This window comes from Rhodanobacter thiooxydans (genome assembly GCF_021545845.1).
Classification (GTDB): Bacteria; Pseudomonadota; Gammaproteobacteria; order Xanthomonadales; family Rhodanobacteraceae; genus Rhodanobacter.
This window is the reverse complement of sequence record NZ_CP088923.1, coordinates 3,114,663-3,170,176: the sequence shown is the minus strand read 5'-3', so window position 1 is coordinate 3,170,176 and position 55,514 is coordinate 3,114,663. Positions and strand designations below refer to the sequence as shown.

The 55,514-nt window shown below is 67.9% G+C and carries 53 protein-coding genes, 1 tRNA gene and 3 pseudogenes (1 of these 57 only partly in view); 18 read left to right on the top strand and 39 right to left on the bottom strand.

The features are described from left to right. The 4 genes in view from LRK53_RS14470 to LRK53_RS14455 are tightly spaced (at most 48 nt apart) and all read left to right on the top strand, a layout consistent with a single transcriptional unit that may run on beyond the window. A protein-coding gene (locus tag LRK53_RS14470; RefSeq protein ID WP_027491934.1) for a PepSY domain-containing protein crosses the window boundary here: on the top strand, positions 1-171 show its 3' portion. Its footprint begins 102 nt before the window's first position; the window shows 171 of its 273 coding nt (coding positions 103-273); its start codon lies off the left edge, out of view; its stop codon occupies positions 169-171. 26 nt (positions 172-197) lie between these two features. Continuing rightward, entirely contained in the window at positions 198-749 is a 552-nt protein-coding gene (locus LRK53_RS14465) for a cytochrome b/b6 domain-containing protein (RefSeq protein WP_037089150.1), read from the top strand. 48 nt (positions 750-797) lie between these two features. Then, positions 798-1,472, top strand: a complete 675-nt coding sequence (locus LRK53_RS14460; RefSeq protein WP_027491935.1) for a response regulator transcription factor — start codon at positions 798-800, stop codon at positions 1,470-1,472. Continuing rightward, positions 1,469-2,848, top strand: coding sequence for an ATP-binding protein (locus LRK53_RS14455; RefSeq protein WP_027491936.1), 1,380 nt, complete (start codon positions 1,469-1,471; stop codon positions 2,846-2,848). Before LRK53_RS14460 ends, LRK53_RS14455 begins: the two co-directional genes overlap by 4 nt. A gap of 43 nt (positions 2,849-2,891) precedes the next feature. On the opposite strand, the gene LRK53_RS14450 is transcribed toward LRK53_RS14455, so the two are convergent. The 15 genes from LRK53_RS14450 to LRK53_RS14380 all read right to left on the bottom strand — a co-directional run bounded on the left by LRK53_RS14450 (position 2,892) and on the right by LRK53_RS14380 (position 18,934). Continuing rightward, complete coding sequence (locus LRK53_RS14450) at positions 2,892-3,365, bottom strand: cytochrome c (protein WP_037089152.1); 474 nt, start codon at positions 3,363-3,365, stop codon at positions 2,892-2,894. A gap of 149 nt (positions 3,366-3,514) precedes the next feature. Further along, the gene (locus LRK53_RS14445; RefSeq protein ID WP_027491938.1) at positions 3,515-4,369 is read right to left on the bottom strand and encodes an LOG family protein; all 855 of its coding nucleotides are present in this window, start codon (positions 4,367-4,369) and stop codon (positions 3,515-3,517) included. After that, positions 4,366-5,787, bottom strand: a complete 1,422-nt coding sequence (locus LRK53_RS14440; protein WP_027491939.1) for an MBL fold metallo-hydrolase RNA specificity domain-containing protein — start codon at positions 5,785-5,787, stop codon at positions 4,366-4,368. The genes LRK53_RS14445 and LRK53_RS14440 overlap by 4 nt, the downstream gene beginning before the upstream one ends. A 112-nt stretch (positions 5,788-5,899) precedes the next feature. Then, the gene (locus tag LRK53_RS14435) at positions 5,900-6,508 is read right to left on the bottom strand and encodes a hypothetical protein (protein WP_027491940.1); all 609 of its coding nucleotides are present in this window, start codon (positions 6,506-6,508) and stop codon (positions 5,900-5,902) included. Further along, positions 6,501-8,015 carry an efflux transporter outer membrane subunit gene (locus tag LRK53_RS14430; RefSeq protein WP_027491941.1) on the bottom strand — a complete coding sequence of 505 codons (1,515 nt, stop codon included), beginning with the start codon at positions 8,013-8,015 and terminating at the stop codon, positions 6,501-6,503. The genes LRK53_RS14435 and LRK53_RS14430 overlap by 8 nt, the downstream gene beginning before the upstream one ends. Before the next feature lie 30 nt (positions 8,016-8,045). Continuing rightward, a complete protein-coding gene (locus LRK53_RS14425) occupies positions 8,046-9,164 on the bottom strand; it encodes an ABC transporter permease (protein WP_027491942.1) in 1,119 nt (372 codons plus the stop codon). A gap of 5 nt (positions 9,165-9,169) precedes the next feature. After that, positions 9,170-10,339: an ABC transporter permease gene (locus tag LRK53_RS14420; protein ID WP_235642344.1), complete on the bottom strand. Its 1,170-nt coding sequence runs from the start codon at positions 10,337-10,339 to the stop codon at positions 9,170-9,172. Beyond that, positions 10,336-12,105 (bottom strand): ATP-binding cassette domain-containing protein, encoded by a 1,770-nt coding sequence (locus LRK53_RS14415; RefSeq protein ID WP_027491944.1) that lies wholly within the window; start codon positions 12,103-12,105, stop codon positions 10,336-10,338. The genes LRK53_RS14420 and LRK53_RS14415 overlap by 4 nt, the downstream gene beginning before the upstream one ends. 1 nt (position 12,106) lies before the next feature. Beyond that, on the bottom strand, positions 12,107-13,102 hold the full coding sequence (gene hlyD / locus LRK53_RS14410) for a secretion protein HlyD (RefSeq protein WP_185754588.1): 996 nt from the start codon (positions 13,100-13,102) through the stop codon (positions 12,107-12,109). A gap of 69 nt (positions 13,103-13,171) precedes the next feature. After that, positions 13,172-13,597 carry a hypothetical protein gene (locus LRK53_RS14405; RefSeq protein ID WP_081666555.1) on the bottom strand — a complete coding sequence of 142 codons (426 nt, stop codon included), beginning with the start codon at positions 13,595-13,597 and terminating at the stop codon, positions 13,172-13,174. Positions 13,598-13,643: 46 nt separating this feature from the next. Then, positions 13,644-14,252: a TetR/AcrR family transcriptional regulator gene (locus tag LRK53_RS14400; protein WP_235642343.1), complete on the bottom strand. Its 609-nt coding sequence runs from the start codon at positions 14,250-14,252 to the stop codon at positions 13,644-13,646. A 206-nt stretch (positions 14,253-14,458) separates the two neighbouring features. Then, positions 14,459-16,990 (bottom strand): cation-translocating P-type ATPase, encoded by a 2,532-nt coding sequence (locus LRK53_RS14395; RefSeq protein WP_027491947.1) that lies wholly within the window; start codon positions 16,988-16,990, stop codon positions 14,459-14,461. A gap of 49 nt (positions 16,991-17,039) precedes the next feature. Continuing rightward, on the bottom strand, positions 17,040-17,477 hold the full coding sequence (locus LRK53_RS14390) for a universal stress protein (RefSeq protein ID WP_027491948.1): 438 nt from the start codon (positions 17,475-17,477) through the stop codon (positions 17,040-17,042). A 25-nt stretch (positions 17,478-17,502) separates the two neighbouring features. Next, positions 17,503-18,264, bottom strand: coding sequence for a glucose 1-dehydrogenase (locus tag LRK53_RS14385; protein ID WP_027491949.1), 762 nt, complete (start codon positions 18,262-18,264; stop codon positions 17,503-17,505). A 109-nt stretch (positions 18,265-18,373) separates the two neighbouring features. Continuing rightward, entirely contained in the window at positions 18,374-18,934 is a 561-nt protein-coding gene (locus LRK53_RS14380; protein ID WP_235642342.1) for a GspH/FimT family pseudopilin, read from the bottom strand. 153 nt (positions 18,935-19,087) lie between these two features. Between LRK53_RS14380 and uvrB the strand changes: the two genes are divergently transcribed. Next, positions 19,088-21,112 carry an excinuclease ABC subunit UvrB gene (uvrB, locus tag LRK53_RS14375; protein ID WP_027491951.1) on the top strand — a complete coding sequence of 675 codons (2,025 nt, stop codon included), beginning with the start codon at positions 19,088-19,090 and terminating at the stop codon, positions 21,110-21,112. Between the two features lie 91 nt (positions 21,113-21,203). After that, positions 21,204-21,278 (top strand) — tRNA-Val (locus LRK53_RS14370). A 111-nt stretch (positions 21,279-21,389) separates the two neighbouring features. Here LRK53_RS14370 and LRK53_RS14365 read toward each other — a convergent pair. Next, the gene (locus LRK53_RS14365; protein ID WP_027491952.1) at positions 21,390-21,707 is read right to left on the bottom strand and encodes a hypothetical protein; all 318 of its coding nucleotides are present in this window, start codon (positions 21,705-21,707) and stop codon (positions 21,390-21,392) included. Positions 21,708-21,792: 85 nt separating this feature from the next. Then, complete coding sequence (locus tag LRK53_RS14360) at positions 21,793-22,071, bottom strand: hypothetical protein (protein WP_027491953.1); 279 nt, start codon at positions 22,069-22,071, stop codon at positions 21,793-21,795. Positions 22,072-22,176: 105 nt separating this feature from the next. On the opposite strand from LRK53_RS14360, the gene dapD reads away from it, so the two are divergent. The 4 genes from dapD to dapE all read left to right on the top strand — a co-directional run bounded on the left by dapD (position 22,177) and on the right by dapE (position 25,322). Next, on the top strand, positions 22,177-23,166 hold the full coding sequence (gene dapD, locus LRK53_RS14355; RefSeq protein ID WP_235642341.1) for a 2,3,4,5-tetrahydropyridine-2,6-dicarboxylate N-succinyltransferase: 990 nt from the start codon (positions 22,177-22,179) through the stop codon (positions 23,164-23,166). Between the two features lie 96 nt (positions 23,167-23,262). Beyond that, positions 23,263-23,616 (top strand): Spx/MgsR family RNA polymerase-binding regulatory protein, encoded by a 354-nt coding sequence (locus tag LRK53_RS14350; protein WP_027491955.1) that lies wholly within the window; start codon positions 23,263-23,265, stop codon positions 23,614-23,616. Between the two features lies 1 nt (position 23,617). Next, positions 23,618-24,118, top strand: coding sequence for a DUF2165 family protein (locus LRK53_RS14345; protein ID WP_027491956.1), 501 nt, complete (start codon positions 23,618-23,620; stop codon positions 24,116-24,118). Between the two features lie 64 nt (positions 24,119-24,182). Next, positions 24,183-25,322 (top strand): succinyl-diaminopimelate desuccinylase, encoded by a 1,140-nt coding sequence (gene dapE, locus LRK53_RS14340; RefSeq protein ID WP_235642340.1) that lies wholly within the window; start codon positions 24,183-24,185, stop codon positions 25,320-25,322. A 70-nt stretch (positions 25,323-25,392) separates the two neighbouring features. Here dapE and tatA read toward each other — a convergent pair whose 3' ends face one another. From tatA to LRK53_RS14290, 10 genes and pseudogenes are all read right to left on the bottom strand, one after another. After that, positions 25,393-25,596 carry a twin-arginine translocase TatA/TatE family subunit gene (gene tatA / locus LRK53_RS14335; protein ID WP_027491957.1) on the bottom strand — a complete coding sequence of 68 codons (204 nt, stop codon included), beginning with the start codon at positions 25,594-25,596 and terminating at the stop codon, positions 25,393-25,395. 14 nt (positions 25,597-25,610) lie between these two features. Then, on the bottom strand, positions 25,611-26,273 hold the full coding sequence (locus LRK53_RS14330; RefSeq protein WP_027491958.1) for a nitrous oxide reductase accessory protein NosL: 663 nt from the start codon (positions 26,271-26,273) through the stop codon (positions 25,611-25,613). Between the two features lie 10 nt (positions 26,274-26,283). Next, positions 26,284-27,117, bottom strand: a complete 834-nt coding sequence (locus LRK53_RS14325; protein WP_027491959.1) for an ABC transporter permease — start codon at positions 27,115-27,117, stop codon at positions 26,284-26,286. Then, complete coding sequence (locus LRK53_RS14320; protein ID WP_027491960.1) at positions 27,114-28,043, bottom strand: ABC transporter ATP-binding protein; 930 nt, start codon at positions 28,041-28,043, stop codon at positions 27,114-27,116. Before LRK53_RS14320 ends, LRK53_RS14325 begins: the two co-directional genes overlap by 4 nt. Next, positions 28,027-29,313: a nitrous oxide reductase family maturation protein NosD gene (locus tag LRK53_RS14315; protein ID WP_027491961.1), complete on the bottom strand. Its 1,287-nt coding sequence runs from the start codon at positions 29,311-29,313 to the stop codon at positions 28,027-28,029. The genes LRK53_RS14320 and LRK53_RS14315 overlap by 17 nt, the downstream gene beginning before the upstream one ends. A 54-nt stretch (positions 29,314-29,367) precedes the next feature. Beyond that, complete coding sequence (gene nosZ / locus LRK53_RS14310; RefSeq protein WP_027491962.1) at positions 29,368-31,317, bottom strand: TAT-dependent nitrous-oxide reductase; 1,950 nt, start codon at positions 31,315-31,317, stop codon at positions 29,368-29,370. 28 nt (positions 31,318-31,345) lie between these two features. After that, positions 31,346-33,541 (bottom strand): NosR/NirI family protein, encoded by a 2,196-nt coding sequence (locus tag LRK53_RS14305; protein WP_027491963.1) that lies wholly within the window; start codon positions 33,539-33,541, stop codon positions 31,346-31,348. Next, positions 33,541-34,608 carry an FAD:protein FMN transferase gene (locus tag LRK53_RS14300; protein ID WP_027491964.1) on the bottom strand — a complete coding sequence of 356 codons (1,068 nt, stop codon included), beginning with the start codon at positions 34,606-34,608 and terminating at the stop codon, positions 33,541-33,543. Before LRK53_RS14300 ends, LRK53_RS14305 begins: the two co-directional genes overlap by 1 nt. A gap of 52 nt (positions 34,609-34,660) precedes the next feature. Beyond that, on the bottom strand, positions 34,661-35,770 hold the full coding sequence (locus tag LRK53_RS14295) for an NAD(P)/FAD-dependent oxidoreductase (RefSeq protein WP_235642339.1): 1,110 nt from the start codon (positions 35,768-35,770) through the stop codon (positions 34,661-34,663). Between the two features lie 106 nt (positions 35,771-35,876). Further along, a pseudogene (locus LRK53_RS14290) lies at positions 35,877-36,947 on the bottom strand (penicillin acylase family protein); the annotation flags it as partial. Position 36,948: 1 nt separating this feature from the next. On the opposite strand from LRK53_RS14290, the pseudogene LRK53_RS14285 reads away from it, so the two are divergent. From LRK53_RS14285 to LRK53_RS14260, 6 genes and pseudogenes are all read left to right on the top strand, one after another. Next, positions 36,949-37,080: pseudogene (locus LRK53_RS14285) on the top strand (transposase); the annotation flags it as partial. Between the two features lie 145 nt (positions 37,081-37,225). Then, a complete protein-coding gene (locus LRK53_RS14280) occupies positions 37,226-37,690 on the top strand; it encodes a DUF302 domain-containing protein (RefSeq protein WP_027491638.1) in 465 nt (154 codons plus the stop codon). 75 nt (positions 37,691-37,765) lie between these two features. Beyond that, positions 37,766-38,440 (top strand): hypothetical protein, encoded by a 675-nt coding sequence (locus tag LRK53_RS14275; protein ID WP_185754567.1) that lies wholly within the window; start codon positions 37,766-37,768, stop codon positions 38,438-38,440. Positions 38,441-39,310: 870 nt separating this feature from the next. Continuing rightward, the gene (locus LRK53_RS14270; RefSeq protein WP_081666540.1) at positions 39,311-40,957 is read left to right on the top strand and encodes a c-type cytochrome; all 1,647 of its coding nucleotides are present in this window, start codon (positions 39,311-39,313) and stop codon (positions 40,955-40,957) included. Positions 40,958-40,961: 4 nt separating this feature from the next. Then, positions 40,962-43,238 carry a c-type cytochrome gene (locus LRK53_RS14265; protein WP_027491640.1) on the top strand — a complete coding sequence of 759 codons (2,277 nt, stop codon included), beginning with the start codon at positions 40,962-40,964 and terminating at the stop codon, positions 43,236-43,238. Then, positions 43,235-43,789, top strand: coding sequence for a carboxymuconolactone decarboxylase family protein (locus LRK53_RS14260; RefSeq protein WP_027491641.1), 555 nt, complete (start codon positions 43,235-43,237; stop codon positions 43,787-43,789). Before LRK53_RS14265 ends, LRK53_RS14260 begins: the two co-directional genes overlap by 4 nt. A 227-nt stretch (positions 43,790-44,016) precedes the next feature. On the opposite strand, the gene LRK53_RS14255 is transcribed toward LRK53_RS14260, so the two are convergent. After that, entirely contained in the window at positions 44,017-44,598 is a 582-nt protein-coding gene (locus LRK53_RS14255) for an IS630 family transposase (protein WP_235642640.1), read from the bottom strand. Further along, a complete protein-coding gene (locus tag LRK53_RS14250; RefSeq protein ID WP_235642338.1) occupies positions 44,558-45,082 on the bottom strand; it encodes a winged helix-turn-helix domain-containing protein in 525 nt (174 codons plus the stop codon). Before LRK53_RS14250 ends, LRK53_RS14255 begins: the two co-directional genes overlap by 41 nt. A gap of 44 nt (positions 45,083-45,126) precedes the next feature. Here LRK53_RS14250 and LRK53_RS14245 point away from each other — a divergent pair, with 44 nt between their 5' ends. Next, the gene (locus LRK53_RS14245) at positions 45,127-45,327 is read left to right on the top strand and encodes an MAPEG family protein (RefSeq protein ID WP_051257490.1); all 201 of its coding nucleotides are present in this window, start codon (positions 45,127-45,129) and stop codon (positions 45,325-45,327) included. A 144-nt stretch (positions 45,328-45,471) separates the two neighbouring features. Here the strand turns inward: LRK53_RS14245 and LRK53_RS14240 are convergent, their stop codons facing one another. Further along, positions 45,472-47,898: a penicillin acylase family protein gene (locus LRK53_RS14240; RefSeq protein WP_235642337.1), complete on the bottom strand. Its 2,427-nt coding sequence runs from the start codon at positions 47,896-47,898 to the stop codon at positions 45,472-45,474. Beyond that, on the bottom strand, positions 47,895-48,707 hold the full coding sequence (locus LRK53_RS14235; protein WP_051257657.1) for a phosphodiester glycosidase family protein: 813 nt from the start codon (positions 48,705-48,707) through the stop codon (positions 47,895-47,897). The genes LRK53_RS14240 and LRK53_RS14235 overlap by 4 nt, the downstream gene beginning before the upstream one ends. 96 nt (positions 48,708-48,803) lie before the next feature. Between LRK53_RS14235 and LRK53_RS14230 the strand changes: the two genes are divergently transcribed. Then, a complete protein-coding gene (locus LRK53_RS14230; RefSeq protein ID WP_027494044.1) occupies positions 48,804-49,292 on the top strand; it encodes an NUDIX hydrolase in 489 nt (162 codons plus the stop codon). A gap of 27 nt (positions 49,293-49,319) precedes the next feature. Here the strand turns inward: LRK53_RS14230 and LRK53_RS14225 are convergent, their stop codons facing one another. The 8 genes and pseudogenes from LRK53_RS14225 to LRK53_RS14195 form a co-directional block, all read right to left on the bottom strand. Then, positions 49,320-50,096 carry a lipoate--protein ligase family protein gene (locus LRK53_RS14225; protein ID WP_027494043.1) on the bottom strand — a complete coding sequence of 259 codons (777 nt, stop codon included), beginning with the start codon at positions 50,094-50,096 and terminating at the stop codon, positions 49,320-49,322. Next, positions 50,093-50,383, bottom strand: coding sequence for a lipoate-protein ligase small subunit (lplB, locus tag LRK53_RS14220; protein WP_027494042.1), 291 nt, complete (start codon positions 50,381-50,383; stop codon positions 50,093-50,095). Before lplB ends, LRK53_RS14225 begins: the two co-directional genes overlap by 4 nt. A gap of 45 nt (positions 50,384-50,428) precedes the next feature. Further along, positions 50,429-50,566: a hypothetical protein gene (locus LRK53_RS14215; RefSeq protein ID WP_235642336.1), complete on the bottom strand. Its 138-nt coding sequence runs from the start codon at positions 50,564-50,566 to the stop codon at positions 50,429-50,431. A gap of 85 nt (positions 50,567-50,651) precedes the next feature. After that, positions 50,652-50,888, bottom strand: a pseudogene (locus LRK53_RS19320) (HepT-like ribonuclease domain-containing protein). 94 nt (positions 50,889-50,982) lie between these two features. After that, positions 50,983-51,306, bottom strand: a complete 324-nt coding sequence (locus tag LRK53_RS14210; protein WP_037090532.1) for a nucleotidyltransferase family protein — start codon at positions 51,304-51,306, stop codon at positions 50,983-50,985. A gap of 208 nt (positions 51,307-51,514) precedes the next feature. Then, the gene (locus tag LRK53_RS14205) at positions 51,515-51,940 is read right to left on the bottom strand and encodes a hypothetical protein (RefSeq protein WP_027494040.1); all 426 of its coding nucleotides are present in this window, start codon (positions 51,938-51,940) and stop codon (positions 51,515-51,517) included. Positions 51,941-52,145: 205 nt separating this feature from the next. Then, positions 52,146-54,383 carry a DNA topoisomerase IV subunit A gene (parC, locus tag LRK53_RS14200; protein WP_027494039.1) on the bottom strand — a complete coding sequence of 746 codons (2,238 nt, stop codon included), beginning with the start codon at positions 54,381-54,383 and terminating at the stop codon, positions 52,146-52,148. 194 nt (positions 54,384-54,577) lie between these two features. Next, the gene (locus tag LRK53_RS14195) at positions 54,578-55,450 is read right to left on the bottom strand and encodes a TraB/GumN family protein (RefSeq protein WP_027494038.1); all 873 of its coding nucleotides are present in this window, start codon (positions 55,448-55,450) and stop codon (positions 54,578-54,580) included. Positions 55,451-55,514 lie beyond the last annotated feature (64 nt).

Genomic DNA, 55,514 nt, shown 5'->3' with positions numbered 1-55,514 from the left:
CTGACCGAAGCGGCGATGAAGCAGAAAGTGCTCGACCAGGGCTACACCATCAAGGAGTTCCAGGTCTCGGGCAACTGCTACGAGATCTACGGCAAGAACAAGGCCGGCAAGAACGTGGAGATCTACTTCGACCCCACCGACGGCCGCATCGTCAAGCAGAAGGGCGGCTGATCGAGCACCCGAGCGAGGACAGGCCCATGAACGCCACGGTCAAGGTATGGGATCCGCTGGTACGCGTGTTTCACTGGTCGCTGGCGGGCTTGTTCCTCGCCAATTTTTTCACCGATGGCGGCGAGCTGGTCCATCGCGGGATCGGCTACGCCGTGCTGGCCCTGCTCGGCGTGCGCTTCGCTTGGGGCTGGGTCGGCACGCGGCATGCACGCTTCAGCGACTGGGTGCCCGGCCCGCGCCGCGTGCGCGATTACCTGCGCGAACGCCTGGCCGGACGCTCGCGGCGGCAGCTGGGGCACAACCCGGCGGCGGCGGTGATGATCCTGGCCCTGCTCGCCGGCGTGCTGCTGGTCGGTGTCAGCGGCTGGCTGCAGACCACCGACACGTTCTTCGGTGCCGGCTGGCTGGAGGAACTGCACGAGCTGCTGGCCTACGGCGTGCTGGGGCTGGTGGTGCTGCACGCGCTGGCGGCGGTGGGCGAGAGCGTCCATTACAGCGAGAACCTGGTCGCCGCGATGATCCACGGTCGCAAGCGCGCGCTGGAGCACGATGATGGCGGCGATGCAGGCGTGCGATGAATTGCCTCAGGACCGGCGGGCGCGCGGGTTGCTGACTAGAATCGGGCCATGCGCATCCTGCTAGCCGAGGACGACCGAGCACTGGGGCAGGCGCTGGCCGACGGCCTGCGCCAGCTCGGCTATGCGGTGGACTGGATCACCGACGGCCAGCAGGCCGCCGCCGCGCTGACCGACACCTCGTACGCTGCCGCGGTGCTGGACTGGAACCTGCCGCGCAGCAGCGGGCCGGCCATCATCGCCGGCATGCGCAGGTGCCGCGACGCCACCCCGGTGCTGCTGTTGACCGCCCGCGACGAACTCGCCGACCGCGTCGCCGGGCTGGATGCCGGCGCCGACGACTACGTGGTCAAGCCGGTGCACCTGGACGAACTGGCCGCCCGCCTGCGCGCCCTGCTGCGCCGTGCCGACGGCCAGATCGAGCCGGCGATACGCCTGGGGTCGCTGGAAGTCACCCCGGCCGCCCGCAGCGCCACGCTGGCCGGGGCGGCGCTGGAGCTGACCGCGCGCGAGTACGCGCTGCTGGAGATGCTGGTGCGGCGCCCCGGGCGCGCCTATTCGCGCGAGCAGCTGGAGGACGCGCTGTACGGCTGGGATCGCGAGGTGGCCAGCAACGCGGTGGAGGTGCACATCCATCATCTGCGTCACAAGCTGGGGCCGGGCTGGATCCGCACCCTGCGCGGCATCGGCTATGCGATCAACCCGCCCGCCGGCCAGCCCGCATGATGCGCCCCTCGCTCAACCGGCGGCTGGTGCTGCGGCTGGTGGCCGGCATCGTGCTGGTGTGGTGCGCCGCCGCCGGCTGGCTGGCCTGGCGCAGCCTGCACGAGGTCGACGAGATCTTCGACCAGATGCTGGTGCGCAGTGCGGCCAGCGTGCTGGCGGTGATGCCGGCCGCACCGCTGTCGGGTGTCGCGGCGCAGCTGCCGGATCGGCCGGTGCTGGACTCCGACGCCACCGCGCATCGGCCCGCCATCACCGTGCGCGATGCGCGTGGCCGGCTGCTGGCAGGCAGCACCGAGCTGCCCGCGCTGGAGTTCGATCCGGGCGGCGCGCACCTGCACACGGTCACCCATGCGCAGCGGCGCTGGCGGGTGTTCCAGCGCTGGGATGCGCAGCAGAAGTACTGGATCCAGGTCGGCGCGCCGCTGGACGAGCGCGACGAGCTGATGCGCAAGCTGCTGGCGCCGGCGCTGCTGTCCCTGCTGGCGTTGCTGGTGCTGGTGCCGCCGATGGTGTTCGCCGGCTTGCGCAGCGGGCTGAAACCGCTGCGCCAGCTGACCCGGCGGCTATCCGCCGACACCCACGCGGCAGGCGTCTCGCTCACCGATGCGCGGGTGCCGGTCGAGCTGGCGCCGCTCACCGAGGCGATCGACCGGCTGGTGGCGCGACTCGAACGCAGCCTCGAGCACGAGCGCCGCTTCACCGCCGACGCGGCGCATGAACTGCGCCACCCGCTGGCGGCGCTGCGGCTGGAGCTGGACCTGGCCGGGCACGATGAGGATGCGGCGGCCCGCGCGCGGCACCTGCAGCGCGCGCAGGATGCGCTGGACCGCATGCAGCGGCTGGTGGCCCAGCTGCTGATGCTGGCGCGGGTCGAGAAGCTGACCGAGCTGGACGACGCCGGTCCGCTGCGTCTGGCGAGCGTGGCCGAAGCCGCCTTGCGCGACGCCAGCGAGCGCGCGGCGGCGCGCTCCATCGAGTTGTCGCTGGATCACGACGGCAACGACTTCGTGCTGGGCAGCCGCAGCCTGCTTGGCATCCTGGTGCAGAATCTGCTGGACAACGCGTTGCGCCATGCGTCCGCGCACGGCCAGGTGAATGTGCGCGTCGGTGGCCGCGACGAGCGGGTGAGCCTGGAGATCAACGACAGCGGCGCCGGTTTTGCGGCGGACGACATGGCGCGGCTGGGCGAGCGCTTCCACCGCCCCGAGGGCAGCGTGGGCGAGGGCAGCGGGCTGGGCCTGTCGATCGCCCAGGCGATCGCCCACCTGCACCACGGCGAGCTGGCGTTCGGTCGTTCCGCGCTCGGCGGCGCGCGGGTCAGCCTCAGCCTGCCGCGCGTCGCGACCGACGCGCCGCATGCGCCTGTTTACGCGTGAGCCTGCGCAGGCCACGCCGCCATCGCTACGGCTCGCCGGCAACTCATGGCTGGCCCTGGAAATGCTCCCGGAACGGCTGGCGGAACCGCTGGTGGCAGCCCAGGCAGGCGCCCTGCAGGTTGGCGAACGCCGCGATCGCCGAAGCGCCGTCCTGCCGTTGCGCGGCCTGCGCCAGCTGCTGCGCGGCGTCGTGGGACTGGCGGTCGTAGTCGCGGAAGTGGCCGGCGTCCTTGCCCATGAAGGCGAGGATGCGCAGCTTCTCCGCCAGCGGCGGCTGCGGGTGGTCGGCGATGCGCGTTGCGCGTTGCGCCACCGCGGGCCAGTCTTCGCGCGCGATACCGTCGGTGGCACCCTGCATGTCCTTGCCCAGGTCCCGCATGATCGCGGTCAGCGCCAGCGGCGTGGCCTGATCCGGCGGATTCGCTGCGCTGGCCGGCAGCAGCAGCACGCTGCCGGCCAGGATCTTGGCCAGGGCCATGGCGGCGCGTTGCGTCGTGGTGCGTGGCGTGAAAGACATGGGCGATCTCCTCTGGGGCTGGGTGTTGACGGGTGTCTGCATGGCAAGCTGGCCGTGCGATCCGCACTGCACGCCGGTTCTCGCGGCAGGGTGCGGCAAGCGGGCGACCCGCGCCGCTGCCGGCGAAAAGGCGGCAGCGTTCGTGGCGCTCAGGCCGGCGGCTCGCCGCCGTAGAACGCATGCATGGTGGCCACGGCTTGTTCGGCGTTTTCGACCACGCTGAACAGTTCGGCGTCGCGGGCGTCGAGCATCCCCTGTTCGAGCAGGAACTCCAGGTCGCAGGCGCGACGCCAGAAGGCGCTGCCGACCAGCACGATCGGCAGGCGTGGCATCTTGCCGGTTTGCACCAGGGTCAGTACTTCGAACAACTCGTCCAGCGTACCGAACCCGCCGGGAAAGGCGACGAGCGCCTTCGCGCGCATCATGAAGTGCATTTTGCGCACGGCGAAATAATGGAAGCGGAAGGCCAGCTCCGGGGTGATCCAGCTGTTGGGCCGCTGTTGGTGCGGCAGCGTGATATTGAGCCCGATCGAGCGCGCGCCCGCCTCATGGGCGCCGCGATTGGCGGCTTCCATGATGCCTGGCCCGCCGCCGGTCACCACCACGAAATCGCGGCGACCCTCGCGCTGGAAGCGACTTGAGACGATTTCCGCGAAGCGGCGTGCTTCCTCGTAGTAGCGGGCGCTGGCCAGCCGGCACCGTGCGGCGGCGAGTTCGCGCGCCAGCCCCGGCTCGTCGGGATCGGCCTGCGCGCGAGCCGCGAGCCGCACCACGTCGGCCTGGGCCTGCTCCGGCGAACAGGTTCGTGCGCTGCCGAGCACCACGACGGTCGAGCGGATGGCGTGTTCGTGCAGGGCGATTTCGGGTTTGAGCAGTTCCAGTTGCAGGCGCACGCCGCGCAGTTCGTCGCTGGCGAGGAACTCGATGTCCTCCTGCGCCAGCCGGTAGGCCTCGCCGTGCACGATTGCCTGCTCCCGCCGCTTGCTCTCGTCGGTGCCGTTCATGCCGGAACTCCGAGCTTGCCGCCATGCCAGTGCACCTGTTGGCCCGCCGTGGGAACGGTCACGTTCCAGCCGGGACGCGCACGCAGCCCGTCGGCCAGCGCTTGTGCCGCCGTCTCTTCGCCATGCACCACGAAGGTCTGCGCCGGCGCTCGCGCGAAGCCGGCGGTCCAGGCCAGCAGCGCCTTCCGGTCGGCGTGCGCGGACAGCCCGCCGACGGTGTGGATCGAGGCGCGCACCGGGATGTCCTCGCCGAAGATCCGCACCTGGCTGGCGCCATCCACCAGCCGCCGGCCCAGCGTGCCTTGGGCCTGGAAGCCGGTGATCAGCACGCTGCATTCAGCGCGCCCGAGGTTGTGCCGCAGGTGATGCTTGATGCGGCCGGCGGTGCACATGCCGCTGGCGGAGATGATGATGGCGCCGGAACGGATCTGGTTGAGCGCGATCGATTCCTCCACGCTGGCGGTGAATTTGAGGTAGGGCAGATCCTTGCCGAGCGCGTGCCAGTCGGCGAGGCGGGTGGCGTTCTCGTCGAACAGATCCAGGTGTCGCTGCGTGATCCGGGTGGCCTCGGTGGCCATCGGCGAATCGACGAAGATCCGCAGGTCGCGCAGCCTTCCTTCCCGGCTCAACTGGTGCAGGTGGTACAGCACCTCCTGGGTACGGCCCACCGCGAAGGCCGGCACGATCACGTTGCCGCGGGAAAGGGTGCGTTCGACCACCTCGATCAGCTCATCCCGTGTCGCGGCAAGGTCCTGGTGCAGGCGGTTGCCGTAGGTCGATTCGACGAACAGGATGTCCGCCTCGGTGATCGGCGTCGGGTCGCGCAGGATCGCCCGGCCGGGTTGCCCGAGATCACCGCTGAACACCAGCTTGGTGGTGCGCTCGCCTTCGCTGACCCAGACCTCGATGATCGCCGAACCCAGGATGTGGCCGGCGCCGCGGAAGCGGCAGCTGACGTCCGCGTGTGGCTGCAACTCGCGCCCGTAGCCGTGGGGCTGTACCTGGCGCAGACACGCGTCGGCGTCGTGCAAGGTGTACAGCGGCGTGGTCGCTACCTGCGCGTCGCGTGACCTGGCGGCGCTGCGTTGCGCACGCAGCGCGTCCATTTCCTGGATGTGGGCGCTGTCCGGCAGCATCACCTGCAGCAGGTCGGCGGTGGCCGCGGTGGCGTGGATCGCGCCGCGGAAGCCGGCGCGGGTCAGTTTCGGCAGCAGGCCGCTGTGGTCGATATGCGCATGCGTCAGCAGCACGAAGTCGATCTCCCGCGGATCGAATCCGAACGGTTGCTGGTTGCGCTGAGCGGCTTCGCGCCCGCCCTGGAACATGCCGCAGTCGACCAGAAAGCTTGTCGTTGAGGTCTCCACCAGAAAGCATGAGCCGGTGACTTCGCGGGCGGCACCGAGAAAAGTGATCTGCATGGGGGTCTCCAGGTCGGTTCAGTCGCGCAGGCGGAATGGGCGGCTGCCGGGCAGGAAGGGCAGGGTGGACAGCGCCGCCTCGATGTGGATGCACGGCCCGTGGTCGAGTGGGTCAGGGTTGCGTGGCATGCGTGGATTCCCGGGTGGCGTCGGGCAGTCCGTGGCCGGCCGGCGCGCTGGCCGTCAGCGGCTGCCAGTCCGGATCGGCGAAGTAGCGGGGGTACAACTCGAGGGCGTCGAGCAGTTGCGGCAGTCCGTCGGCGGCGAGCACGCGGCCGAGCAGCAGGTTCAGGTTGGCGTCCATGCCGTTGCCGCGAGGGGGATGGTCGACGATGACGGCCACGCTGTCTTCGATCGACGCGGTGGCGGCGCGCGATTGCCGTACCGACAGCGGGCCGTCGGCCTGCGCCTGCTGCATCCAGAGCGCGACCGCGCGGATGCGCCGCATGCCTTCGCGCAGCGCGGCATCGGCAGGCCATCGCTGGCCGCGGTCGAGCTGGAGCTGACGCTGGGCGGCGGCGCGGGGGCGGTGCGTGTCCCCGGCCGCGGCGTGCGCGCTGGACGGCGGCGCTCCGGCCAACGCCGCAACCAGCAGGAACACGAGCAGGGCCCATCGCGGGCATCCGGAATGGATGCGCCGCGGCGCCGTGCCGGCCCGGCGCGCGCCGGCGGCGCGCGGGCCATGTCCGCGCAGGGGTTGCCGCGGCAGCCCTTCACCCACGGCGTGGCTCCTCGTGTCGTGCCGGCGGCTGCGGCCCGGCTACGCCCTTGCCGCGCGCATCGGCGGTGGCGGCGGAATCCCAGCCGCCGCCCAGCGCCTTGAACAGCGCCACCAGGTCGATCGCGGCAGCGGTATGCGTGCGCACGTAGCCGTCTTCGGCGTCGCGCAGCACGCGCTCTTCGGCCAGCAGCTCGGTCAGCGCGATGTCGCCGGCGGCGTAGCGCGTCTGCGCGTGGACGTAGCTGCGCCGCGCGGCGTCGAGTGCGGCCTGCTGGCGTCGCACCGCGTCCAGGTCCAACTGGTAGTCGCTCAGTGCGCGCTCCGCATCGCCCAGCGCCGCCAGCACGGCCTTCTCGTAGGCGAACGCGGCCTGCTGCTCGCGTGCCTCGCTGGCGCGGATCTCCGCGCGTACGCGGCCGCCATCGAACACGCGCCAGGAGATCAGCGGCACGATCGAGAACCGCTGGCTGGCCGAGTCGAACAGCTGGCTCGCATCCAGTGCCTGGAAGCCGCCGCTGGCGCCGATCGACAGCTTCGGGAACAGCTCCGCCGTCGCCACGCCGATGTCGGCGTTGCGTGCCGCCAGGCGTCGCTCGGCCGCACGCACGTCCGGCCGGCGACGCAGGATGTCGGCACGTTGGCCGACCGGGATCGGCGCCAGCGTGATCTCCGCGGCGGTCGTGTCGAGCAGGGCCAGCTCGCGCTCGGGCGGCGCGCCCAGCAACACGCCCAGGCCCAGTGCCGCGGCACGCAGGCGCGCCTGGATGGCAGGCAGGCCGGCAGCGGCGGCGTCCAGCCGCGCCTGCGCGGCATCGACATCCGCTTGCGCCGCGTCACCTGCGTCGAAGCGTTTGCCGACGAGGTCGGCCGTTTGCGCGAGCGCCTGCACCGAGGCTTCGCGTGCGGCCAGTTCGCGTTGCGCGCCGCGCAGGCTGAGATAACTGCGCGCCACTTCGGCGGCGACGCTGATGCGCACGCCCGCGGCATCTTCCTGCGTGGCCTGCATGCTGGCCTCGGCACCTTGTACGGCGCGCCGGGTGCCGCCGAACAGGTCGATTTCCCAGCCGGCGTCGAAGCCGGCGTCATGGATGGTCTGGTCCCGTGCCAGTCCGGGAATGGAGCCGATCGGCAGCGGACCGTTCTTGCTCTGCCGGCGTCGGGTCACGCTGCCGCTGACGCCGACGGAGGGCGCGTAGCCGCCGGCGGCGCGATCGCGCAGGGCACGCTCCTCGGCGATACGCGCCTGCGCCTGGCGCACGTCGAGGTTGTCCGACAACGCGGCGGCGACCAGCCGCTCCAGCGTCGGATCGCCCAGCGAGGTCCACCAGGTCGACAGGGCGGCTGGCGCCTGCGCGGCGGTGTCCGGCTGCGTCCAGCCGCTGCCGGTGTCGACCTTCGGCGGCTCGCGGTAGTCGGGGCCTGCCGCGCACGCGCCGAGCAGCAGCGTGCCCAGCGCGACGGCCGCCACGCGTGGCACACGGCAGCGGCGATTCGATGAGCGGGTCATGGCAACTCCTTCATGCATGGCTTGGGGCGGTCACTGCAGGCGACTGCGTACCAGCAGCGTGGCCAGGGTCAGCGTCACCAGCGCGATCACGGCCAGTGGCCAGAGGTTGGCGAGGACGTCCATCGCCGGCATCGTCTTGAGGAAGGTGCCTTCGACGATGACCAGGAAGTGGGTGAGCGGAATCGCCTGCGCCATCCATTGCAGCGCCACCGGCATGTTTTCCACCGGCGTGGCGAAGCCGGACATCAGCACCGCCGGCACGCCGATGGCGAAGGCGCCGAGGATGGCCTGCTGCTGCGTCGCGCTGACCGCGGAAATCATCAGCCCGATGCCGACCACCGACAGGATGAACAGCAGCAGGCTCGCCAGCAGCAGGCCAAACGAGCCGGTAAAGGGGATGCCGAACAGGAACACGCCCGCGCTGATCATGAACAGGCCCAGCAGGGTGCCGATCGCCAGCGCCGGCAGCGATTTGGAAATGATGATTTCCGGCGTCGAGGTGGGCGACACCAGCAATTGGTCGAAGGTGCCCAGCTCGCGTTCGCGTGCGATCGACAGCGAGGTGATCAGCAGCGCGCTGAACAGCGCCAGGATGCCGGTCAGGCCGGGCACGATGAACCAGCGATAGACCAGGTTCGGGTTGAACCAGTGGCGCACGACCACCGGGTTCGGCGCCTGCGCGCCCGGCACGACCAAGGCGCCGACCTCGGCGGCAATGGTCGAGAGATAGGCGACGGTGATCTGGCCGGAGTTGCTGCGCCGGCCATCGACCAGCACCTGCGCGCGGCCGCTGCCTCCGGCGGCGATCACCCGCGAGAAATCCGCCGGAATGGCCAGCGCCGCGATGACCTCGCCGCGGTCGATCAGTTGGCGCAGCTGCCGCTCGCTGTCCACGTGCCGGACGCGGGTGATGAAATGGGCGCTGTCCAGCCGCTGCACCAGCTCGTACGACCAGCGACCCGCGTCCTGGTTGTACACGGCGATATCGACGTTGCGCACCTCGAGCGTGGCGGCGAACGCAAAGACCAGCAGCTGCAGGATCGGCGGCACGAACACCACCATGCGACTGCGCGGGTCGCGCAGGATGCTCAGGACTTCCTTGACGAACTGCGCGCGCAGGCGGGTGAAGCTGAGCAGGGAGCCGGACATGGGCGCTACTCCAGGTTCTTGCGCGTGGCGCGCTTGGCCAGCACGAAGAACACCGCGCCGATGGCCGTCATCGCCAGCAGGTTGGGCACGAATACCGCCCAGATGTCGCCGGCCAGGAACACCGTCTTCAGCGATTCGACGAAATAGCGCGCCGGGATCAGCCTCGTTATGGCGCGGATCGGCGCCGGCATGGCGTCGATCTCGTATAAAAAACCCGACAGCATGAAGGCCGGCAGGAAGCCGGTGAACAGTGCTATCTGTGCTGCCAGGAACTGGTTGCGTGCCAACGACGAGATCAGCAGGCCCTGACCCAGCGCTGGCACCATGAACACCGCCGACAACAGCAGCAATGCCGCCAGTGAGCCGTGCAGCGGCACGCCGAACACGAACACGGCCAGCGCCGCGGCGCCCAGCGTGGACAGCATGCCGAGCACGAAATAGGGCAGCAGCTTGCCGATCAGGATCTCGGCCACCGAGGCGGGCGTGGAGAGCACCGCCTCCATCGTGCCGCGCTCCCATTCGCGTGCCACCACCAGCGCGGTGAGCATGGTGCCGATGATGGTCATGACGATGGCGATGGCGCCAGGGATCAGCGCGCGGCGGCTCTCCAGTTCGGGGTTGAACCAGTAGCGCGGCTCCAGCACCACGGCCTGCACGGGCGATGCGGCGCCGAGCCCGGCGCGCCAGGTCTGCACCACGCCGCGGGCGTAGTTCTCGACGTAGTTGGCGGTATTGGGGTAGGAGCCGTCGGTGATGATCTGCACCAGCGGCTCGCTGCCGCGCCGGGCCAGGCGCTGCTCGAAATCCTGCGGGATCACCACGTAGCCGCGCAGGTCGCCGGAGACCAGCTGGTCGGCTACTTCGCGCCGGTCCTGCACGACGCGCGCATCGAGGAAACGGGTGCCGGTGAAAGCGGCGGCCAGGGACTGGGCGGACGCGCCGGGCGATTCCAGCACCACACCGATGCGGACCTCCTTGGCATCCAGCGACACCGCATAGGCAAACAGGAACAGCAGCACCACCGGCAACACGAACGCGATCAGCAGCGTCGACGGGTCGCGCAGGGCCTGGTGGCTTTCCTTGGCCACCAGCGCCATCAGGCGGTGCAGGTCGAAACGACGCAACCCGGCCGGCATCGCGCCATTCCGGTCGTTGCGCTTTGCGGCGGCGTTCATGCGGCAGCCTCCGCTTCGCGCTCGGTGGATTCCACCAGGTGGATGAAGGCGTCCTCCATGGTCGGATCGGGCCGTTGTGGGCTGGCGGCCATGCGCTTGAGCGCATCGGGCGTGTCCAGCGCGATCAGTCGCGCCTGCGAGAGCATGGCGACCCGATCGCAGTATTCGGCCTCGTCCATGAAGTGGGTGGTGACCATGATGGTCACGCCCTTGCGCGCCAGCCCGTTGATGTGGGTCCAGAACTCGCGCCGGGTGATCGGGTCCACGCCCGAGGTGGGTTCGTCCAGGAACAGCACGGGCGGCCTGTGCATGAGGGAGCAGGCCAGTGCCAGGCGCTGCTTGTGCCCGAGCGGAAGGGAATCGGGCGTGGCGGGCAACCAGTCGCCCAGGTCGAAGGTCGCGATCATCTCCTCGATGCGCTCGCGTCGCGTGTTGCCTTCCAGTTGATAAACCCCGGCCGAGAACTCCAGGTTCTGCCGCACCGAGAGCAGGCCGTAGAGTGAGAACTTCTGCGCCATGTAGCCCAGCTGGCTCTTGGCCGCGCCGGTGGCGCGGCGCAGGTCGAGGCCCACCACATGCGCCTCGCCCGCGGTCGGCTTGAGCAGGCCGCAGAGCATCTTGAAAGTGGTCGACTTGCCGGCGCCGTTGGGGCCGAGCAGGCCGAAGATTTCGCCCTTGTGCACTTCGAAGCTGACGCTGTCGGTCGCGGTGAAGGCACCGAAGCGCTTGGTGAGATTGCGGCAGGACACGGCAATGTCGGAGCCCAGTTCGACCGGCGGCAGGCGTTCGGCCAGGGTCGAGGTGCCACCGGGGCCGCCGCCGAGCAGGTCGATGAAGGCGTCCTCGAAGCGTGCCGGCACCGGCGCCAGCTCTACCCGCGCCCGATCGGCCAGCGACTGGATCTGCTCCGTGCCGGCGCCCGCGCGCAGCACCACGCGCACGCCGGCGCCCTGGATCACGCCATCGCTCACGCTGGGTAGGTCGAGCGCTTCGGTCAGCACCGCCCGGCGCTCGGCGCCGACGTTTTCGAGGCGGAAGCTGCGGCCTTCGAGCTGCGCAGTGAGTTGCTGCGGCGGGCCATCGAACAGCAGCTGCCCCTGATTCAGCAGCAGCACGCTCGCGCAGCGCTCGGCCTCGTCCAGATAGGCGGTCGACCAGACCACGGCCATGCCCTCGTCGGTCAGCGCCTGCACCATGCGCCACAGGTCCTGGCGGCTAACCGGGTCGACGCCCACCCCAGGCTCGTCCAGCAGCAGCACCTTGGGCCGCGCCATCAACGCACAGGCCAGGCCGAGCTTCTGCTTCATGCCGCCGGAGAGCTTGCCGGCCAGGCGTTTGGTGAAGGGTCCGAGCCGGGTGAAGTCGAGCAGCTCGGCGAACAGCTCGGCGTTGCGCTCCGCGTCCATGCCGCGCAACTGCGCGTACAGGTGCATGTTCTCCATCACCGACAGGTCTTCGTACAGGCCGAAGCGCTGCGGCATGTAGCCGCTGGCGACGTGGATGGCGTCGTTGTCCTTGACCACGTCGAAGCCGGCCAGGGTGACGCTGCCGGCATGGGGTACGAGCAGCCCGGTCATGATCCGCATCAGCGTGGTCTTGCCGGCGCCGTCGGGGCCGACCAGGCCAGTGAGGCGGCCATAGCGGATCGTTGCACTGAGCTCGCGCAGCGCGCGGACCTCGCCGAAGCGCTTGCCGACATGGTCGAGCACCACGGCAGCGCTGTCGCCATGCTCGCGCGAAGCGTCGCTGGCTGGCTGCGGGCTCATCTCAGCTTCCACGCGCGGGTTTGCCGGCCGCACCGGCAGTGTCGACGTCGACCGTCACCGGCATGCCCTGGCGCAGACCCTGGTCGGCGTCGGACACCACCACGCGCAGGCGGTAGACCAGGTCGGTTCGCAGGTCGGTAGTCTCCACCGTCTTCGGCGTGAATTCCGCGCGCGGCGAGATGAAGCCGATCTGGCCGTGATAGACGGTGGTGGAGGAATCGGTATGGATGCGTACCTTGGTGCCCGGTGCGATGCGGCCCAGCTCCGCTTCGTCGACATACGCCCGCAGGTACACCGGATCGCGCAGGCTCAGGCTGTACACCGGCGTGCTGTTCGCCACCATGCTGCCCGGTTCGCGCACGCGGGCGATCACGATGCCGTCGCTGGGAGCGATCAGCGTCGTGTCGGCCACCGCGGTGCGCGCCTGGGTCAGCGCGGCCTCGGCCGCGGCAACGCGCGCCTGGCCGGCGGCGATGTCCTCGCGGCGGAAGCCGGCGGTGGCCAGCGACAGCGATGCCTGCGCCGCGGCCAGGTTGGCGGCGGACTGGTCGCGGGCGGCGCGCGCGGCGTCGACCAGGCGCTGACTGCTGGCGCCCGATGCGAGCAGGGTGTTCTGGCGCTCGAAGTTGCGCGCGGCCTCGTTGGCGCTTGCCTGCGCCTGGCGCACCTGCTCGCGGGCCTGGGCGATTTCCTGCGGGCGGTTGCCGCTGTGCAGCTTGTCCAGCTGCGCCTGCGCCGCCTGGAGCTCGGCTTCGGCCGCCGCTAGCTTCTCGCGGTACGGTGTGGCGTCGAGCTGCGCCATGACTGCGCCGGTGGTGACGGCGTCGCCTTCGTCGAACGCCATGTGGGTCAGGCGGCCGGGCTGGCGAAAGGCCAGCTCCACCTCGCGGATGTCGACGTTGCCGTACAGGCGCAACGCATTTTGGTCGCCATGGTCGTGCAACCGCCAGAACGCCAGTGCGCCACCGATGGCGATCACGACGACGGCGATCACGATCCAGCGGGTCTTTCCAGTGGGGGGGGCGGCATTTTCATCGCGACGGGGTTCCGCTTGAGAGGGGAGTGTTCAGTGCGCGGGCGCCGCCGGCGCAGCGGTTGCTGCCAGGCGCCGGGCCAGGATCGCGATGCCCATCCACACCATCGTGCGCAGGGTCATGGCGATCGGCGTGCGGTGCTCCCAGGCGCCACCCAGAGCCACATGCATGGCGAAGGCGAGGAACACGAGCGCCGTGGCGACGGCGATGGCCAGCGCCAGCCGTGCCGCCCAGCGCCGACGCAGCCACAGCCCGATGCCAGCGATGACGTAGGCGAACCCAGCCAGGAAATTGAACCAGACCACGAACGGCACGTAGTGGCCGGCGGCGTGGCGCGCGGCGCCGTCGACAAACAGCACCGCGCCGCCTTCCCGGAGGGTCAGCAGGCCGAAGCCGATGGCGAACAGGGACATCAGCCAGGTCCAAACGCTGCGTTGCGGGTGAGCGGTCATCTTCATGGTCCTCGGTTCGTCGGGGTGTCCCGGCGGCAGGATGGAAAGCGCTTCATGCGGCACGCGCGATGCCGCGCCGGTAGATCGCAAACGCGCCCGCCGCTTCCTGGCGCATGTGGCGGGTATCGCCGGCCAGCAGCGCCTGCATAACCAGGCCCTGGATGCTGCCGATGAACAGCGTGGCCGCCGCGGTCGGGTCCAGCTGCGGGTCCAGTTCGCCGGCAGCCTTGCCCTCCTCGATCAACGTGCGCAGGCGCTCGCCGTAGCGACGGATCATGGTCTGCACCATCCGCTTGGCGGCGGTGTTCTCGGCCCGCTGCAGCTCGCCGAACAGCATGCGCGGCACGCCGGCGTGCTCGGCGACGAACGCGATATGCGCCATGAACATCGCCTCCAGCGCGGCCAGCGGGCCGGGAGCGTCGCGTGCCGCGCGCTCGACCCGCGCCAGCAGATGGTCGGCCACCCATTCCATCACCGCCTGCCAGATCGCGTCCTTGCTCGGGAAATGGCGGAACAGGGCGCCCTGGGTCAGCTTCATCGAGGTGGCGATCGCCGCGGTGGTGATCTCGCTGGGGTTCTGCTCGGCCGCCAGTTTGATGACCGCCTCGATGGTGACCGCGCGGCGTTCGTCCGCAGGCAGGTGTTTGCGCTGGATGTCCATGGTCATGACTCGGTAAGTAAGTAATTAATTACTAGCTTACGCAGATCGCAGCCGTTGTCAACAGAAGTGACGCGGCTTTTCAGTGGTCGGTTTCTAGCGGGTCACGCTGCCGCTGCGGTCCGCATGCTCGTGCAGCGCGGCGAGCCGGGCGGCCTGGATGGGCGCGATGGCGAGCGGAATCGCTCCGGCGGCGCGCCGCGGCCGCTTCAGCGCGCCGCGGCTTTCCGTGCCGTTCCGCGCGCCGTGCGGCGCAGCAGTTCCAGCCAGACGACGGCGACGGCCAGCATGCCGATGGTGGCGAGCAGCGCGAGTGCGCCCGGTACCGCCAACCCCATAACGCCGCGCAGGAACGGCAGCCCGACCACGGCCGCCAGCATCAGCGCCACGGCGCCGAACATCCGCGGCAGCCAGGGATTGCGCGCCGGCAGGCGGGCCAGCGCCGGACGGGACAGGTCGCGGTTGGCCAGGGTCAGCAGGAACAGGCCGAGCACGAGCGCGATGAACACCGCGCTGCGGCTTTGCGCGGCATCCAGGCCTTGACCGAGCAGCAGGCCGTAGCCGAGTAGCAGGATGGCGGCAAAGCCCAGTCCCTGGATTACTGCATGGCGCAGGTTGGCGGCGGCGAACGGCGAGTCCGACGGCGCGCGCGGCGGCCGCCGCATGATGTCGTCGGCGGCGGGGTCGGCCTCGTACACCACCGAGCAGGCCGGGTCGATCAGTAGCTCCAGCAGCACGATGTGCACTGGCATCAGCAGCACCGGCCAGTGCAGCAGGGTGGGCACCAGCGCCAGCGCGATGATCGGCATGTGCACGGCGAACACGAAGCGGGTGGCCTTGGTGATGTTGTCGTAGATGCGCCGGCCCTGGCGGATCGCGCTGACGATGCTGGCGAAGCTGTCGTCCAGCAGCACCAGCGCGGCCGCCTCGCGCGCCACGTCGGTGCCGCGCTCGCCCATCGCCACGCCGACGTCGGCGGCCTTCAGCGCAGGCGCGTCGTTGACGCCGTCGCCGGTCATCGCCACCACCTCGCCGTCCTCGCGCAGCAGTTGCACCAAGCGCAGCTTCTGCTCGGGCTTGAGCCGCGCGCACAGGTCGACATGGCGCAGCCGTTCGCGCAGCGCGGCGTCATCCAGTGCGGTCATCTCCGCGCCGGTGATCACCTCGGCACGTTCGCTCAAGCCCACCTGGCGGGCGATCGCCCGCGCCGTGGCAGGGTGGTCGCCGGTCATCATGATGACGCGCACGCCGGCGCCGCGGCACTCGGCGATCGCCGCCGGCACCTCCGGTCGCGGCGGGTCGACGAAACCGACCAGGCCGAGGAAGCGGAAGTCGAAGTCGTGCTGGCTGCGCGGCCACGCCGCGCCCTGCCACTCGCCACGAGCCACGCCGAGCACGCGCAGACCGCGTTCGGCCATCGCCTCCACCTGGCGTAGGATCGCCGCTGCCTCGGCATCGGGCAGGTGGCACAGGTCGATCACCGCCTCCGGCGCACCCTTGGTGGCCAGCAGGTGCGCATGGCGCGCGTCGCCACGGAACACATGGGTCATCGCCAGGATGTCCGGCGACAGCGCGTACTCGAACTCGGGCGCCCACTCGGCGTGCACGTGCTCGGTGTCGGTGAGCCAGTGCAGGCCGAACTGCTGGATCGCCTTCTCCATCGGGTCGAACGGGTCGGCCGGCGTGGCCAGCATGGCGAACTCGACCAGTTCGTGGAACGGCTCGGGCAATTCGGTAGCGCCTTCGCCGTGCGCGCTGTCGTCGGTCAGGCGCAGCTCGGCCACCTGCATGCGATTCTGCGTCAGCGTGCCGGTCTTGTCGGCCGCCAGCACCGAGATGGCGCCCAGCGCCTCCACCGCCGGCACGCGGCGGGTCAGCACCTTGTGCTTCGAGATCCGCCACGCGCCCAGCGCGAGGAACACGGTGAGGATCACCGGAATCTCCTCCGGCAGGATCGCCATGGTCAGCGCGATGCCGGCCAGTACGCTCTCGAGCAGGCCATGGCCGTCCCATAACCAGCCGAGCAGTGCGTAGGCTGTGGCCAGCAGCAGGCCGCCGACGGTAAGGTTGCGGATCAGACGGCGCGAGGCCAGTTGCAGGCCGGACACCGGCTCGACCGTATCGGCCAGCGCCTGGCCGATGCGGCCGACCGCGGTGGCGCCGGCGATGGCATGAACCTCGGCGACGCCGACGCCCTTGGTCACCACGGTGCTGGCGAACAGCTGTCCGGCCTCCTCGCCTGCCAGCTTGGTGACCGGCACCGCCTCGCCGGTGAGCAGCGACTCGTTGACGTCCAGGTGGCCGTCCAGCAGCACGGCATCGGCGGCGATGCGATCGCCTTCGTGCAGCACCAGCAGGTCGCCGACCACCACCTCGCGGCCGGGTACGCGGATCTCCTCGCCGCCGCGGACTACCAGCGCGCGCGGTGCGGACAGCTCGCGCAGCGACTCCAGCGCGCGCTGGGTCTTGTACTCCTGCGCCAGCGTGATGCCGATGACCACGAATACGAACGACAGCAGGAACGCCGCCTCGGCGCGGTCGCCCAGCGCCAGGTACAGGCCGCCGGCCACCAGCAGCATCAGGAACATCGGCTCCAGCAGCACGCCGGCGACCATCGACCAAAGCGTGCGCGGCGCGCTGCCCGGCAGCAGGTTTGGTCCGTGTTCGGCCAGCCGGCGCGCGGCCTCGACCGGCTCCAGCCCGGCCAGGCTGGCGGGCTGGGGCGAGCGGATGGTGCTCACGCGTGTGCCTGCAGCCCGCGTCGGGCGAGGTGCGATGGGCGGGGGTGCGTCAGCGCCAAACCAGCACCGGCACGTCGCCGTTGAGGATCACCTTGTGCGTCTCGCTGCCCAGCAGCAGGCGGTCGAAACCGCGCCAGCCGTGCGAGGCCATCACGATCAGGTCGCACTGCTGCTTGCGGGCAGCGCCGACGATGGCCGAGTAGGGGCGTGCATCGATCTCGTGGCTGCCATCGCTGGGAACGCCGGCGGCCTGCGCACGTTGGTGCACGTCGGCCAGATAATGTTCGGCGTTGGTGATGGCCTCGCGGGTGTAGTTCGGCTCGTTGGCCACGACGAACTCGGCAAAGTAGACCGAGGCGGGGAACGGCGCGATGACGTGGAACGCGTACACGCTGGCGCCCAGCTTGGCGGCCAGTTCGATGCCGGCGTCGACCGCACGCAGGGATAGTTCGGAACCGTCGGTGGGCAGCAGGATATGCTTGAACATGGTGAACTCCTCTTGCGCGGGGTGATCAGCGGCAGGTGTAGCCGCCGTCGATGACCAGCTCGCTGCCGGTCACGAATTTCGATTCGTCGGAAGCCAGATACACCACGCCCCAGGCGATGTCGTCCGGCTCGCCCAGGTGGCCCAGCGGATGCAGCGCGCCGGTATCGCGGCGGTGCTGCTCGGAGTCGCCGCCCATCGCAGCCAGGTGCTGTTCCACCATCGGCGTGCGGATGAAGCCGGGGTGCACCGAGTTGACCCGGATGCGGTCGGCCGCATAAAGCATGGCGTCGGTCTTGCTCATCAGCCGCACCGCTCCCTTGGACGCATGGTAGGGCGGCGAATCGGCCGCGCCGACCAGCCCGTAGATCGACGACAGGTTGATGATGCTGCCGCCGCCGGCAGCGCGCAACGGCGCGATGGCGTGCTTGGTGCAGAAGAACACGCCCTTCACGTTGATCGACTGCACCCGGTCCCATTCGGCCTCGGTGAGTTCGTGGGTCGGCTTGTTCGCGCCGGCGATGCCGGCATTGTTGACGAGGACGTCCAGCCGTCCAAACGCGGCCACGGTGCCAGCCACCGCCGCGGCCACCTCGGCTTCCACCGAGACGTCGGCATGGAAGTAGCGCGCATCGGCGCCGAACTCCGCCGCCAGCCGTTGCCCCGGTTCGTCGTGCAGGTCGACCAGGGCCACCCGCGCACCCGCCTCCAGCAGCCGCCGCGCGCAGGCAGCCCCGATACCCACGGCGGCGCCGGTCACCAGTGCCACTTTGCCGCTCAATCTGTCCATGGCCGTGTCTCCTCGGGAATCGAACCCTAGCATGGGTGCAGCGGTACATGCCGGTGTTGACTGGAGTCAAGGGAACGCCGTGCCGCCGCGCGGGCGGCGCCGCCGCGATTCAGTTCAGCTGGGCGCAGCTGGCGATCTGGCCAGCGTTGGCTGGAGCGCCGCGGATGCGGCCGGCCATGGAGACGGCCACGGTGAGCGCGTCCTTCGCGTTGGAGGGCTGACAGAACAGCAGGGTGATGTTGCTGCCCCTGGCGCTGCCGTCAGGGCGGAAGCGCACCAGCTGTCGGCCGCTGCTGCTGCGGATGATCAGCTTGCCGTCGTAGCCGCTGCCGACGTGCAGGGGGCGGTCGTCGGGTTGGTCGTCGCCGTCGCCGTCGCGGCCGAGCAGCCAGCCGCGCTCCCACTGGGTGCCCCCGCTACAGCGGTTGCCGTCCCGGCTGGGGCAGAACAACGTGCGCTTGCCGCTCATGACGGCGGCTTCGCGGGCGTGGTGCAGGGCGGCGATGAAGTCGTTCTGCGCCACCCGCAGCGCGTTGCGGCCCAGCAATTGCCGCAAGGGCGGCGTGGCGATGCCAAGCAGCACCGCGATGATGGCGAGCACCATGATCTGCTCGATCAGGGTCACGCCGCGCTGCCTGCGCAACAGGCCGGGATTCCTCGAAGTCGACACGGCATCGCTTCCTGCGGGGTCATGGACCTTCATGCTAGGACGCCGCTTTCGCCCGGACAGCCGTCCGCTCGCCATCCGCATGTCGGTCCCTGCTGACGCGTGCTGTCAGCAGGGGCGATTTAAAATGGCCCGTCGCACCCACATCTGTAGCCGATGACCGACCGCTTCCAACTCGTCGCCCCCTACCAGCCTGCCGGCGACCAGCCGCAGGCGATCGCCCGGCTCGCCGACGGTTTCGAGGCCGGTCTGGCCGCGCAGACCCTGCTCGGCGTGACCGGCTCGGGCAAGACCTACACCATCGCCAACATGATCGAGCGGGTGCAGCGCCCGACCATCGTGATGGCGCCGAACAAGACGCTGGCGGCGCAGCTGTACGGCGAGTTCAGGGAATTCTTCCCGCACAACGCGGTGGAGTACTTCGTCAGCTATTACGACTACTACCAGCCGGAAGCCTACGTGGTGGCGTCGGACACCTTCATCGAGAAGGATTCGTCGATCAACGAACACATCGAGCAGATGCGGCTGTCGGCGACCAAGGCGCTGCTGTCGCGGCGCGATTCCATCATCGTGGCCACGGTGTCGGCGATCTACGGTCTGGGCAATCCGGAGGATTACCTCAGCCTGCGGCTGATCCTGGCCACTGGCGAGCGCATCGACCAGCGCAAGCTGATCCACCAGTTGACCGAGCTGCAATACACCCGCAACGAGACGGAATTGCGCCGCGGCACCTACCGCGTGCGTGGCGAGATCGTCGACGTGTTCCCCGCCGAGTCCGAAACCGAGGCGTTGCGCATCGAGCTGTTCGACGGTGAAGTGGAGAAGATGGCGCTGTTCGATCCGTTGACCGGCGAGACGATCCGCAAGGTGCAGCGCTACACCGTCTATCCGCGCACCCATTACGCCTCGACGCGCGAGAGCGTGCTCAACGCGATCGAGACGATCAAGCTCGAGCTGAAGGACCGCCTGGAATATCTCTACAAGGAGAACAAGCTGGTCGAGGCGCAGCGGCTGGAGCAGCGCACCCGCTTCGACCTGGAGATGATGGCCGAGGTCGGCTACTGCCAGGGCATCGAGAACTACTCGCGCCACCTGACGAGGCGCGCGCCGGGCGAGCCGCCGCCCACGCTGTTCGACTACCTGCCGGCCGACGGCCTGCTGGTGGTGGACGAGTCGCACGTCACCGTGCCGCAGCTCGGCGCGATGTACAAGGGCGACCGCTCGCGCAAGGAAACCCTGGTGGAGTTCGGCTTCCGCCTGCCATCGGCGATGGACAACCGGCCGCTGCGCTTCGAGGAGTGGGAAGAGCGCGTGCCGCGCGCGATCTATGTCTCCGCCACCCCACGCGACTACGAACTGCACAAGTCCGGCGATGCGGTGACCGAGCTGGTGGTGCGGCCGACCGGCCTGGTCGATCCCGAGGTGGAAGTGCGCCCGGTGCGCACCCAGGTCGACGACCTGCTCAGCGAAGTGCACAAGCGCGTGGCGCTGGGCGACCGCGTGCTGGTCACCACGCTGACCAAGCGGATGGCCGAGAACCTCACCGAATACCTGGCCGAGCACGACGTGAAGGTGCGCTACCTGCACTCGGACATCGAGACGGTCGAGCGCAGCGAGATCATCCGCGACCTGCGCCTGGGCGAGTTCGACGTGCTGGTCGGCATCAACCTGCTGCGCGAGGGCCTGGACATGCCCGAGGTGTCGCTGGTGGCGGTGCTTGACGCCGACAAGGAGGGCTTCCTGCGTTCCACCGGTTCGCTGATCCAGACCATCGGCCGCGCCGCCCGCAACGTGCGCGGCAAGGCGATCCTCTACGCCGACAACGTCACCCGCTCGATGCAGGCGGCGATGGACGAGACCGCCCGCCGCCGCGAGAAGCAGGTTGTCTTCAACGAAGCGCATGGCATCACCCCGAAAACCGTGGTGCGCCGCATCGCCGACATCATGGAAGGCGCGCGCAGCGAGGCGGGCAACCGCCGCGGCGGCAAATCCTCGACGCGCGGTCGCGCCGCGGTGGCCGAGCCTGCCGCCGAGTACGCCGGACTCAGTCCCCAGCAGGCGGCCGGTGCGATCAGGAAGCTCGAGGCGCAGATGTACAAGCACGCGCAGAACCTCGAGTTCGAGGATGCCGCCCGGCTGCGCGACCAGATCCACCAGCTGCGCGAACAGGCCCTGCGCTGAGCCGGTGGCGTCGCCCCTCGCGGGATATTGTCGGGCGCCGGCGGCTCCCGTATACTGCGCGGCTCGCGTAGCCGGTACATCGGCGCGAAGCGGGCGGTTAGCTCAGCGGTAGAGCACTACCTTGACATGGTAGGGGTCACAAGTTCGATCCTTGTACCGCCCACCACCTTGAACCCAGCAACGGCGCGGCTTTCGGGCTTGGCGCCGTTTCTGCTTCTGGTGGCGACTGACCCCGCCCCGAGTGTGGCCATATTCATTGGGCAGCATGCCCCGGTGACTACCCGCTTGCACGTTGATGCCGGCGTTTCCATCGCGCCCAGCGGCGTTCCATCCACAGCACAGCCCGCCGCATCGGGCGGCGCAGGAATGACAGGTCCTGCGCCAGCAGCAGCAGCCCGAGCGGCAGCATCCAGAAGCCCAGCACCGGCAGGATGCTGAAGATGCCGCCCGCGATGAACAGCAACCCTGCGGGAATGCGTACCCAGCGTGCCGACGGTCCGCGCAACCAGCGCAGGCTTTGCCTGACACTCCGCGGCAGCTCTCGCTCGAAGCGATCGAGTCGCCGGTTGAGCCCGTCTACGTCTTTGTCGGTCATGTTGCGCGGGCAAGCCTTCCACGAAGACGCCTATCGTATCGGCAACCCCGCAGCTGCCGCCGGTGGCGGGTGGCGGATACACTCCCTATTCATCCTCCGACGAGGGCGGGGTGTAGGTCGGATCCTCCGAGTCGCGCGCATGGCGGATGGCGTTGCGCAGGCGCAGGTCGAGGTGGTCGAAGTCGAGGACGACCTTGCCGGAGTGGACCGCCTTGACGGCCGACATCGGCACCACGAAGTCGCCGGCGTTCTCGATGTAGACGAGCAGTTCGGGCAGGCCGTGCCGGATCTCGCGGACGGAACCGATGCCATCGCTGCCGTCGGTGACGAAAACCATGGAACCCTCGTTGATCTGTTCGTGCATGTCACGATTCCCCAGGGCGGGTTGGCGGAGGGACCCCGCCCGGCGGATGCTTGGCGGGCCGCGGCGCATGATGGGCATAGCCGTCGTCTTGAAGTGGTGAAAAACATGTCTCGCGTCGGGCCGATTGCAACGTCATTCACAGCTTCCGGGCCGGCTGTGGAAGAATGGGGAACCTGCCGCTGCGGATGGCTGGATCCAGCCCGGGGCGCCATTGCCGCGACACATACTCCCGCCGCATCCGGCGGCTGCCACAGACGAACGAGTCCCATGCAAGCCATCGAAACCCTGATCGACGACGCCTTCGAGCGCCGCAACGCACTCACCCAGGCCGAGATCGAGACCCATCTGCGACCGGCCATCGACCAGGTGCTCGACCTGCTCGAATCCGGCGAGCGCCGCGTCGCCGAGCCGGACGGCCACGGCGGCTGGACGGTGAATCAGTGGCTCAAGAAGGCGGTGCTGCTGTACTTCCGCATCAACGACAACCGCGTAGTGAACGGCGGCGCGGCGCAGGCCTTCGACAAGGTGCCGCTGCGCTTCGCCCACGGCAATGACAGCGAACTGCAGCAGCTCGGCGCACGCGTGGTGCCCGGCGCGCTGGTGCGCCGGGGCGCGCACATCGCGAAGGACGCGGTGCTGATGCCCAGCTACGTCAACATCGGTGCCTTCGTCGGCGCCGGCAGCATGGTCGACACCTGGGCCACGGTCGGCTCCTGCGCGCAGATCGGCGCAGGCGTGCACCTTTCCGGCGGCGTCGGTATCGGCGGCGTGCTGGAACCGCTGCAGGCCAATCCCACCATCATCGAGGACGGCTGCTTCATCGGTGCGCGCTCGGAAGTGGTCGAGGGCGTGGTGGTGGAGAAGGGCAGCGTGATCGGCATGGGCGTGTTCCTGGGCCAGTCCACCCGCATCTACAACCGCGTTACCGGCGAGGTCAGCTACGGCCGCGTGCCCGCCGGCAGCGTAGTGGTAGCCGGCAGCCTGCCGGCGAAGGACGGCAGCCACAGCCTGTACGCCGCGATCATCGTCAAACAGGTGGACGAGAAGACCCGCGGCAAGACCTCGATCAACGAACTGCTGCGTGCCGCCGTGTAGGAGCCCGCTTGCGGGCGATGCCTTTGGCGGGATTCGGGATTCGCAAGAGCAAGAGCATCGCCCGCGAGCGGGCTCCTACAGGAAGGAAAAACCGGGATGACGACTCTGTACGGACTGCCCACCTGCGACACCTGCCGCAAGGCGCGCAACTGGCTGGCCCGCTTCGAGGTGGCGCACGATTTCGTCGACTACCGCACCAACCCGGTGCCGGCGGCAACGCTGAAGGACTGGGCGGCGCAGCTCGGCGGTTGGGAGAAGCTGGTCAACAAGTCCTCCACCACCTGGCGCAACCTGCTGCCACAGCGCAAGAACCCCGGCAGCGATCCGGAATGGACGCTGCTGCTGAAGGAGTATCCCGCGCTGATCCGCCGCCCGATGGTAGTGCAGCCGGACGGTACGGTGAGCGTGGGCTTCACCGACAACGGCTTCAAGAAACTGTTCGGGCGCTGACATGCCGACGGCGCGCTGCTCGAAAGTCGCGCTGGTGGCGACGATCGCGCTGTGGCTGGCGCTGGTCGCGTTCGGCAACCTCACCGACTACCGCAGCAACCTCGCCTTCGTGCAGCACGTGCTGGCGATGGACTCGATCTTTCCCGACGCCGGCATTCACTACCGCGCGATCCGTGCGCCGCTGCTGCAGCATGCGGCCTACGTGCTGATCATCGCCGTCGAAACGCTGGCCGCCGTGCTGTGCGGCACCGGAGCCTGGCGCATGTGGCGCGCGCGTCGCACCCCGGCGGCGACGTTCCAGCGTGCCATGCGGCTCGCCGTGGCCGGGCTCACGCTAGGCGTGCTGCTGTGGCTGGGCGGCTTCTTGGCGATCGGCGGCGAATGGTTCGGCATGTGGATGTCCACGCAGTGGAACGGCCTGGCCAGCGCCTTCCGCTTCGTGGTGATGCTGCTGGCGGCGCTGCTCTATCTGGGTCAGAGTGACGCGGAAGGCGACCACTGAAGGCGCTGCCGCGTGGTGCGCTTGCTATGCTGCACCGATGCCTGCTGCCTGTTCCATGAACCCCATGTCCGATGTCCTCGAACTCACCCGTGACCTGATCCGCCGCCGCTCGGTGACGCCTGACGATGCCGGTTGTCTGCCTTTGATCGGCGAACGACTGGCACATGCCAGCTTTGTCGTCGAGCATTTGCGCTACGGGGATGTGGACAACCTGTGGGCGACGCACGGCACGGGTGATCCCACGCTGATCTTCCTCGGTCATACGGATGTGGTGCCGAGCGGCCCGGAGGCGGCATGGCAAAGCCCGCCGTTCGAGCCGGTCGTTCGCGATGGCCGTCTATACGGTCGTGGTGCGGCTGACATGAAGGGTTCGGTAGCGGCGATGGTAGTGGCGCTGGAGCAGTTCGTGGCGACGCATCCGGATCATCGCGGCCGGGTCGGCTTGCTGCTGACCAGCGACGAGGAAGGTCCGACCAATCTCGACGGCGTGCGCAAGGTGGCGGAACGCTTCCGCGCCACCGGCGAGCGGATCGACTGGTGCGTGGTCGGCGAGCCGTCGGCGAGGGAACGGCTCGGCGACCTGATCCGCGTGGGCCGCCGTGGCTCGCTTTCCGGCACGCTCAGCGTGCGTGGCGTGCAGGGCCACGTGGCCTATCCGGAGAAGGCGTTGAACCCGATCCACGCGTTCGCCCCCGCGCTGGCCGAACTGGCCGCCACGCGCTGGGACAACGGCAACGCCGACTTTCCGCCCACCTCGTTCCAGGTTTCCAATCTCAACGCCGGCACCGGCGCGAACAACGTGATCCCCGGCGAGCTCGTCGCACTGGTCAACTTCCGCTACTGCACCGCCAGCCGCGCCGACGACCTGCGCGCGCGCGCCGAGGCGATCCTGCAGCGACACGGCCTGGACTTCACGCTGGACTGGAACCTCTCCGGCGAACCGTTCCTCACCCCGCCCGGCGGCATCCTGCGTGAAACCGTGGTGGCCGTCTGCCGCGACCTGTGCGGCATCGACCCCGAGCAAAGCACCGGCGGCGGCACCTCCGACGGCCGCTTCATCGCGCTGCTGGGTGCCGAGGTGGTCGAGCTCGGCCCGGTCAACGCGACCATCCACAAGGTGGACGAGTGTGTGGATGTGGCGGAGCTGGAGAAGCTGCCGGCGGTGTATCGGGCGGTGTGCGAGCGGCTGTTGGCCGGGACCTGACCGGGCGATGACGTTTCAACCGGCGATTGCCGGCCGCCGTTGCGGTGCCCGCACCAGGCAAATCAGCGCATCAGTGTCGTTGTTCGCCATCGACATCCAGCCGCACCGCCTGCGGCACGGTTTCGTCCGGCTGGCCGTCCTTGAGTCCCTTGCGGAAATCGCCGATGGCACCGCCGAGGTCGCGGCCGACGTTGCGCAGCTTGCCGGTGCCGAACACCAGCAGTACCAGTACGAGCAGCACGATCCAATGCGAAAAACTGTTCAGTCCGAGCATGTTCCGGATTCCCGTTACGGATGTGGGTGTGGATGAGCCGGCTGCGGTTGCGGCGCCGGAGGAAACGCTGGTTGCGGATGGGCCGACAGGCCGAGGGACGGCGCCGGCGGAGCCAGGCATTGTTGCGGGCCGAGACTGCCGGCGGCCTGGCCGGGGCAACGGTAGTCCAGCGCGGCCACCATGGCGGGGGTGACCTCGTCGAAGCCGAGCACGGCCCCGCCGTGTTCGTGCACGAAGGCTTCCGCCGCCGCGCGGGTGGCGAACGGCGCCAGGGTCGGTCCCATCGAACCGGGCAGCGGCTGCCAGGCCACGTAGAAGGCGCGGCGCGCGTCGATGAAGCTGACCGCGGCGTGGCTGGGCTGCTGCCAGTCGAGGTGGGCGCTGTCCTGCACGTACAGTTCCTGCAGCGCGGACTGGTTTTCCGGCTGCAGCACGTAGGCGAAGAAGTCGCGGGTGGAGTCGAACACCAGCGGCTTGGTGCGTCCGCTCACCCACGCTTCCGCGCGCGGGCCCGGCGAACCATCCAGGTACATGCCGCACACGGCGCAGGCGTCGTCCGGATGGGTGTCGACCGCGTGCTGTGCGGGTGCGTGGCTGCCGCCGCAGCCGGCGAGCAGGGCCAGCGCAAGGGCCAGCACGGCCGGGCGGACGGAGCGGAGCGTGGGGCGGATGCGCATGCGGTTATCCTCAGACTTCCTTGCGCCGGAACGCGAGCATCGCCCACGTGAACGGCAGCACCGCCCAGACCAGCATCACCAGGCCCAGCAGCAGCGGCGGGTAGCTGTGGTGGGCGGTCATGCCGGTGAGTAGGTCGTTGCCGGCGCCGTCGCCCAGCGCGGTGAGGTTGACCAGCCGGAACACGTCGACCGGGTTGAGCAGCAGCAGGTACGGATACACCGCCCGCTCCAGCGGATTGCCGCCGCTGACCACCAGCAGCGCCAGCAGTGCGAGGTCGAACAGCACCACGCTGAGCAGCCAGCCGATCAGCGCCAGGCCGGCGGCGCGCGACTTGTCGGCGGTCTGCACGCTGATCAGGCAGGCCAGCCCGACGAAGCAGGCACCCAGCAGCGAGGCGCTGAGGATGAAGCGGCCGATGTGCAGCCACGCCTGCAGCGTCTGCGCGGGCGGCTGCATCCACTGCATGATCGCCACCGCCAGCCCGAAGCCGACCAGCGTGGCGGCAGCCAGCGCGCCGCAGTGGCCGAGGAACTTGCCGGCCACCAGCTGGCCGCGCGCCAGCGGGTAGCTGAGCATCAGCAGCAGGGTGCCGTCGTCGCGTTCGCCGACGATGGTGTCGTAGGCGATCAGCAGGCCGATCAGCGGGATCACGAACGCGCCCAGCGTGGTCAGGCTGGCCAGCGTGGCGTCGAACGAGGTGAAGCCCACGCGCCCGGCCGCGGCGCTGCCGAACCAGGCGATGCCCAATGCCAGCAGCGCGAACAGGATGGTCAATGCGACCGTCCAGCGGTTGCGGAAGTCGTCGCGGAACTCCTTGGCGGCGACGGTGAGGATCGGGTTCATGCGGCCACCTTTGCGCTGGATTGCGGACCGGCGCCGAGCCAGTCGTAGAGCTGCGCCAGGGTGGGTTCGCGCACATCGAGGTCGACGATCGCGGGATCGGCCAGCAATTCGCGCAGCATGTGCAGTTTGCTGGCGCGAGGTACCTGCAGTTCCAGCTGGCCATCGGGACGCGGCTGCGCCGACAGGCCGCCCGTTTCGAGGCGCGCAATCAGTTCGGGCATCGCCTGCTCGCGCGGACGCACCAGCACCTGCGCCGGCAGCGCGGCCTGCTCGCCCAGCGCATGCAGGCTGCCGGCCGCAAGCAACCTGCCCTGGCGCAGGATCAGCGCACCGTCGATGTGCGGCTCCAGCTCGGCCAGCAGGTGCGAGGAGAGCAGCACGCTGCGCCCGTCCGCGCGCAGCTCGCCGACGATGCGGTACAGCTCGCGCGAGGCCTGCGGGTCGAGCCCGGTGGTCGGTTCGTCCAGCAGCACCAGTTCCGGCGAACCCAGCAGCGTCTGGGCCAGGCCGAGGCGCTGACGCATGCCCTTGGAGTAGGTGCCGATGCGACGGTCGGCGGCGTGTGCCAGGCCGACGCGCTCCAGCAGCGCCGATACCTGGCTGCGCGGCGCCTGCTTCAGCCGGGCCAGGTAGTCGAGCAGCTCGCGCCCGCTCAGGCTGGCGTAGAAGGTGGCGCTCTCGGGCAGGTAGCCGATGCGCCGGCGCAGCGCGTACGCGCGCCACGGCGACTGGCCGAGCACTTCGAGGCGGCCACCGCTGGGCGCGATCAGGCCAAGAATGAGTTTGATCAGCGTGGACTTGCCGGCGCCGTTGTGACCGAGCAGGCCGATCACCTGGCCGCGCGGTACGCAGGCGCTGACGCCGTCGAGCGCGGCGAGCGCGCCGTAGCGTTTGGTCAGTGCCTCGAATTCAATCGCGTGGTTCATGGTCGGACCGGAGGGGAGTTGGGGCCTTCATCAGCGGGTGGCTGTCCTGTACCGACGGCGGCGTGAACACCGGGAACGCGCGCTGCACGTAGCGCAGCAGCAGCACCGCGGGGCTGGACATCAGGTTGCGTGCGGTGGGGTATTTCCACAACAGCACGTCGACGCCGTCGTTGGGGCGGAACGGCACGTCGCCGATGCCGTCGGCGTTCAGGTCCCAGCCGAGGTAATCGCTCCAGAAATTGCCGCGACCGTGCGCCGACCATTCCTGGGCGAGGTTCTGCACGTATTTCACCTGGATGCGGTTGTCCATGAAGCGGTTGCTCCACAGGCGGTTGTTTTCCGAGCCAGCGGTCACGTGGATGCCGATCTGCGAGTCGGTGACGAGGTTGTCGTGGAGGTCGTTGAACTGCGACAGGTAGACGAACAGGCCCTTGCCCTCGGTGCCTTCCACGGTGCCGCCGGCGTCGTCGCTCTGGCCGCTGATGCGGTGCACGCGGTTGCCGGCGATCTCGCTGTGCGCGATGTAGTTGAGCAGGAAGCCGTAGGACTTCTCGTCCTCGGAGCTGTTGCCGATCACCTTCAGGTGGTGCGAGGACATCAGCGCATAGCCGGCCAGGTTGCCGCGGCTGACGTTGTCCAGCAGCAGGTTGTCCTGGGAGTACATGTAGTGGATGCCGTAGCGCACGTCGTGCACCACGTTGCGCGCAATCGTGTTGTGCGGGCTGACGTAGACGTAGATGCCGTCGCGCGAATCGGCCACGTCGTTGCCCTCGATGGTGCAGCCGGTGTCGTTCCACAAGTGGATGCCGTCGCCGCGATCGGCCACGCGCAGCGAGCGCATGCCGCGGACCACGTTGTGCGCGACGCGCACGTTGGCCGCGCCGTCGAGGTAGATGCCGAACAGGCTTTCCTCGATGCGGTTGCCCTCGAGCGTGACCTCGCGCGCCTGGCGCTCGACGAAGATGCCCGCGTTCATTGCGGTGAGGTCGGTGCCGCTGCGGCGCACGGTCAGGCCGCGCACGGTGACGTTCGACGCGCCGATGCGCACGACGTCGCCGCTGCCGCCGCCGTCGAGAATCGCGCCGGGCTCGCCGATCAGCGTGATGGGTTTGTCCAGCCGCAGGTGCACCGCATGCACGCCGGCCGGCACATTGACCGCGGTGCCGGGCGGCGCCGCGGCCACGACCTGTTCCAGCGTCTCGCGCGCATGCGCCGACAGCGCCGGCAGCGCGAGCAGGAGCAGGATGGCGAGGCGGCGAAGCGTATGCATGGCACCGGACGATCCGGCCGTGCCGCCGCGGGATGCGCGACGGCACGGCACGGCTCAGGCCTCCACCAGCATCCGCCCGCTCATCTCCATGTGCATCGCATGGCAGAAGAACGTGCAGTAGTACCAGAACACCCCCGCCTTGTCGGCGGTGAAGGTGGCCGAGGCGGTGGCGCCGGGGCTGATCTCCATGTTGATGCCGTAGTTGGTGATGCAGAAGCCGTGGCTCACGTCCTCCACTGCGTCGATGTTGGTCACCACCACGGTCACCTCGTCGCCCTTCTTCACCTTGAAGCTGCCCAGGCCGAAGAGCGGCGCAGCCGAGGTCATGTACACGAACACCTTGTTGCCCTCGCGGATGACCTTGCTGTCGGTCAGCACGTTGATGCCGTGGCGCTTGGCCATCGCCACCGTCTCGGCGAAGAACGGGTCGTCGCGGTCCCAGCTCTTCTTGACCTTGTCGATCAGCAGCCGGCGGTGTAGCAGGATCACGTCGTGCGGCTCGGCGTAGACCGGGCCGTCGGCGACCAGCTTCATGGTCTCGCCGGAGATGTCGATCAGCTGGTCGTTGTCCGGGTGCAGCGGGCCGGTGGGCAGGAAGCGGTCCTTGGAGAACTTGTTCAGCGACACCAGCCACTTGCCGTCGGCATCGCGCGTCTCGCCCATCGAGGTATGGCAGTGCCCGGGCTGGTAGGCCACGTCGATCTTCTGGCGCAGGTAGTTCACCTTCTTGCCGCCGTGGGCGGCGATCGCGTCGGCGATGTTCCACTTGGCGATCTGGCTGTCGATGAACAGGGCGGTGTAGCCGTTGCCGCGGCCGTCGTAGGCGGTGTGCAACGGCCCCAGGCCCAGCTCCGGCTCGGCCACCACCACGTCGCGCGGATCCTTGAGCTTGCCGGCGAACCAGTCGTCGATGCGGCTCCATTCCATCACGGTGACGGTGGGCGAGAGCTTGCCGTTGGCTACCACGTACTTGCCGTCGGGGCTGGCGTTGATGCCGTGCGGATTCTTCGGAATCGGGATGTACAGCGTGAACGACGAGCCGTGGCGGCCGTCCAGCACCGGCACCTTGGAGCTGCCGATGGTCTTGAACTCGCCCTTCTTCACCGCCTCCTCGATGCGCGCGAGGTTGAACACCACCGCCCAGTCGCGCTCGGCCTGCATCGTGCCGGGCAGGTCCACGGCCTTTTCGCTGTTGTAGCAGGTGGAGATGGCGTACTTGCCGGCGTAGTCGACTTCGGTGTTGTCCAGGTTGCCGTCCACCAGCACCTGCCAGGCGACTTCCATGGTGTCGCCGTCGAGCGCGCTGAACATGGTCTGGTACTTGGCCGGATCGTCCAGGTCGCGGCCGTCGTTCGGCGCCGGGACCAGGAATTCGGCGTTGGCGAACACGTAACCGGTGCGCGGCGCACGCTGCACGCGCAGGCCGTGGATCGCCTGGACGTTGGGCACGTCGGTGATGCGGTCGGTGCGCATCACGTCGCAACGGATGCGTGCAACGCGGGTGTGCGCCTTGTCGTTGATGAAGATGTAGCGGCCGTCGTAGTGGCCGTCGGTCTGGCTCATGTGCGGGTGGTGGCAGTCGCCGCCGGGCGGGAAGTTCGGCCCGAGCACGCGCTTGCTCTCGTTGGTGACGCCCCAGCCGATGGTGAAGTCGGGGTTGAATACCGGGATGCGCATCAGCTCGCGCATCGAAGGCACGCCGACCAGGCGCACCTCGCCGGACTGGCCGCCGCTCCAGAAGCCGTAGTACTCGTCGAGCTGGCCGGGCAGCACGTGGTCGGAGAGTTCGCCGGTGGCCGAGGTCGCCTTGGCCGGTTCGGCGGCGGCGCCGGCGACTGTCGCGCCGGCCGGGTCACCCTTCCTGCCGCAGCCTGCCAGCGCCAGTCCCGCCGCGCCGGCGAGGCCGGCCAACGCGCTGGTCTTCATGAAGTTGCGGCGCGCGGGGTTGCCCGGTTCCGCGGACTGACCGGACTGGCCGGGTTGGTTGCTCGATTCGTCGTGCATGGCATTCGTCCATTCTGATTGTGGTGGGTCAGTCGGCGACCTTCGCCGGCTCGTTGGTTTCCGGCGTGGCGGCCGGGGTGATCGTCAACACCGGGGTGGGCAGCGGTCGCGCGGCGCGTTCACGCTTCTTGCGGCGTTCCACCAGTGGCGGGCATTTCTGGTCGTTGGCGTAGGTGACCTGGCAGTCCAGGCAGTAGTGGCATTCGTTGAAGTTGATCTGGCCGATCGCGTTGATCGCCTTCACTTCGCATTCGTTGGCGCAGATCTGGCAGGGGCGGCCGCATTCCTTGCGACGGCGCAGCCATTCGAACAGGTGGAAGCGGCCGGACACCGCCAGCCCGGCGCCCAGCGGGCACACGTAGCGGCAGTAGAACTTGTTGTTGAATGCCGCCACCACCACCAGCGCCAGCGCGTAGAGCACGTAGCTCCAGGAGCGGGCGAAGTGCAGGGTGATGGCGGTCTTGAACGGCTCGATCTCGGCGTAGCGCTCGGCCATGTTGAGCGACTGCAGCGACATCCCGAACAGCACCAGCAGCACGATGTACTTGATTGCCCACAGCCGTTCGTGCAGGTACTGCGGCACCTCGAATTGCGGCACGTGCAGCCGGCGCGCCAGCTTGTTCACCAGCACCTGCAGCGCGCCGAACGGGCACAGCCAGCCGCAGTAGATGCCACGTCCGAGCAGCAGCAGGGTGGCGGCCACGAACACCCACAGGATGAACACCAGCGGGTCCATCAGGAAGGTGGACCAGTGGAAGCCGTGCAGCATCGCCTGGATGAAGGTGAGGATGTTCACCACCGACAGCTGCGCCAGCCCATACCAGCCGATGAACACCAGCGTGTAGATCAGGAAACCCACGCGCAGGCGTTCGAGCAGGTGCGGGCGCGTCACGATCCAGTCCTGGAACATCAGGATCAGCGTGAGCACGGTGAGCCCCGCCACCAGCAACGCGATGTCCAGCCGGCGCCCGTGCCATACCTTCTGCCACAGCGGCGCGTCGGCCGGCAGTGCGTCGGCGTCCGCCTCGGCCGCCGCTTCAGGGCGTGTGGTGTAGGCCGCCGGCATGCGGTAGTCGCGGGTGAAGGTGTGGTAGATGCTTTGCAGCGGGCCGACCTGGCGGTTCACCAGCAGCTGCAGCGTCCACGGCCGGGTGGCGTCGAAGCCGCTGCCGCCGTTGCGCACGATGAAGATCGCCTGCTCGGCGAAGGCTGGCTTGCCGCGCAGCGGGGTGTCGTTCAACTGCACCAGGTCGCTGTCCTTGAACAGCACCAGCTTGCCGTCCTGCAGCAGGTGCACGCGGTCGAAGATGCCGCCGCGCACGTAGCCCACGCCCTTGAACGAGTAGATGCCGTTGGCCATCACCGCGATCGCCGAGTCGCCGGGCTTGAGCTGCTTCATCAGGTCGGCGTGGGCGGTGGGGCCGAGCAGGTTGCGGCCCACCGTGGGCGGGGTGACGTCGGCGAAGTACAGGTCGATGAAGGTGTCCGCGCCGTGGCCGGGCGCCGGCGCGGTGGGGTCGTCGACCAGGCCGCTTTCCGGCTGGCCCTTGAAGGCGTCGGCGATCGCCTGCCGCGCCAGCCGCAGGTGGCCGATCGTGCCGTTGCCGGTCAGCGTCTGCCAGTCGGCTGGCACGAAGTAGTCGGCGCGCACCTGCGCGGCGGCCGCGCCGGTGTCGGCCGCACCGGCGATCAGCTTGCGCGAGGCGGCCACCTTCAGCGCCGAGTTCATGATCGTCTCGTTGGCCACCATCGAGGTCACCGTGGCGCTGCTGATCGCGTCGATGCGCACGCTGCCGCTGGCGCCGCCGCCGACCACGATCTTGTCGTCCACGCGGTGGCCGATGTAGCGCGCCACGAAGTCGTACAGCCTCTGCACCGGAATGCCGACCAGCAGGATCGGTTCGTGCTGTTCCAGCACGCGGGCGTCGCGGATGGTGCCGTCGGTGCCGATCGACACCAGGATGTTGATCGGCGCCCCGGAGTAGGCCGGCACCGGCGCCACCATCACCGTCTCGAACACGTAGCCGATCACCTTGTCGCCGTGGTACACGGCCGCCGCAGGCGGGGTGCCCTCGATGTCGCCGTAGCGTTCGGCCTCGGGGAACACCTGGTGCAGCTGCGGATACTTTGCGTCGATGCTGGCCAGCGCCACCGAGGCGGGCGCCAGCAACAGCAGCGCGAGCAGCAGTCTGGCGATGAGGGAGCGTGGACGTGCGCCGCGCATCAGGCCAGCTCCGCCGTGCCGGCGATCAGCGGCAGCTCGCGCGAGCGCCAGCGCTGCTCGCCGCTGCGCGAGAACGCCAGCCACTGGTGGTCCTGTGCCGCCATCAGCGCGGACAGCCGCGGCAGCTCCAGCGAGAACGCCGCCGTGCTCATGCCGTCGGCCAGCACCGAGCGCTGCGCCACCACGGTTACGCTGGAATAACTCTGCGGCGACCAGCCGGTGCGCGGATCGACGATGTGGAACAGGCGCCGGTCGCTGGAGAAGAACACGCGGTAGTTGCCGGAGGTGGACAGCGCCGCGTTGCGCAGCTGCACCACCGCCGCCACCCGGCCCGTGTCGCGCGGGTCGACGATGCCCACGTTCCAGTGCCGCCCGGGATCGTTGCCGCTGATCGCCTGGATGTCGCCGCCGGCGTCGATCAGGCCGTACTCGATGCCGGCGCCGCGCAGCGCCGCGATGCCCTGGTCGACCACGTGGCCCTTGGCGATGCCGTCCAGCGTGATCGCCATGCCCGGCCGCAGCAGCCGCACGCCGCGAGCGTCCAGCACGAGGTCGCGGTAGCCGACCAGCGCGTCGCGGTCCTCGGCCACGCGCTGCTCGCGCGCATCGGTGCCGTCGACGCCGCGCAGCGTCTCGAAGTAGCGCAGCACCGGCAGCACGGTGACGTCGAATGCGCCGCCGGTGAGCGCCGACAGCGCCAGTGCCTCGCGCAACACCGCGTGCAGGTTCGACGGCACTAGCGCCAGCCGGCCGTAGCGGTTCAGCCGCGCCAGCGGGCTGGCCGGATCGAAGCGGGTCAACTCGGTCGCCGTGGTGGCCATGCGCGTGAACGCCGCCTCGATCGCCTCGCCGGCCGCCTGCACGTCGTCGCTCAGGCAGGTCACCGCCACCGAGGTCTGCATCAGCGTGCGCTCGCGGCGCACCTGCCACAGGTTCTGCTTGCGCTTGAGCACCGCCCAGCCGCCGCCGGCCAACAGGCTGCCGGCGATGGCGAGCTGGCCGGCCTGCCGCAGCAGTTGCCGGCGCTCGGGCGAGCGCGGTTCGGTGGGTTCGATGGAGCGGTGCATGGGAGGACCTCCCGGTGTGCGTTTTGGTGCGAATGCGAAAAGATGTGGAGCGTCAGGCCGCGCTGGCTTCGACCCTTGACGGCGGTTGTGCCACGACATCGGCGCCTTTGGCATCGCGCACGCCCAGGCGCCGCTGCAGTGCCGGGCTGGTGGTCGTGTACTGCAGGTTCACCTTGTCGCCAGGATGCAGGTGCGCATGCGCGGCGAACGCGCACAGCGCGGTTTCGTGGAAACCCGACAGGATCAGCTTCTTCTTGCCGGGATAGGTATTGATGTCGCCTACGGCGAAGATGCCGGGCACGGAGGTCTGCAGCGTCGACGGATCCACGACCAGCTGCTGGCGCTCCAGCGCCAGTCCCCAGTCGGCGATCGGCCCCAGCGCCGGATGCAGGCCCCAGAACACCAGCAGATGCGACGCCTCGATGCGCTGGACCATGCCGCTGCGTGTGCGCACGCGCACCTGCGACAGCGCGCCAGCGGCCGTCTCCAGTCCGACGATGTCGCCTTCGCAGAACTGCATGCGGCCCTCGTCGCACAGCGCCTGCATGCGCGCCACGCTGGCCGGTGCCGCGCGGAAGCTGGACGAGCGGTGCACCAGCACCAGGCTGCGCACCCGCTCGACCAGGGCCAGCGCCCAATCCAGCGCTGCGTCGCCGCCGCCGGCGATCACGATGTCCTGGTCGTCGCACAGCGCCGGCTGCGTCACCTTGTAGTGCAGCGTGCGGCCCACCAGCGGCGCGGCTTCCGGCAGGTCCAGCGTGCGCGGCGCGAACGCGCCCAGGCCGCCGGCAATGATCACCACGCCGGCGTCGAAGGCCAGACCGCCACTGGTCTGCAGGTGAAAGCGGCCGTTGTCCATGCGCTGCAGCGAGGTGACGGTGTGACCCAGGTGGAACTGCGGCGCGAACGGGCGGATCTGCTGCTGCAGGCGCTCGATCAGCTCGCGCCCACTGCACACCGGCAGCGCCGGGATGTCGTAGATCGGCTTGTCCGGATACAGCTCGACGCACTGGCCGCCGGCATGCGGTACGGCATCGATCACGTGCGCATCCAGCCCCAGCAGGCCCAGCTCGAAAACCTGGAACAGGCCGACCGGGCCAGCCCCAATGATGACGGTGTCGCAGTTGATCATTAATGAATCCGCCGTGTGGACGGGGATCATGCGCGCCCATCAGGGCGGTGCTTTTGATTTCGATCAGCTGCGCCGGCGGCGATTTGTGCGGTCGAATGCCGCATGGACGGCCGATCGGTCGACGCCGGTCGGCGCGTCAGCGTGCGGCCGGTTGCAGCACCAGCGTGTGCTGCGGCAGTCCCGGCAGCAGCGGCGTGGGCCTTCCCTCGACCCAGTCCGCGTGGCCCGCGCCGAAAGACGGTGACAGCGGGTGGTCGCTCTGGCCGCCGGGTATGTTGAGGATGGCGCGGGCCTCCTGGCCGGGAGCCACGACCAGGTGCTCGGAGGCACCGAAGCCGGGCGCGGCGACGTGCGGTATGTTGTTGTCGCCGGAGATCGGCTGGTCGGGCATGTCGATGAAGTGGCCCAGCCACGATGGCAACGCGGCGGACAACGGGTGGCGGATGCCGGTGCGGTTTTGTTCGCCCCAGCTGCGCGCAGCGAGACCGCCGGGTTGCCGGCCGAGTTCGTCCGCCACCTGCTTCGCCGCGTCGATGAGCAGGGCATGCCAATCCGGATATTTCGGATCGAGCCATGCCGCCGGCTGCTGATGGACCAGGGCCCACACCGCCGCCTCGGCGCTGGTCTCGCGGGGCCAGCTGAAATCCGCGTAGCGCTGCTGCACCCGGGCGGCGAACGGCGCCAGCACCGCTTCGCCGACCTGGTTGCGGAAGGCGCGTACCAGGCGGTAATCGACGCTGTCGACGGCGGCCCGGCCGTGCCATGTGGCGGTGAGTTGGCGCAGCGGCTGCAGTGAAGGGTCGCGGCTGTCGGCCAGGGTGTCCTGCAGCAGGCGCTGCCAGCGGGCGAGGAACAGCGCACGGTCGTCGAGCTGGATGTCGAGCAGGGTGCCGGGGGTGAAGCTGGCGCGGGCACGCAGGTCGTCGCGGATCTGCTGGGCGCGGGCGCCGAGGTCATGGCCGCCGTTGCCGAGCAGGGCCAGCGCCTCGCCGTCGACGGTGCGGTTGTTCGCCGTCCACAACCGGCCGTCGGCGGGGTTCTCGATGCGCGGGTACTGCGCCGGCGTGGCCCAGCCCTGCCAGCCGCTGCCGGGCCTGGACCAGTCCGACGGCAGTCGCGGATCGATGCCGGCGCGCAGCGGGATGCTGTTGCCGACGATGGTCCAGCCGATGTGACCGGCGCGATCGGCCACCAGCAGGTTCTGCGGGCGCAACTGGCCGCGTCCGGTTCTGTTCTTCAACTACCCGCCGGAGATCCGCAAGGTGATCTACACCACCAACGCTGTCGAGTCAGTGAACTACGGTCTGCGCGGACTCACCAAACATCGCGGCGCGTTCCCCGGCGGCCTCTTTCATCGCCTTCGATCGTGCGACAAATTGCCACAGTCAATCGTTGAATTCATTTGCGCACTCGACACCTCTCTATGACGGATGGGCCGCGGAGGCGATCCATCCGTTCTTTTCATCACGAGAGAGGGAAAAAGTCATGCGCATCAATAAGAGTTCCATCCTTTCCGCCGTGGCCGTAGCGGCGCTCGCCTGTGCGACTGTCGTATCGGCGCAGGGCACGCCGTCCTTCGTCCAGGTGGCGTCGCACCAGAACTTCAGCGCCACGGTAAGTGCCCTGCAAAAAGCGGTGGCTAGCAATCAAATGATGGTGATGGGCCATATCGATCAGGCCAAGGTGATGTCGATGACAGGCCTCAAGCTTGAGGGTGCCCAGACTTTCCTGGTCGGCAATCCGCAGATGGGCAAGCAGGCGTTCGGCATGAGTCCGGCAGCCGGTGCCGTGCTGCCGGCCCGCGTATACGTGTGGTCCGACAAGGGCAACACCTACATCGGCTACTTCAAGCCGTCGGTCCAGCTCAGTGCAATTTCTCCCGGCTTCGAGATGATGGGCGGCATGCTCGACAAGAAGCTGGACATGGTGGCGAACCAGGCTGCGAAGTAACCCGAGCCGCGGGCGGATGCCTGGCATCCGCTCGTCTTTATCTGCGCCTTGCGCAATCACGAGGAGGTAGCAGTCATGCAGCTTTTTGCGAGGATGTCGCTGGGAGAACTTCTTGCCACCTTGCTGGCACTGGCTGCGGCATCGGTGTCACCGCTGGCATTCACCATTTCGGCAAGCGGAATCATCACGATGCACCGCCTTGGCGAAGTCGCCATATTGCCGGGATTGGTGGCCTGGGTGTTTTTCGTAGTGCTCGCTTTCGCCATGCGCTGGCGCCGCTTGACCTCCGCGGGCCTGCTGGCGCTGCTTGCCGGTGTGCTTGGCACATTGGTGATGGAAGTGGTGCGCTCGATCGGTTTCAGGGTGTTCGAGGCCATGCCCGGTTCGTTGCCCATGCTGATCGGCGTGCAGCTGACCGATCAGTTCATGAGTGGCCCCGATCTCTGGTCGAACCTGATTGAGTGGGGTGATCATGTCTGGAACGGCATTGGTTTCGCGTTCATCTACATCGCGGTGTTCGGCCACCAGCGTTGGTGGGTAGGCGTCTTGTATGCCATGGGCATCGCCACCGCTTTCATGCTGAGCCCCGTGATGGACATCATTGGCGCTGGGGTCTTCGGTCATGATTTCGCTCCGGTGCGTTTTCCCGCGACCGTCTATCTGGCCCATATCGTCTATGGGGCGATGGTCGGTTGGATCACGCAACGCTCCAAGCATGCGCCGCGACACTTCCTGCTGGATCTGTTCTAGACCAGCAAGGGAGTCCCCCCGGCTCTGCCGGGGAGGCCGTAGAAGTTTGACGCATGCGGGAGTCCACCGGGGAAACTCCGTCCGTGAGCCGCTGATCCGCCAAGCACACAGTCCCGATGGACGAGTATGAGAGCTTAAATCACACGCAATGGGAATGCCTGTACCACGTGATGTTCATACCCAAATGCCGTCGTCGCACTGTGGGATCGCGTTAGCGATCCCGATTCAGCCGCTTTGAGCGGCTCACACAACTAAAGCACCCGGCTTTGCGAGGGCACTTGCCTGACAAAAAATTATTGTATTGCTACCCCTTTTTGCCTTGATGGCAAGTATGGAACGAAAGGCCAGACTTGCACGCATACCTGATTTTCTATCCATGTGAAATCAAAACTTCTCAAAGGGCGCGTCGCGGATCGGGTTTAATTTCGCCATAGACATTGGGCACGCGACGCAGTGCGAAATGCCTGCGTCGCTATTTTTTGTTCGCGGGTAGCATGGCTATTGCATAAGCTTCCACGAAGATTTTTCAATTCTTTGGGTACTAGAGAAATGCCTGCTGCATGAACTTTGTGTTTGCCCATCTTTCACCTCGGTCATCTGCTTTGGCGATATTGAATTGCTTGCCGGAGTACCCTGGATTCAGGAATGAGATAGATTATCGCAGAAATATAATTTGTGGACGTCTATTTGACCCGGATCAAGATTAATTACCTACGTTCCATTGATGATTTCGGCGCACCAGCAGGACAGCACATCCAATAGCGAAAGGTATGGCGGATTATCCGTCGCATCTCCTAGGATTTTCTTTTACAGCTAGCGCCGACGATACTTTCATCTGCAAGTGAAAGGACGCGGTGTGGAGAACGGACCATGCATCTCTTCAATCGTCGTTTTGTTATAGCCAGCCTCCTGTTCGCATTGCTCCATCCTGCCGGGGTGCTGGCTGGACAGGAGCAGCCGGGAGCCAGGTTGTTCCAGAGCAAGGGCTGCTCCGGCTGCCACACGATCGGCGGTCAGGGCGGTCACGTGGGGCCGATCCTGGACAACGTCGGCGACCGCCTGTCGGCAGAGTGGATCTACAAGTGGCTGAAGGATCCGCCGGCGGTCAAGCCCGACACTAACATGCCGAATCTGCACTTGACCGACGACGAGCGCGCGCAGCTGACGTTCTACCTAACGTCACTGAACTCCGGCGTGCGCCCGGCGCGGCCGGTCGTCATGACCTCGACGGGCGAGGTCAAGAGTAATCCTCCGGATCTCGACCCCAAGTCGCCCGAGAACAATTATCTGGATCTCGGCGTGCACGAGTCGTATGTGAAGGTGCAACGGGGCAATATCCAGGATCAGATCCAGAGCTTCATTCCGCCGGTCTACGAACCGGCGGTGACCGAATCCGCCTTCGTGCTTCCGCCTGGCGCGTTGCGCGTCCAACTGGGCTACCGCCAAGTGGGCGCGCTGGACGCGAGCGACGTCGCCGGCCAGCTGGACATCCAGGGGCACTTCAACAGTTTTCACCTCAATCGCCAGTTCACGGACCTGGACCTGGTCCTCGGACTGGACCACAACATGACCCTGCGCTTCAACCTGCCGATCCAGAGTTCGCGGATGCAGGCGGAGCTCAACCCGCAGTTCATCAACATGATCTCGGCGTTTCCACAGGGCAGCACCTCGGCGGTCGGTGACTTGAGCGTGTTCCTGAAAAAGAAGTTCGTCGACCAGGGCAATTTCCCGGTCGGCATCGCCGGCGTCGCCGGTCTGCGGTTCCCGACCGGATCCAACAAGGAAAAGTTCGACCCCGGCACCACCGCATCGCTGATGGGCATGAAGATGATCTTTCCGTTCCCGGCCATCGACGGCAACGGAAACCCGGACATGAGCACGATCGGCGACGGCATCTTCCGGCGGTTCTCGAACGACGGCCGCCTGCCAGCGCCGCTACAGCCCGGTCTGGGCACGCTCGGCGGCTACCTGGGGGTGTTCGCGAGCCGCCAGCTGGAAGGCAGCAGCTTCTTCGGTCGCGGCGCGCTGCACGTCGGCTCGCTGTACGAAATCAGGCCGAAGGCCGACGGTGTCGATCCGGGTGACGTCGTGCGCTGGTTCGTCACGTTCGTCAAGCCGATCTGGCACGACAACGTCTCGCTCGACCTGACCTACCTCGGGTTTCACCAGCAGACGGATTCCTACGACGGCAAGCTCTTCCAGCCGATCAATCCCATGGCGACGACCGGGCCGCTGTCCGGCGGCATGCCGATTCCGCCCAGCATGATTCCGCCGATGCCGGGCCTTCCGAGCCCGGCCCCGGTCGGCTTCAAGATCATCGACCGTCCGTCGTTCTCCGGCGGCACCACCCAGTTCGTGTCCGCCAGCGTCGTGGTGATTCCCAACCCCCTGTTCAAGGTATCCCTGGGGGCACTGGTGCGCGTCGCCAAGCCCAGTCTGGGACCGTCGCCGCCGTACGTGATCAACGCCTCGTTCACCTATACATTCGCCTCGGGTCTTTACCGGGGAGGGGAGTAATTCCATGCGCCTCGATCTTCGTTTCCTGATTGCTTCGGCCCTGCTGGCGGGATGTGTGTCCGCCGCTGTGGCTTTCGATTACGTGACCTGGCCCGATGGCCGCCGCGTGCGCGTGGTGCAGGCCAATCCCCAGCTGGATCTGTCCAGCCTGAAGAGCGGCATGAGGGGCCATGTACTCGACCGCCGCTTCAACACCAATGAAGGCGAATATCTCGCCAACGAGATGTACCTGTCGGGCACGGAATTCTTCCTGCGCGCCGGTGAACGCAAGCTGCCGATCGCCCATGACCGCCAGTTTGCGTACATCGCCAATATCGAGGCGTACTGGTACTCGCGCTACAACCTGGTCGGACCCACGATCCGCGCCCGCCTGGGCATCGGCTTGGTCAACGGTCCGTACATCGATCTGCTGGCGAAGTCGCAAACCCGTCTCAACCGGTTCGGCCGCGATCGCGGCGAGCTGGTGGAGTCCAACAAGCAGGTGATGCTGTCGGATGTGGTCGGATCCTTTCTGAAGCGCTCCGGCATGCCGTACCAGTTCGACAACGCGGTGCCGACCATGCTCGAGTTCAAGTCGGGCGATCCGAAATTTGTGATGCCCGTGAATACCAAGATAGACAAGTACGGACGTCCAACCTACCTCGACGATTTCGAATCGCTGCGCTGGTCCAACGACAGCATGGACCACAACATCGATATGGGCGGTGTCGGCCAGGCCATGCTTAAAAAGGTGCTGTGGTCCAAGTTCTTCCTGCGCCGCAACCATACCGACATCGATTTCCCCGGCGAGGTGTTCCTTGGCAACAATGCCGAGGACGGGTTCCGCGGCGGCATGCTTGCCCTGGCTTCCCTCTCCACCATGATGATGACCAAGGCGGCACTGTTCGTCGATCCTTCGCACCGCGAATCCCATCTGCCGCCGACGTTCCACACGCTGAAGCTGGTCGGCATCGATCCGCGTAGCTACCACCCCGACGCGGGCCTGCGCTACATTCCGCACGAGATCCATCCGACCCTGACCTACATCGGCGACCTTCCGGTGCGCCAGTACGATTTCTCGACGAAGGACGTTTCCAGCCAGCTGTGGGACCAGGCGTCCTGGCTATGGGCGACCTCGGAATACTTCGACTTTTCCAACCCTCGCAAGCGCGACAACTGGAACAACGTATTCGGGTACCAGACCCCTTACGACGGCAGCATCCTGCCGCAGAAATATGCGCTGCTGGCGCAGGACATGGCCAATGTCGTGCTCGACAACATGAAGGCGATGCATCGGGTCGACGGCGTACTGGTGTCGTCCTGGCAGCCCGGCAAGGGCCCCGGCCACAGCGTCAGGATTTCGGATCTGGCCCTGGCCATGGTGGCGCTCGACGACTTCGGGCGAAACATGGACCTGGAACCGGCCCGGGAGCAGGATGCCAAACAGTTGCTGCAGCAGCAGGCCGATTTTCTGCTCGGCGCCCAGGCGGCGGACGGTTCCTTCGTTTCCGAGTACCAGGTTCCCGGCGCCAGGCCGTCGGGTGAACCGGACAGCACCAGCCAGGCCTTCGGCATCCGCGCCATGCTGGTGGCATACCACGCACTGGGCGACAAACGCTATCTGGATGCGGCGCATCGGGCCAGCGCGAACTGGAACAGCAAATTCTGGGACAAATCGGCCTGGCTGTACCGCAATACGCCGGAATCGGATCAGGTGGTCTACACGCCGGTGGACGTGGCGGCCACGCTCGGCGCGCTGCGCGAGCTGGTGCTGGTCGACCGCGACATGCATTTGCTCGACCGTTTCAAGAAGTTTTTCGTCCAGGCCGTGGATTCCAGCGGCCTGCAGCAGGCCGAGGACCTCTACACCGGCGAGGACATCAGGCAGGTGCGCACTGGCGACACGGACAGCGACGGCGACGGTATCCCGTTCGTCGGCACCAGCGGGATCGACTCGGTCTTTGCGTCGAAGGTCGCCTTCGATCTGGGCCAGCCGGCGCAACACCCGGTCGCCGCGCCGGCGCGTCCGCATCCGGTCACCGGCGAGCAGATTTTTGCCGCCAACTGCGAGGTCTGCCACGGCAAGGGCGGCGTCGGCACCGAAGGGCCGACGCTGATCGACAACTCGTTCGTGCAGCTTACCGGCCGCGACGGCGTCATCCGGACGGTGACCGACGGTCGCGTCGGTGTCGGCATGCCGACGTGGGGCGGCGTGCTCACCGCCGACGAGATCGGCAGGGTGGTGGACTACATCCGCGGACTGCACGGAGCCGAACCCGACAAGCAGGCGGTGGCCAAATGAGAGTCCCGGAGAAGCCGCTGCGGCAATACCCCTGGATTCTGGGCCTGTTCTTCTGGAAGCAGAAGAGGAAATACGGGCAGGTGCTGAAGCCGGGGCTGCTCTGGGGCAGGTCTCCGCGGATGTTCATGGCGGTCGCGCTCCTGTACGGCGTGCTGGACAGGAAGCGGTCGCCGCTGAGTCCGGCACTGCGTTCGCTGGTGACCGTGCGGGTGTCGCAGATCAATTGGTGCCGTTTCTGCGTGGATGTCAATTCCGCGACGCTCGCCAAGCGCACCGGCTCGATGGAGAAAGTGCTGGCATTGGCCGATTGGCGCCATAGCGACCTGTACGACGACGTCGAGGCGGCAGCGCTGGAATACGCCGAAGCGATGACTTGCAGCGACCGCCAGGTGACGGACGAGCTGGTGGCGCGGCTGTCGAAACATTTCGACGACGACGCTCTCGTGGAACTGACCGGGCTGATCGCCTTCCAGAACATGTCGAGCAAATTCAACAGCGCCCTCGACGTGCCGGCCCAGGGGTTCTGCCAGCTGCCGCCGCCCGGGCAATAGCCGCGCGGCGAGTACTCCCGGCACGGACGAATGCGCGGCTTCATCATCCCTCCACCACAACAAGGGAAAGCACGATGAGTATCGAGTTGCGGATGCTGGTCTGGAGTGTCGTGCTGGGGCTGGCGCAGATTGCGGTTGCCGCCATCGGCGCGATCGGTTAGCGAGGGCTGGGCTGCCGGTCCGCGGGACGTAGGATCGAAACCGCTCGGCAAGATCAGCGTGTGATACTAATTTGCGTTCAATGATATAGAAGTTATCCACTTGAAGCCGGTCAAAGACTGGGTTTGGTCGTGATCGACTTCCAGTGCGCGCAATCCGCCGGCTAGGGTCGTTTCGACGGCATCGAGGTTCTTGAAGACCTCGTTGCCGAAGTCTTGCTCGCGCAAGGCCTTCCAGAGATGCTCGGCTGGGTTGAGCTCGGGGCTATAGGGGGGAAGGAACACCAGGCGCATGGAGTCGGGAACGACCAGGGCGTTTGCCTGATGCCAGCCGGCTTGATCCATGACCATGAGAATGAACTCGCCAGGATGGCGACCGGCCACTTCGGCCAGGAACAGGGACATGGCCTCGGCATTGACCCACGGCAAGATGAGACTGTCGAGGACGCCGTCGTGAGGACTCACGGCGGCGAAGGCGTAGATGTATTGACGTTCCAGCCGCGCCCCCACGACAGGACGTGTCGGTGAGGGCGCCCAACATCGCCGTGGCGAGCCGAGCAGGCCAAACCGCCCCTCGTCCTGGAACATCAAGCGAACCGGGCGACCGCACCTAGCCTGACGCGCGACCTCGGCGCGAACGCAGCGCCGCAGTTTTTTTATATGCCGCTTGGGCCGAAACGTCTGCCTTCGGGTGGCGGGGCCGTGGAATCACCTTGCGCCAACCATGCCGCTCCAACAGGCGATAGATCGTCGACAGCGCCACCGGTTTGCCGACCCGTGCCGCATATGCCTGCCGGATGTCCAAGGCACGCAACATCCCACCCATCTCGGCCTGTCGCACAAACGGCTCCAGCAGTGCCTTCTCCTCTTCCTCGCTCAAGTACTGATGATGGCGGCCGCCACGCTCGTTCAGCGCGAAGATCGCCTCACCTTCCTTGGCCCAGCGCGAATGGATCGTATGGACGGTCGACGCCGACCATCCCAGGATCTGGGCAATCTCCTGCGCCGAGCTCCCCAGTGTGGCCCGTAGCAGCACGCACTGGATTCGCTGGTACTCGCGATGCGATCCGGCTTGCTTCAGTCGCTCCGCCAGTCGCTTCACCGTGGCCTTGTCGTTGCCGATCAGTGTCTTCACTTGCCATCTCCCTTCCAGGCGATGGCAAGAGTATATCTAGTTTATTGAACGCAAGTTGGTATGATTCGATCGCGCCAGCGGGCAATCTCCTGAAAACCTTTCCGCTGTTCGCCGCGGTCGTGTTGGTCGGTTATGCGCTGCAGCACCACGATGGCATGACCGCGCTGAGCGCCCAACTCTACCTCTTGGCATGGCTGGCCTATGTTCCGGCCTATGCGGCAGGCATCCCTACCTGCGCACGATGATGTGGACAACAAGTCTGGTCGGTATTGTGCTGCTGCTTGCCGCGCTGTTCGGAGACGCAGTGGCTCTCCCGGCCAAAACGAAGGTGTTGTGGGCGAACGCATGTCGATGCGCTTGCGGCGGCGGGTTCCAGACCTGCGTGCGGATCAGGGGCGCATCGGCACCAGGATCAGGCGGTGCTGCTCCGGCCCTGGCAGCAGTGGCGTGGGCCTTCCCTCGACCCAGTCCGCGTGGCCCGCGCCGAAATACGGTGACAGTGGGTGGTCGCTCTGGCCGCCGGGCATGTTGAGGATGCCGCGGGCCTCCTGGCCGGGAGCCACGACCAGGTGCTCGGAGGCACCGAAGCCGGGCGCGGCGACGTGCGGCATGTTGTTGTCGCCGGAGATCGGCTGGTCGGGCATGTCGATGAAGTGGCCCAGCCACGATGGCAACGCGGCGGACAACGGGTGGCGGATGCCGGTGCGGTTTTGTTCGCCCCAGCTGCGCGCAGCGAGACCGCCGGGTTGCCGGCCGAGTTCGTCCGCCACCTGCTTCGCCGCGTCGATGAGCAGGGCATGCCAATCCGGATATTTCGGATCGAGCCATGCCGCCGGCTGCTGATGGACCAGGGCCCACACCGCCGCCTCGGCGCTGGTCTCGCGGGGCCAGCTGAAATCCGCGTAGCGCTGCTGCACCCGGGCGGCGAACGGCGCCAGCACCGCTTCGCCGACCTGGTTGCGGAAGGCGCGTACCAGGCGGTAATCGACGCTGTCGACGGCGGCCCGGCCGTGCCATGTGGCGGTGAGTCGGCGCAGCGGCTGCAGTGAAGGGTCGCGGCTGTCGGCCAGGGTGTCCTGCAGCAGGCGCTGCCAGCGGGCGAGGAACAGCGCACGGTCGTCGAGCTGGATGTCGAGCAGGGTGCCGGGGGTGAAGCTGGCGCGGGCACGCAGGTCGTCGCGAATCTGCTGGGTGCGGGCGCCGAGGTCATGGCCGCCGTTGCCGAGCAGGGCCAGCGCCTCGCCGTCGACGGTGCGGTTGTTCGCCGTCCACAACCGGCCGTCGGCGGGGTTCTCGATGCGCGGGTACTGCGCCGGCGTGGCCCAGCCCTGCCAGCCGCTGCCGGGCCTGGACCAGTCCGACGGCAGTCGCGGATCGATGCCGGCGCGCAGCGGGATGCTGTTGCCGACGATGGTCCAGCCGATGTGGCCGGCGCGATCGGCCACCAGCAGGTTCTGCGGCGGTATGCCGAGCCGCGGCGCCAGCTCGAGTGCCGCGGCCACGTCGGGCGCGCGCTCCAGCTGCATCAGCTCGAGGTTGTAGCCGTGCGTGCGGCCGCCGACCCAGGCCAGCGCCAGTGGCGTGCCGTCGGTGTCGGCGCCCATGATCGGACCCCAGCGGGTGTCCTCGACCTTGAGGATGGTGTCGGGCTGGCCCTTGACCTGGATGTGCTCGTCGTGGCTTTCGACGCGGGCCCAGCCATCAGGCACCTTGTAGCGGGAAGCATCGGCCGGATCGCGCAACACGCGTACCCAGTCCTGCCAGTCGCCGTAGCTGTTGGTGAAGCCCCAGGCGATCTGGCCGTTGGAGCCGACAATGATCGCCGGCGTGCCTGGCAGGCTGACGCCGTTGACGTCACGCTGGCTGCCCGGTGCGGTGGGATCGGGATAACGCAGGCGGGTGCGGAACCAGATGTTCGGCACGCGCAGGCCCAGGTGCATGTCGTTCGCCAGCATCGCTGCGCCGTTGCCGGTGAGCGTACCGGTCACGGCGAAGTTGTTGCTGCCGGCGCGTGGCGCATCCAGTGCCGGCGCCAGCGCGGCGGCCAGGCTGGTCGAGGCCGTAGCGGTCGGCAGCCGATGCAGGTCGAACACGTCAGCGTCCGGAACCACCAGCGGGTGCGACAGCTGTCCGCTCAGCGGTGCCTCCCAGTCAGGGTCGGGCGCCAGCAGGAAATCCACCAGTGCGCCGGGCAGCACCGCGCGCATCTGCGCCATGCGCAGTTCGCGTTCGTTGCGGCCGTCGCTGTTCAAGTCCAGGTACATCGCGGCGATCAACAGCATGCTGTCTTCCGAACGCCACGGCTGCGGCCGACTGCCCAGCAGCAGGTATTCCCACGGCCGCACACGCAGGTCGGCCAGGCCGGCGTTGACGCCGTCGCGGTAACGATCCAGCTGGTGCTGCTCCGTGGGCGGCAATTGCGCGTAGACGGCCGCGGCCACGGCGCGCAGGCGATGGCGGCGATGGTCAAGATCGGCCTTCAGCGCGGCCGGCCCGACCAGCGCGGACAACTCGCCGGCGCTCACGCGACGCATCAGGTCCATCGCGAAGAAGCGCTCCTGCGCATGCACGTAGCCCAGCGCGTAGCTGAGGTCGGCGCGGCTTTTCCCCGCGAGGGTGACCGTGCCCAGCGCGTCGCGGTCGAGGCTGACCGGCGCTGTCAGGCCAGCGGCCTGGCGCGTGCCGTCAAGCTGCGCACGGCTGCCGGCGAGCAGCCACCACAGCACGACGAAGGCAATCGCCAGCAGCGCCAGCAAGGCCAGCGACAGGGCACGCAGGATGCGCCAGCGGGATTTCCTCCTTGAGGTTGTCGTCATGGCTTGGCAAACACCGCGAAGATGCCCGCGTATGGCTTGACCATGAACGCCGGCGCCCCGGCGTAGCCTTTGCCGTCGACGTACAGCTGCGAGATGCTGCCGTCCAGGTACAGCGCGTCGCGGCAGCCCAGCTTGTCGCGGAACAGCCGTCCAAACGCGTGGAAGTTCACGGGGGTCTCGCTCACGGCAAATACCACCTCGGTGGGGGTTTTCGCGCAGACGCCGCTGCGCCATTTCAGGCTGGACGAGTCGTCGAGGAACTGGTCATTGAGCTTGCCGTCGATCAGCAGCATCGGCCCGGACTGGGTCGCCCACTGCGCGCTCCTGCTGTCGGCCTTGAACGCGGTGCTGGTGCGCACCGCGGCATCGCCGTCCGGGTACACCACGAACACGCCGTTCGGCAGCAGTGAGAAATTGCCGGAGGCGGGGTTGCCGTGCGCCAGGTTCAGCGGCACCACGGTCCTGCCGTTCTCCACGTGCAGGCCCAGCGGCGCAAACTTGTGGTCGTAGATGCCCGCGTTTGCCGCAAACAGCAGCCGCCGGCCACGCTGCTCGCCCCACTGGCGCAGCGCCTCGATGCTGCCGAACGGCTGGCCGCTGGCGGACTCGCGCCAGTGCAGACTCAGCTGCTCGCGCTTCAGGTTGATGTGCACCACGCGGTAGTTCTGGCCTTCGAACGCCAGCTCGCGGCTGTCCAGCGCCGACGCGCCCGTGGTACAGCCGCACACGCCGGCAAGCAGCAGGGACAGCAGCACACGCCGCGACGGTCGGAGCGGAAATGGCCGGGACGGGAAAACGGAGGCGCGCATCCGTCAATGGTCGCCGCCCGGCCGTGCCGGTGCAAGCCCGTCCCTGCACGACGCGACGGCTGCCGCTAAAATGGTTCTTTTTCGCGGTGCCCGCCCATGCCCTATACCCCGATAGTGGCGACGCTCGGCTACGTGCTGTCGCCCGACCGCGGCAAAGTACTGATGATCCATCGCAACGCCCGCCCGGACGACCTGCACCTGGGCAAGTACAACGGCCTCGGCGGCAAGATGGAACCGGGCGAGGACATCGCCGCCTGCATGCGCCGCGAGATCCGCGAGGAGGCCGGCATCGAATGCGAATCGATGCAGCTGCGCGGTACCCTGAACTGGCCGGGTTTCGGCAAGCAGGGCGAGGACTGGCTGGGCTTCATCTTCCTGATCGACGGCTTCAGCGGCGAGCCGTACCAGGGCAACCACGAGGGCACGCTGGAGTGGGTGCCGCGCGTGCGCCTGATGGAACTGCCGATGTGGGAGGGCGACCGCCACTTCCTGCCACTGGTGTTCGACGCGGACCCGCGCCCGTTCCATGGCGTGATGCCGTACAAGGATGGCCGCATGCAGTCGTGGTCGTACAGCCGGTTGTGAGTGAAGCGTCGGAGTTGTCGCCCGCGATCACGCCACGTCGGCGAGCCACGCCGGACTGCCGAATTTGCCTTGTGCGAGCGCTTCGGCCTGGGCCAGCTCCTCGGCGCTCAGGTAGTCGTCGGTGAGGCCGTGCAGACGGCGGAAGGTGGCGATCATGCGTTCGATCACCGCCTCGCGCGGCAGGCCGGTCTGGCTGCGCAGCGGGTCGACGCGTTTGGCGGCGCTCTGCGTGCCTTTGTCGGAGAGCTTTTCGCGCCCGATGCGCAGCACGTCCAGCATCTTCGCCGCGTCGATGTCGTAGGCCATGGTGACGTGGTGCAGCACCGCGCCGCCGCGGTGCACCTGGGCCGCGCCGGCGATCTTGCCGCCCTCGGAGGTGATGTCGTTGAGCGGCTGGTACCACGCCTTGATGCCCAGCTCGCCAAGCGCTTCGAGCACCCATTCGTCAAGGAATGCATAGGCCTCCTGGAACGACAGCCCCTTGACCAGCGACTGCGGCGCATAGATCGAGTAGGTGATGGTGTTGCCCGGTTCGATGAACATCGCGCCGCCGCCGGAGACCCGGCGCACCACCTCGATGCCGTGGCGCCGCGCCGCGGCGCCGTCCACCTCGTTGCGCAGCGACTGGAAGCGGCCGATCACCACCGCCGGCGACGCCCATTCCCAGATGCGCAGGGTGGGCGCGCGGCGACCGGCGCCGACCTCGTGGGTCAGCACGTCGTCCAGCGCCATGTGCAGGGTGGGCGATTGCGGTACGGTGTGGATCAGCTGCCAGTCGTGGTCGCGCCAGTCGGTACGTATCATGCGGCAGATTCCTTGTGCAGGGCGCGGCGCACGGCCACCGCGATGGCTTGCGGGGAAATGCCGTACATCATGACGTCGGCGGCGAGCGCCTCGCGCACGGCGGCGGCAAGCGCGGCTTCGTCGGCATGCTCGGGCTGGCCTGTCAGCGCGCCGTTGATCGCGCCCAGCGCGGCGTCCGGTTCGAGGAAGAAATCGCCGCTGAGCTGCACGTCGGCAAGGCGGCCGTCGCGCAGCTCAAGGTCGATCACCACCAGCTTGCCGCCGGGCATCTTGTATTCGCCGTGCATCGAGATGCGTCCCTTGCGTGATCCGGTGATTATAGCTTTGCCCGGTCAGTGGCCACGGTCGTGGAAGTGGCCGCTGCCGGCGCCGACCGCGCCCATGCCGACGCTGCCGTACATCTGCGGCTGGTTGTAGGTGGAGTCGTCGCAGTCGGGGCGCTCGCTGCCGGCGACGTCGGCGTTGCCCATGCGCCCGCTGGTGTCGCCGTAGTAGACGCCCGGCGGGTTGCGCGGCGTTGTGGTGGCGGCGCTGTGGTGTGACCCCGCGCCGCCATCAGCGACCCGCGAGCAGCTCGTCTATCTGCCGGCGCAACGGCTCCAGTCGTGACTGCACCACATCCCAGACCAGGGCATCGTCGACCTCCGCGTAGCCATGGATCAGTATGTTGCGGAATGCGATGATCTGGCGGTGGTGTTCGATCTACGCCAGCAGCGCCATATCGTGGCGGGAGAGCTGGGCTAGCGCCTCGCCGATGATTTCGAACTGGCGTTCCACGGCGGCGCGCAGCATGGCATTGCGCTGGTATCCCGCCTAGTCGTATCCGTCCACGAACCCGGCCAGCGCAGTGGCTGCGCTCTGCACGTCGTACAGATATTTGGCGGTTTCAAGCCGCATACAACTCCTGGCGCTGTGCTTGTACCGACTGGCGGAAGTACGGGTTGCGGATGGCGCGCTCCACGACCAGCTCGACCGGCGCGCCCAGCAACGCCTGCAAATCCTCATGCAGACCGAAGAAAGCCGTGGCGTAAGCACCCGGCGGCAAGGTATCGAACTCCACCAGGAAGTCGTAATCGCTGCCGGCCTTGGCCTCGCCCCGTGCCGCCGAGCCGAACACTGCCAGTCGGCGCACGTGGTGGCGGCGGCACAGCGTGGCCAGGCCCTCCCGGTGGGCCTGCAGATGCTGCAGTGAGGGCGCGTCGATGTTCATGGCGGCAGCATAGCGCGCGGCGATGTGGGCGTGGCGATCGATCCGCCCCCACTGATCCGCGATGAGCCCATTTACACAGGGCGCAGCATGAAGCCTTGCGGCTGGCTCGGGGAAAACCCGCCGCCCCGCACCGGTCACGCTGAGCGTAGTTCGCGCCAGCGAACGAAGTCGAAGCGCCGCCTGGGTACACGCGCCACTACCACCACATTCAATGACCGCGATCGTGGAAGTGGCCGCTGCCGGCGCCGACCGAGATGCTGACGCCACCGCTCGGGTGGTCGCAGCTGCCGAACGCCTGGCGGAGGTTCACCGTGCCGGTCTGGTAATTGCCGCTCACGTGGTTGCCGCCGAACACGCCCATGCCGACGCTGCCGTGCATCTGCGGCTGGTTGTAGGTGGAGTCGTCGCAGTCGGGGCGCTTGCTGCCAGCGACGTCGGCGTTGCCCATGCGCCCGCTGGTGTCGCCGTAGTACGTGCCGGGGGCGTCGCGGGCGGTTGCTGCGGCGGTGCTGCTGGCGGCAGGCAGGCTGCTGGGCGGCAGTTTCAGGTTCAGCGGTTTGCCGGTGCTCTGCGCCCCGGCCGGCGCGGCGAGCAGTACGGCCAGCAGGGCGGGAAGAAAACGTGGGATGTTCATGTGTGCTCCGAGACTGTCACGTATCCAACGCGCGAGGCTGCGTCGGCGTGTACATCCCTGTTGGAAAGGCGCAACGACGGCAAGTTCCTTTCCATCGTAGGAGCCCGCTCGCGGGCGATGCTTTTGAGGGCCGGGATTCGGCATTCGGGATTCGGGATTCGCAAAAGCATCGCCCGCGAGCGGGCTCCTACAACGGGTGCGTGGTTCAGCTGGTGGTCTCGATCCGCTCGACGCGGCGCAGGCCGCGCGGCAGCAGGCCGCCGCGGCTGGCGCGGGCGCCGCCGTATTCGACCAGGTCGGCCCATTTCAGGGTGAGCTTGCGCGCGCCGGCGTACATGGTGACTTCGCCCTTGCCCTCGCTGACCACCGCGACGCCGGCCACGCGTTCGCCTTCCGCCAGCTGCTTCTTCGGAATCTCGATCAGCTTGTTGCCTTTGCCCTTGTCCAGTTCCGGCAGCTCGGCCACCGAGAACATCAGCAGGTGGCCTTCGCTGCTGACCACCACGATGCGGTCGCGCGCCGGGTCGGCGCTGGCCTGCGGCGCCAGCACCTTCGCGCCGTCGCTGAGCGAGATGATTTGCTTGCCGGCCTTGTTGCGGCCGGTGAGCGCTTCGAAGCGGGTGACGAAGCCGTAGCCGAAGTCGGTGGCGAGCACCAGCCGGGTGTCGTTGTCGCCGGCGATCAGCGCGTCGAAGCTGGCACCCGCGGCGGGGCTGAAGCGACCGGTCAGCGGCTCGCCATTGCCGCGCGCCGAGGGTAGCGTGTGCGCCAGCGTGGAATAGGCGCGGCCGGTGGAGTCGATGAACGCCACCTGCTGCGTGGTGCGCGCCTTCACCGCGGCGAGCAGGCCATCGCCCTCGCGGTAGTTGAGCGCATCGGCGTCGACGTCGTGGCCCTTCGCCGCGCGCGCCCAGCCTTTCTGCGAGAGCACCACGGTGACCGGCTCGCTGGCCACCAGCGCGCTCTCGTCCAGCGCATGCGCCACCTCGCGCTCGACCAGCGGCGAGCGGCGCTCGTCGCCGAATTTCGCCGCGTCCGCGCGCAGCTCGTCCTTGATCAAACCCTTCAGCTTGGCCGGCGATTTCAGCAACACGTTGATGCGTGCGCGCTCCTCTTCGAGCTGGTCGCGCTCGGCGTTGATCTTCATTTCCTCCAGGCGGGCCAGCTGGCGCAGGCGGGTCTCCAGGATGTAGTCGGTCTGCTCCTCGCTGAGCCTGAAGCGCGCCATCAGCACTGGCCTGGGTTCGTCCTCGCTGCGCACGATGCGGATCACTTCGTCGAGGTTGAGGTAGGCGATGCGCAGGCCTTCCAGCAGGTGCAGGCGGCGCTCGACCTTGGCCAGGCGATGGTTGAGCCGACGGGTGACCGTGTTGGTACGGAACGCCAGCCATTCGGTGAGGATCTTCTTCAGGTCCTTCACCTGGGGCCGGCCGTCCAGGCCGATCATGTTGAGGTTGATGCGGAAGCTCTTTTCCAGGTCGGTGGTGGCGAACAGGTGCTGCATGGTCTCGTCGGCGTCCACGCGGTTCGAGCACAGCACGATCACCAGGCGGGTCGGATTCTCGTGGTCGGACTCGTCGCGCAGGTCCTCGATCATCGGCAGCTTCTTCGCGCGCATCTGCGCGGCGATCTGTTCGAGGATCTTCGACGGGCTGACCTGGTGCGGCAGCGCGGTGATCACGATGTTGCCTTCCTCGCGCCGGTACACCGCGCGGGCACGCACCGAACCGCCGCCGCTCTGGTACATCGCCAGCAGGTCGGTGCGCGGGGTGATGATCTCCGCCTCGGTCGGGTAGTCCGGGCCGCGCACGTGCTCGCACAGCTCGGCGACGCTGGCGTCCGGCTCGTCCAGCAGACGGATGCAGGCGGCGGCCAGTTCGCGCAGGTTGTGCGGCGGAATGTCGGTTGCCATGCCCACCGCGATGCCCATCGAGCCGTTCAGCAGTACGTGTGGCACGCGCGCGGGCAGCCAGCTCGGTTCCTCCAGCGTGCCGTCGAAGTTCGGCACCCAGTCCACCGTGCCCTGGCCCAGCTCGCCCAGCAGCGCCTCGGCGATCGGGCTGAGCTTGGATTCGGTGTAGCGCATCGCCGCGAAGCTCTTCGGGTCGTCCGGCGAACCGAAGTTGCCCTGGCCGTCGACCAGCGGGTAGCGGTAAGAGAACGGCTGCGCCATCAGCACCATCGCCTCGTAGCACGAGGAATCGCCGTGCGGATGGAACTTGCCGATCACGTCGCCGATGGTGCGCGCCGACTTCTTCGGCTTCGCCGTGGCGGCCAGCCCCAGCTCGCTCATCGCGTAGATGATGCGCCGCTGCACCGGCTTCAGGCCGTCGCCCACGAACGGCAGCGCGCGGTCCAGCACCACGTACATGGAGTAATCGAGATAGGCCCGCTCGGCGTATTCCTTCAGCGGGATCTGTTCGTAATTGGCTTGCGGGTTCATGCGGTTACATCGGGGAAGTGGCGCGCGACGCGCGGGATAACCGGTCGATGGTGCCAGAAAGCAGCGGGCTCTTGTAGGAGCCCGCTGGCCGGCGATGCTGTTGGGGCCGGGATTCGGGATTCGGGATTCGGGATTCGGGATTCGGGATTCGCAAGAGCAGAAGCGTCGCCCGCGAGCGGACTCCTACGAGGGACTTACTGGCGCACGGCCTCGATGCCCATCTGCCGCAACTGCGCCTGCACGCTGTCCGGTCCGGCCAAGTGGGCGGCGCCGACCGCGATGAAGACGGTGCCCGGCTGCTGCAGCATGGTGGCGATCTTCGTTGCCCACGCCTCGTTGCGCTGTACCAGCAGCAACTGGTACAGCTTCGGTTCGTGCCGGCGCATGTCGTCGTTGCCGATGCGGGCAATGGCGTCCACGTTGCCGGCCTTCCAGGCGTCGATCAGTTCGGTGAGCAGGATCGAACCCTTGTCGGCATCGCGCATGGTCGAGCGCAGCAACGCCAGTTCAACGGAGCGCGGCATGTCGGCGAGAAAGCGGATCTGCTGCTCGGCGGTTTCCAGCCCCAGCACCGGCTTGCCGGCGGCGCTCATCTGCGCCTTCAGCTGCTTGTCCACGCCGTGCTCCGGGTCGAGCCCGGCTTTCTGCAGCGGCACCACCGCCAGCGTCAGCGCCGCCAGCCACGGCCGCATCACGTTCAGCGTCTGCACGCCGCCGGGCACGCCGAGCTTGTTCGCCAGCAGGTCCAGCCGATGCGCTTCCGACGGGCTGAGCTGGGCGGACAACGGATGCGTCGCATCCATCCCGTAGCGCAGCACCAGCGCGGCCATGTTCGCCGGGTCGTCGTCGGTCAGCTCGATGTACAGCGTGCGGCTGTTCGCCAGCGCCCGGTCCAGCGCGGGGTCGTGCCAGCCGGCGTCGCGCGGCATCAGGTGCACGGTGCCGAACAGGTAGATGGTGGTATCGGCATCCTTCACCACCCACAGGGCCGGTTTCGCCAGCACCGAAGTGCAGGTGAGCAGCAGAGTGAGGCAGGCGAGCAGGCGCAGGGTGAGCGTGGTCTTCATGCCGGGAGTGTCGCGGCTGGCCCACCGCCGTTCAATCGACCGCGAGGAGAAAGTCCCGGCACCG

What these genes read in the sequence shown, in the direction of transcription:
- LRK53_RS14465 (WP_037089150.1), top strand. Translation starts at nt 198, where the DNA reads ATGAACGCCACGGTCAAGGTATGGGATCCGCTGGTACGCGTGTTTCAC.
- LRK53_RS14460 (WP_027491935.1), top strand. Translation starts at nt 798, where the DNA reads ATGCGCATCCTGCTAGCCGAGGACGACCGAGCACTGGGGCAGGCGCTG.
- LRK53_RS14455 (WP_027491936.1), top strand. Translation starts at nt 1,469, where the DNA reads ATGATGCGCCCCTCGCTCAACCGGCGGCTGGTGCTGCGGCTGGTGGCC.
- LRK53_RS14450 (WP_037089152.1), bottom strand. Translation starts at nt 3,365, where the DNA reads ATGTCTTTCACGCCACGCACCACGACGCAACGCGCCGCCATGGCCCTG.
- LRK53_RS14445 (WP_027491938.1), bottom strand. Translation starts at nt 4,369, where the DNA reads ATGAACGGCACCGACGAGAGCAAGCGGCGGGAGCAGGCAATCGTGCAC.
- LRK53_RS14440 (WP_027491939.1), bottom strand. Translation starts at nt 5,787, where the DNA reads ATGCAGATCACTTTTCTCGGTGCCGCCCGCGAAGTCACCGGCTCATGC.
- LRK53_RS14430 (WP_027491941.1), bottom strand. Translation starts at nt 8,015, where the DNA reads ATGACCCGCTCATCGAATCGCCGCTGCCGTGTGCCACGCGTGGCGGCC.
- LRK53_RS14425 (WP_027491942.1), bottom strand. Translation starts at nt 9,164, where the DNA reads ATGTCCGGCTCCCTGCTCAGCTTCACCCGCCTGCGCGCGCAGTTCGTC.
- LRK53_RS14420 (WP_235642344.1), bottom strand. Translation starts at nt 10,339, where the DNA reads ATGAACGCCGCCGCAAAGCGCAACGACCGGAATGGCGCGATGCCGGCC.
- LRK53_RS14415 (WP_027491944.1), bottom strand. Translation starts at nt 12,105, where the DNA reads ATGAGCCCGCAGCCAGCCAGCGACGCTTCGCGCGAGCATGGCGACAGC.
- LRK53_RS14405 (WP_081666555.1), bottom strand. Translation starts at nt 13,597, where the DNA reads ATGAAGATGACCGCTCACCCGCAACGCAGCGTTTGGACCTGGCTGATG.
- LRK53_RS14400 (WP_235642343.1), bottom strand. Translation starts at nt 14,252, where the DNA reads ATGGACATCCAGCGCAAACACCTGCCTGCGGACGAACGCCGCGCGGTC.
- LRK53_RS14390 (WP_027491948.1), bottom strand. Translation starts at nt 17,477, where the DNA reads ATGTTCAAGCATATCCTGCTGCCCACCGACGGTTCCGAACTATCCCTG.
- LRK53_RS14385 (WP_027491949.1), bottom strand. Translation starts at nt 18,264, where the DNA reads ATGGACAGATTGAGCGGCAAAGTGGCACTGGTGACCGGCGCCGCCGTG.
- uvrB (WP_027491951.1), top strand. Translation starts at nt 19,088, where the DNA reads ATGACCGACCGCTTCCAACTCGTCGCCCCCTACCAGCCTGCCGGCGAC.
- LRK53_RS14365 (WP_027491952.1), bottom strand. Translation starts at nt 21,707, where the DNA reads ATGACCGACAAAGACGTAGACGGGCTCAACCGGCGACTCGATCGCTTC.
- LRK53_RS14360 (WP_027491953.1), bottom strand. Translation starts at nt 22,071, where the DNA reads ATGCACGAACAGATCAACGAGGGTTCCATGGTTTTCGTCACCGACGGC.
- dapD (WP_235642341.1), top strand. Translation starts at nt 22,177, where the DNA reads ATGTCTCGCGTCGGGCCGATTGCAACGTCATTCACAGCTTCCGGGCCG.
- LRK53_RS14350 (WP_027491955.1), top strand. Translation starts at nt 23,263, where the DNA reads ATGACGACTCTGTACGGACTGCCCACCTGCGACACCTGCCGCAAGGCG.
- LRK53_RS14345 (WP_027491956.1), top strand. Translation starts at nt 23,618, where the DNA reads ATGCCGACGGCGCGCTGCTCGAAAGTCGCGCTGGTGGCGACGATCGCG.
- dapE (WP_235642340.1), top strand. Translation starts at nt 24,183, where the DNA reads ATGTCCGATGTCCTCGAACTCACCCGTGACCTGATCCGCCGCCGCTCG.
- tatA (WP_027491957.1), bottom strand. Translation starts at nt 25,596, where the DNA reads ATGCTCGGACTGAACAGTTTTTCGCATTGGATCGTGCTGCTCGTACTG.
- LRK53_RS14330 (WP_027491958.1), bottom strand. Translation starts at nt 26,273, where the DNA reads ATGCGCATCCGCCCCACGCTCCGCTCCGTCCGCCCGGCCGTGCTGGCC.
- LRK53_RS14325 (WP_027491959.1), bottom strand. Translation starts at nt 27,117, where the DNA reads ATGAACCCGATCCTCACCGTCGCCGCCAAGGAGTTCCGCGACGACTTC.
- LRK53_RS14320 (WP_027491960.1), bottom strand. Translation starts at nt 28,043, where the DNA reads ATGAACCACGCGATTGAATTCGAGGCACTGACCAAACGCTACGGCGCG.
- LRK53_RS14315 (WP_027491961.1), bottom strand. Translation starts at nt 29,313, where the DNA reads ATGCATACGCTTCGCCGCCTCGCCATCCTGCTCCTGCTCGCGCTGCCG.
- nosZ (WP_027491962.1), bottom strand. Translation starts at nt 31,317, where the DNA reads ATGCACGACGAATCGAGCAACCAACCCGGCCAGTCCGGTCAGTCCGCG.
- LRK53_RS14305 (WP_027491963.1), bottom strand. Translation starts at nt 33,541, where the DNA reads ATGCGCGGCGCACGTCCACGCTCCCTCATCGCCAGACTGCTGCTCGCG.
- LRK53_RS14300 (WP_027491964.1), bottom strand. Translation starts at nt 34,608, where the DNA reads ATGCACCGCTCCATCGAACCCACCGAACCGCGCTCGCCCGAGCGCCGG.
- LRK53_RS14295 (WP_235642339.1), bottom strand. Translation starts at nt 35,770, where the DNA reads ATGATCCCCGTCCACACGGCGGATTCATTAATGATCAACTGCGACACC.
- LRK53_RS14280 (WP_027491638.1), top strand. Translation starts at nt 37,226, where the DNA reads ATGCGCATCAATAAGAGTTCCATCCTTTCCGCCGTGGCCGTAGCGGCG.
- LRK53_RS14275 (WP_185754567.1), top strand. Translation starts at nt 37,766, where the DNA reads ATGCAGCTTTTTGCGAGGATGTCGCTGGGAGAACTTCTTGCCACCTTG.
- LRK53_RS14270 (WP_081666540.1), top strand. Translation starts at nt 39,311, where the DNA reads ATGCATCTCTTCAATCGTCGTTTTGTTATAGCCAGCCTCCTGTTCGCA.
- LRK53_RS14265 (WP_027491640.1), top strand. Translation starts at nt 40,962, where the DNA reads ATGCGCCTCGATCTTCGTTTCCTGATTGCTTCGGCCCTGCTGGCGGGA.
- LRK53_RS14260 (WP_027491641.1), top strand. Translation starts at nt 43,235, where the DNA reads ATGAGAGTCCCGGAGAAGCCGCTGCGGCAATACCCCTGGATTCTGGGC.
- LRK53_RS14240 (WP_235642337.1), bottom strand. Translation starts at nt 47,898, where the DNA reads ATGACGACAACCTCAAGGAGGAAATCCCGCTGGCGCATCCTGCGTGCC.
- LRK53_RS14235 (WP_051257657.1), bottom strand. Translation starts at nt 48,707, where the DNA reads ATGCGCGCCTCCGTTTTCCCGTCCCGGCCATTTCCGCTCCGACCGTCG.
- LRK53_RS14230 (WP_027494044.1), top strand. Translation starts at nt 48,804, where the DNA reads ATGCCCTATACCCCGATAGTGGCGACGCTCGGCTACGTGCTGTCGCCC.
- LRK53_RS14225 (WP_027494043.1), bottom strand. Translation starts at nt 50,096, where the DNA reads ATGATACGTACCGACTGGCGCGACCACGACTGGCAGCTGATCCACACC.
- lplB (WP_027494042.1), bottom strand. Translation starts at nt 50,383, where the DNA reads ATGCACGGCGAATACAAGATGCCCGGCGGCAAGCTGGTGGTGATCGAC.
- LRK53_RS14215 (WP_235642336.1), bottom strand. Translation starts at nt 50,566, where the DNA reads ATGGGCAACGCCGACGTCGCCGGCAGCGAGCGCCCCGACTGCGACGAC.
- LRK53_RS14210 (WP_037090532.1), bottom strand. Translation starts at nt 51,306, where the DNA reads ATGAACATCGACGCGCCCTCACTGCAGCATCTGCAGGCCCACCGGGAG.
- LRK53_RS14205 (WP_027494040.1), bottom strand. Translation starts at nt 51,940, where the DNA reads ATGAACATCCCACGTTTTCTTCCCGCCCTGCTGGCCGTACTGCTCGCC.
- parC (WP_027494039.1), bottom strand. Translation starts at nt 54,383, where the DNA reads ATGAACCCGCAAGCCAATTACGAACAGATCCCGCTGAAGGAATACGCC.
- LRK53_RS14195 (WP_027494038.1), bottom strand. Translation starts at nt 55,450, where the DNA reads ATGAAGACCACGCTCACCCTGCGCCTGCTCGCCTGCCTCACTCTGCTG.